The organism is Cyanobacteria bacterium FACHB-DQ100 (genome assembly GCA_014695195.1).
Lineage (GTDB): Bacteria > Cyanobacteriota > Cyanobacteriia > Leptolyngbyales > Leptolyngbyaceae > Leptolyngbya.
Window position 1 is genome coordinate 172,499 of the sequence record JACJNW010000035.1, and the last position, 42,199, is coordinate 214,697.

Annotated in this window: 34 protein-coding genes and 2 pseudogenes (1 of these 36 only partly in view); 20 read left to right on the forward strand and 16 right to left on the reverse strand. The window is 48.6% G+C overall.

The features are described from left to right. Nucleotides 1-209: the 5' end (the start) of a DUF697 domain-containing protein gene (locus H6F51_20775; GenBank protein ID MBD1824908.1), read on the reverse strand. It extends 1,387 nt beyond the left edge of the window; the window shows 209 of its 1,596 coding nt (coding positions 1-209); the start codon lies at nt 207-209; the stop codon falls past the left edge of the window. 145 nt (nt 210-354) lie between these two features. Here H6F51_20775 and H6F51_20780 point away from each other — a divergent pair, with 145 nt between their 5' ends. Further along, a complete protein-coding gene (locus H6F51_20780) occupies nt 355-885 on the forward strand; it encodes a DUF937 domain-containing protein (GenBank protein MBD1824909.1) in 531 nt (176 codons plus the stop codon). A 64-nt stretch (nt 886-949) separates the two neighbouring features. Here the strand turns inward: H6F51_20780 and H6F51_20785 are convergent, their stop codons facing one another. Next, complete coding sequence (locus tag H6F51_20785; GenBank protein MBD1824910.1) at nt 950-1,246, reverse strand: RNA-binding protein; 297 nt, start codon at nt 1,244-1,246, stop codon at nt 950-952. 512 nt (nt 1,247-1,758) lie between these two features. Between H6F51_20785 and pstS the strand changes: the two genes are divergently transcribed. The 4 genes from pstS (at nt 1,759) to pstB (ending at nt 5,680) form a co-directional block, all read left to right on the forward strand. After that, nucleotides 1,759-2,877: a phosphate ABC transporter substrate-binding protein PstS gene (gene pstS, locus H6F51_20790; protein ID MBD1824911.1), complete on the forward strand. Its 1,119-nt coding sequence runs from the start codon at nt 1,759-1,761 to the stop codon at nt 2,875-2,877. 91 nt (nt 2,878-2,968) lie between these two features. After that, nucleotides 2,969-3,925 (forward strand): phosphate ABC transporter permease subunit PstC, encoded by a 957-nt coding sequence (pstC, locus tag H6F51_20795; protein ID MBD1824912.1) that lies wholly within the window; start codon nt 2,969-2,971, stop codon nt 3,923-3,925. Between the two features lie 31 nt (nt 3,926-3,956). Continuing rightward, nucleotides 3,957-4,832, forward strand: coding sequence for a phosphate ABC transporter permease PstA (gene pstA, locus H6F51_20800; protein ID MBD1824913.1), 876 nt, complete (start codon nt 3,957-3,959; stop codon nt 4,830-4,832). Between the two features lie 41 nt (nt 4,833-4,873). Further along, nucleotides 4,874-5,680, forward strand: a complete 807-nt coding sequence (gene pstB, locus H6F51_20805) for a phosphate ABC transporter ATP-binding protein (GenBank protein ID MBD1824914.1) — start codon at nt 4,874-4,876, stop codon at nt 5,678-5,680. Between the two features lie 37 nt (nt 5,681-5,717). On the opposite strand, the gene H6F51_20810 is transcribed toward pstB, so the two are convergent. The 4 genes from H6F51_20810 to H6F51_20825 form a co-directional block, all read right to left on the reverse strand. Then, nucleotides 5,718-6,497, reverse strand: a complete 780-nt coding sequence (locus H6F51_20810) for a DUF2993 domain-containing protein (GenBank protein ID MBD1824915.1) — start codon at nt 6,495-6,497, stop codon at nt 5,718-5,720. Nucleotides 6,498-6,963: 466 nt separating this feature from the next. Beyond that, nucleotides 6,964-7,548, reverse strand: coding sequence for an L-threonylcarbamoyladenylate synthase (locus H6F51_20815; GenBank protein ID MBD1824916.1), 585 nt, complete (start codon nt 7,546-7,548; stop codon nt 6,964-6,966). Between the two features lie 21 nt (nt 7,549-7,569). Next, nucleotides 7,570-8,517 (reverse strand): XdhC family protein, encoded by a 948-nt coding sequence (locus H6F51_20820; GenBank protein ID MBD1824917.1) that lies wholly within the window; start codon nt 8,515-8,517, stop codon nt 7,570-7,572. A 162-nt stretch (nt 8,518-8,679) separates the two neighbouring features. After that, nucleotides 8,680-12,573 (reverse strand): DUF4347 domain-containing protein, encoded by a 3,894-nt coding sequence (locus tag H6F51_20825; protein ID MBD1824918.1) that lies wholly within the window; start codon nt 12,571-12,573, stop codon nt 8,680-8,682. Between the two features lie 628 nt (nt 12,574-13,201). Between H6F51_20825 and H6F51_20830 the strand changes: the two genes are divergently transcribed. Next, complete coding sequence (locus H6F51_20830) at nt 13,202-14,245, forward strand: D-alanine--D-alanine ligase (protein ID MBD1824919.1); 1,044 nt, start codon at nt 13,202-13,204, stop codon at nt 14,243-14,245. A 70-nt stretch (nt 14,246-14,315) separates the two neighbouring features. On the opposite strand, the gene H6F51_20835 is transcribed toward H6F51_20830, so the two are convergent. After that, nucleotides 14,316-14,999, reverse strand: coding sequence for a TPM domain-containing protein (locus H6F51_20835; protein ID MBD1824920.1), 684 nt, complete (start codon nt 14,997-14,999; stop codon nt 14,316-14,318). 90 nt (nt 15,000-15,089) lie between these two features. On the opposite strand from H6F51_20835, the gene H6F51_20840 reads away from it, so the two are divergent. Further along, the gene (locus H6F51_20840; GenBank protein MBD1824921.1) at nt 15,090-16,280 is read left to right on the forward strand and encodes a glycosyltransferase; all 1,191 of its coding nucleotides are present in this window, start codon (nt 15,090-15,092) and stop codon (nt 16,278-16,280) included. On the opposite strand, the gene H6F51_20845 is transcribed toward H6F51_20840, so the two are convergent. Next, nucleotides 16,277-16,696 (reverse strand): hypothetical protein, encoded by a 420-nt coding sequence (locus H6F51_20845; GenBank protein MBD1824922.1) that lies wholly within the window; start codon nt 16,694-16,696, stop codon nt 16,277-16,279. The genes H6F51_20840 and H6F51_20845 overlap by 4 nt on opposite strands. 73 nt (nt 16,697-16,769) lie before the next feature. Continuing rightward, entirely contained in the window at nt 16,770-17,090 is a 321-nt protein-coding gene (locus H6F51_20850) for a c-type cytochrome (GenBank protein MBD1824923.1), read from the reverse strand. A 90-nt stretch (nt 17,091-17,180) separates the two neighbouring features. Between H6F51_20850 and H6F51_20855 the strand changes: the two genes are divergently transcribed. Beyond that, on the forward strand, nt 17,181-17,678 hold the full coding sequence (locus H6F51_20855; protein MBD1824924.1) for a sterol desaturase family protein: 498 nt from the start codon (nt 17,181-17,183) through the stop codon (nt 17,676-17,678). Nucleotide 17,679: 1 nt separating this feature from the next. On the opposite strand, the gene H6F51_20860 is transcribed toward H6F51_20855, so the two are convergent. After that, a complete protein-coding gene (locus H6F51_20860) occupies nt 17,680-18,657 on the reverse strand; it encodes a TIGR03885 family FMN-dependent LLM class oxidoreductase (GenBank protein MBD1824925.1) in 978 nt (325 codons plus the stop codon). 318 nt (nt 18,658-18,975) lie between these two features. Between H6F51_20860 and H6F51_20865 the strand changes: the two genes are divergently transcribed. Beyond that, nucleotides 18,976-24,768 carry an AAA family ATPase gene (locus tag H6F51_20865; GenBank protein MBD1824926.1) on the forward strand — a complete coding sequence of 1,931 codons (5,793 nt, stop codon included), beginning with the start codon at nt 18,976-18,978 and terminating at the stop codon, nt 24,766-24,768. A gap of 392 nt (nt 24,769-25,160) precedes the next feature. Further along, the gene (gene aroF, locus H6F51_20870) at nt 25,161-26,015 is read left to right on the forward strand and encodes a 3-deoxy-7-phosphoheptulonate synthase (protein ID MBD1824927.1); all 855 of its coding nucleotides are present in this window, start codon (nt 25,161-25,163) and stop codon (nt 26,013-26,015) included. A gap of 278 nt (nt 26,016-26,293) precedes the next feature. Here aroF and H6F51_20875 read toward each other — a convergent pair whose 3' ends face one another. After that, on the reverse strand, nt 26,294-27,208 hold the full coding sequence (locus tag H6F51_20875; GenBank protein ID MBD1824928.1) for a tetratricopeptide repeat protein: 915 nt from the start codon (nt 27,206-27,208) through the stop codon (nt 26,294-26,296). Nucleotides 27,209-27,370: 162 nt separating this feature from the next. Here H6F51_20875 and H6F51_20880 point away from each other — a divergent pair, with 162 nt between their 5' ends. From H6F51_20880 to dusB, 3 genes are all read left to right on the forward strand, one after another. Next, nucleotides 27,371-27,805 carry a DUF2294 domain-containing protein gene (locus H6F51_20880; GenBank protein ID MBD1824929.1) on the forward strand — a complete coding sequence of 145 codons (435 nt, stop codon included), beginning with the start codon at nt 27,371-27,373 and terminating at the stop codon, nt 27,803-27,805. Nucleotides 27,806-27,887: 82 nt separating this feature from the next. After that, nucleotides 27,888-28,502: a triacylglycerol lipase gene (locus H6F51_20885; protein MBD1824930.1), complete on the forward strand. Its 615-nt coding sequence runs from the start codon at nt 27,888-27,890 to the stop codon at nt 28,500-28,502. A gap of 87 nt (nt 28,503-28,589) precedes the next feature. Next, the gene (dusB, locus tag H6F51_20890; GenBank protein ID MBD1824931.1) at nt 28,590-29,642 is read left to right on the forward strand and encodes a tRNA dihydrouridine synthase DusB; all 1,053 of its coding nucleotides are present in this window, start codon (nt 28,590-28,592) and stop codon (nt 29,640-29,642) included. On the opposite strand, the pseudogene H6F51_20895 reads toward dusB, so the two are convergent. Continuing rightward, nucleotides 29,631-30,311 (reverse strand): annotated as a pseudogene (locus H6F51_20895) (Uma2 family endonuclease). The gene dusB and the pseudogene H6F51_20895 sit on opposite strands and share 12 nt — an antisense overlap. Before the next feature lie 19 nt (nt 30,312-30,330). Beyond that, the gene (locus tag H6F51_20900; protein ID MBD1824932.1) at nt 30,331-31,605 is read right to left on the reverse strand and encodes a sensor histidine kinase; all 1,275 of its coding nucleotides are present in this window, start codon (nt 31,603-31,605) and stop codon (nt 30,331-30,333) included. A gap of 46 nt (nt 31,606-31,651) precedes the next feature. Here H6F51_20900 and H6F51_20905 point away from each other — a divergent pair. Next, nucleotides 31,652-32,138 (forward strand): annotated as a pseudogene (locus tag H6F51_20905) (glutaminase). Nucleotides 32,139-32,189: 51 nt separating this feature from the next. Then, nucleotides 32,190-33,092, forward strand: a complete 903-nt coding sequence (locus H6F51_20910) for a hypothetical protein (protein MBD1824933.1) — start codon at nt 32,190-32,192, stop codon at nt 33,090-33,092. Here the strand turns inward: H6F51_20910 and H6F51_20915 are convergent. Then, on the reverse strand, nt 33,089-34,048 hold the full coding sequence (locus H6F51_20915) for a glutathione S-transferase family protein (protein ID MBD1824934.1): 960 nt from the start codon (nt 34,046-34,048) through the stop codon (nt 33,089-33,091). The two genes, H6F51_20910 and H6F51_20915, sit on opposite strands and share 4 nt — an antisense overlap. A 495-nt stretch (nt 34,049-34,543) precedes the next feature. Between H6F51_20915 and H6F51_20920 the strand changes: the two genes are divergently transcribed. The 4 genes from H6F51_20920 to H6F51_20935 all read left to right on the forward strand — a co-directional run bounded on the left by H6F51_20920 (nt 34,544) and on the right by H6F51_20935 (nt 40,369). Next, nucleotides 34,544-35,020 (forward strand): MgtC/SapB family protein, encoded by a 477-nt coding sequence (locus tag H6F51_20920; GenBank protein MBD1824935.1) that lies wholly within the window; start codon nt 34,544-34,546, stop codon nt 35,018-35,020. A 220-nt stretch (nt 35,021-35,240) separates the two neighbouring features. Continuing rightward, entirely contained in the window at nt 35,241-35,618 is a 378-nt protein-coding gene (locus H6F51_20925) for a hypothetical protein (protein ID MBD1824936.1), read from the forward strand. Between the two features lie 312 nt (nt 35,619-35,930). Further along, on the forward strand, nt 35,931-39,905 hold the full coding sequence (locus H6F51_20930) for a magnesium chelatase subunit H (GenBank protein ID MBD1824937.1): 3,975 nt from the start codon (nt 35,931-35,933) through the stop codon (nt 39,903-39,905). Nucleotides 39,906-40,012: 107 nt separating this feature from the next. Next, nucleotides 40,013-40,369, forward strand: coding sequence for a single-stranded DNA-binding protein (locus tag H6F51_20935; GenBank protein ID MBD1824938.1), 357 nt, complete (start codon nt 40,013-40,015; stop codon nt 40,367-40,369). 33 nt (nt 40,370-40,402) lie between these two features. Here the strand turns inward: H6F51_20935 and H6F51_20940 are convergent, their stop codons facing one another. After that, a complete protein-coding gene (locus tag H6F51_20940; GenBank protein ID MBD1824939.1) occupies nt 40,403-40,540 on the reverse strand; it encodes a hypothetical protein in 138 nt (45 codons plus the stop codon). Between the two features lie 43 nt (nt 40,541-40,583). Beyond that, complete coding sequence (locus tag H6F51_20945; protein ID MBD1824940.1) at nt 40,584-41,051, reverse strand: response regulator; 468 nt, start codon at nt 41,049-41,051, stop codon at nt 40,584-40,586. Nucleotides 41,052-41,479: 428 nt separating this feature from the next. On the opposite strand from H6F51_20945, the gene H6F51_20950 reads away from it, so the two are divergent. Continuing rightward, on the forward strand, nt 41,480-42,199 hold a 720-nt coding region (locus H6F51_20950; protein MBD1824941.1), incomplete at its 3' end, for a hypothetical protein.

Sequence of the window (42,199 nt, forward strand, 5' to 3'; positions counted from 1 at the left end):
TTGGTTTGATTTGGCAACCAGAAAAAATAATAGGTAAAGGCTGCGATCAAAACCGCCAGCAGCACAATTACCAGAAAAATTACCAAATTCGCCAGAAATGGATTTGCGATCGCCCAACTTAATCGCGTGATCGAGTCGATTAGCCAGATCACCAGTCCCAGGATCACCGCAATACCGACAACCAGCGTAATCAGTCGAGATAGGCGCATGACTTTTACTTAGAGCGACTTTTCTCTATTGTGGCGGATCTGCCTCTTATCGATAAGCAACCTGAACGATCGTCAGTTGAATTTCTGAGCAAGATTTTCTATCGTCAAAACGTCGATACTCTCAAAATTCTAAAACGCAAAAACTATGAGTCTTTTTGATCAAATCGTCAGCGCTGTCTCTAATCCCCAGCAGCAAGCCTCTACTAACCAACTCGGCAGCATTTTAGGTGTTGCTCAGCAAGTTGCAGGCAACCAAGGACTCGATCCAAATCTCACCCAAACGGTAATGTCGTTGCTTGGTGGGCATGTGCGATCGTCCTTGCAGCAAACGCAAGCCACTCAAGGCAATGCTCAGGTGCAAAACTTGGTCAGTCAATTTGCGGGACTCGGCAGTAATCCTCAAGCCGTTAACACGCTCTTCCCAGGAGCCGCCCAGCAGCAGGTGTCTGAAAATATTGCACAACAGACTGGACTGAACCCAGGCATGATTCAGTCAATGCTGCCCGTGCTTGTGCCGCTAGTTCTCAATCTCCTGCAAAGCGGCTCGATGCAGCAGGGCGCTCAATCGGGCGGTGGAAACCCAGTGCTGAATACCTTTCTCGATGCCGATCGCGATGGCGATGTCGATGTCGGTGATGTCATGGGCATGGCTGGGCGATTCTTGGGTCAACGCTAAACGCTAGTCACCCAGAAAGCAAGAAAGCGGACAGGTTCAAGATCCTGTCCGCCTTCATACTTCCTTAGTAATTGTTTTTGCTAAAGCTCTTGCCACCCCCGGCTGCGCCTGCCCGCGACTCTCGCGGCTTCGCTTTATTCACTTTAAGTTCTCGACCCAGCCATTCTGCACCGTCTAACTCAGCGATCGCCGCATCTTCTTGGGCATCTTCAGCCATCTCGACAAAAGCGAATCCCCGTTTTCTGCCCGTTTCTCGGTCTGTCGGAAGGCTCACTCGGCTGACTGTGCCGTACTCAGCAAACACTTCTTTGAGATCCTCTTCGGTTGCCTGGAAGGACAAGTTTCCAATATAAATAGTCACGTTACTCTCCAAACCATTCTTGTGAGGGGCGAACTCGGAGAAAGCCGATCGAGCAGAACATCAATGCAACCCAACAGCCGTCGCCGAACTCTTGTTTTGAGAGTATTATACTAGACTCATTCTGAATTGAGAAGCACAGTTACCGTCATTCGTCTACCTGTAAAAACAGGAATTTCTATCATTTGCCCTGTAAATTTCTATCGAAGCATCCGTGTAATTCCTGATGAAACGTTTTCAATGGTAAGAAAAGATTTTTTCTCAGAAAGTTGACAAAACGTTACAGAGTTAGCGAACCTAGAAGATAGGAATCAGTGCTGTGCGCTGTTCTAGAACGAGCGAGTTTAGCAGGAACGAGTAAGATTCAAAATTTTTTAAGAATCTCTCGCTTCTGTCTGTAGCGCAGGCAACAATCAGCTAGGTTAGGAGAGAAAACTTCTTTTCTTAACCTCGCCTTAAGTCTGTAGGTGTACTCTGTGAGAATACCTACATACGTTGCCTTGCGTTTTATTTTTATGGCGTTTTTTCAACAAAGAATCCGTTTAGGTCTGTCTTTCTCCTCGATTGCAGCCCTGATGATGGGCGTAGCAGCTTGTTCCCCTCAAACTACGACCACACCTCAGGGCGCTACGGGCAGCAGTCCCACTGCTCCAACTGCTTCGGCTCCCAATGCAGGAGCAGCAGTCTCGATCAACGGAGCGGGAGCGACGGCTCCGAGTCTGCTGTACCAACGCTGGTTCCAGGAATATAACAAGCAAAACCCAGGTGTCCAAATCAGCTATGACTCCGTGGGTAGCGGTGCAGGCGTGAAGCGGTTCATCGATCAAACCGTTGATTTTGGAGCCTCTGACGATCCCCTGAAGGACGAGGATCGAACAAAAGTTCCGGCAGAACGCGGCAAAGCGGTTCAGGTTCCCTCGACAGGGTTGTTTATCGTCATGGGATACAACGTGCCTGGGCTGGCGGATCTGAAGCTGTCGCGCGAAGCGCTCTGCGGCATTGTCGATGGGTCGATCAAATCTTGGGACGACCCGAAAATCAAAAAAGATAACCCGAATGCTCCCAGTCAGCCGCTGACCTTTGTTCACCGCTCTGACGGCAGTGGCACAACAGCAATTTTCACCTCGCACGTTGCCAAAGCCTGCCCGAATTGGAAAGCAGGTTCAGGTAAATCCGTGGAGTGGCCGACCGGAACTGGCGGTAAAGGCAATGAGGGTGTGACTGCTCAGATTCAGCAGACCCCGGGCGCGGTTGGATATATTGAGTATTCTTTTGCAAAGCAAAATAATGTGACGGCTGCAAGTTTGCAGAACAAATCGGGTGCATTCATTGCCCCGACTCCTGAAGCTGCGGCTAAAGCATTCTCCGGCGCGAGCGTTCCGGCTGACTTTGCGATGAAGGTTCCTGATCCAGAGGGCAAAGATGCCTACCCGATCGCCGGCTTGACTTACCTGCTGCTGTACGAAAATCCGAAAGACCCCGCTAAAGCAAAGGCGTTTAACGATTTCATCAGATGGGCTTACACAGACGGCAAAGCCTTTACAAATGAATTAGGGTTCATTCCTCTGCCGGAAGATGTGTCGACCAAGGCGGCTTCCGCATTAGATTCAATCAAGGTTGCGGCAACGAAGTAGTTGCGGTGATTGGCTAGAGAGAACAAATGGCTCTCTAGCCAGTGCACGATCGCGTGGTATTGTTTTTATCACTTTCTGTAAAACGGTTTTTATGGCTGCGCCTGCGGAGCGATCATCGCGAATGTCTTGGAGACGTACACCTGCGTCTCGCTTGACTGATAAGGGATTTATTTGGTTGACGGCTGCGTTTGCGGTTGGCGTTGGGGTGTTGTTATTAGCGATCGCAGGTCGAGTCGGAACGGATGCGCTCCCGGCAATTCAGAAATTTGGGCTTGGGTTTCTCGTTACGAGCCGATGGAGCGTCAATGATGAAGTGTTTGGCGCACTGACTCAGATTTATGGAACGCTGGTGACTTCGTTTTTGGCACTGTTACTGGCGGTGCCTGTTGGCATTGGAGTGGCGCTATTTTTGAGCGAAGACTTTTTGCCGCCGCGTGTAAAGCAGCCGATCGTCTTTATGGTTGAACTGCTGGCAGCAATTCCGAGCGTGGTATACGGATTGTGGGGCATTTTCGTGCTGATCCCGGTGCTACGCCCGTTTGGAATATGGTTGAATTCGACGCTGGGCTGGATTCCGATCTTCAGTACGGCTCCCGCAGGGCCTGGAATCTATGCAGCAGGAATTATTTTGGCAATCATGATTTTGCCGATTATTGCAGCAATTTCGCGGGATGCGCTCGTGGCGGTTCCATCTGAATTGCGCCAAGCTGCTTATGGATTAGGTGCAACTCGATGGGAGACAATTTTTAGAGTCTTGTTGCCCGCCGCGTTTTCTGGAATTGTCGGTGGCATTATGTTGGCACTCGGTCGGGCAATGGGTGAGACGATGGCAGTGACGATGGTGATTGGTAACGTCGATTCGATCCGATCGCTCTCGATTTTGTCTCAAGGTTCGACGGTGGCTTCGCTGTTAGCGAACCAATTTGCGGAAGCGAGTGGGCTGCAAGTGGCATCATTGATGTATGCCGCGCTGATTTTGTTTGCCTTAACGCTGGTTGTAAATGTGTTAGCGGAAATTGTCGTTCGCCGATTCAGCATGAAGCTTTAGGCGCTACGATCAAATTGAGATAAGAACTTGTATGGATTCTCCAGAATTTGCGACATCAGGGCGCAGCTTAAAACGATCGCCCGGTTCTCCCCGAACCTTGTTTTCTTCCGCCATGACCGTTGTGGCGTTTCTCTGTGCAGGGTTGGCACTGATTCCGCTAGCGGCGGTGATGATTTATGTGCTGATTAACGGCGCTTCTCGACTCACGCCTAGCGTCTTTTTGGAACTGCCTCCGGCTCCCGGACTGGCAGGTGGAGGATTCGGCAATGCGTTCTTGGGAACGTTGTTGACCGTTGGCATCGCCTCATTGATGGCAATTCCGTTTGGAATTATTGGGGCAATTTACTTGTCTGAGTTTGGACGAGACACGAAGCTAGCGGAGACCGTGAACTTCTTAACGAACGTCTTGAGCGGTGTGCCGTCGATCGTCATTGGGGCGTTTGCGTATGCGGTTGTGGTGCTGCGGACGGGGACATTCTCAGCAGTGGCAGGTGGGTTTGCGCTGGCGGTGTTGATGTTGCCGACGATCGTCAGAACCGCAGCCGAGGCGCTGGAAGCTGTGCCAAATGAGTATCGTCAAGCGGCGATCGGACTGGGTTCGACTCGGCTGCAAACGACCTTACAGATTGTGCTGCCGTCAGCGACTCCGGCGATCGTCACCGGAATTTTGCTAGCATTGGCACGGGCTGCGGGTGAAACGGCTCCGGTGCTGTTCACGGCTTCTTTCAACCGATTCTGGAATACAACCTTGTGGCAACCGACGGCAACGATGTCACGGCTAGTGTTTGACTTTGCTACGTCTCCGTTTAAAGCGCAACAAGAGCTTGCGTGGGCAGGCTCATTAGTCTTAGTTTTGTTGGTTTTGATCACAAGCATTTTGTCGCGCATGGTGATTAAACGTCGATAAGTCTTTTTACCGCTTCGATCCCTTATTCCTCTATTCACTTTATGACTTCTAGAGTTCAGGACGTTCGTCAAACCGAAAGCGTCTTTCGCACTGAAAACCTCAACATCTACTACGGCGACTTCTTGGCAGTGCGAGATGTGTCGATCGAGATCCCCAAAAACGCTGTCACCGCTTTTATTGGGCCTTCGGGCTGCGGTAAGAGTACGGTGATTCGCTGCTTCAATCGATTAAATGATTTGATCAATTCGTTCCGCACCGACGGCAAGATTTATTATCACAATCAAGATCTCTATGCGCCTGAGGTTGATCCGGTCGAAGTGCGGCGGCAGATTGGCATGGTGTTCCAAAAGCCAAACCCATTTCCCAAAACCATTTATGACAATATTGCGTTTGGGCCTCGGTTGCTTGGGTTCAAGGGCGATATGGATGAGTTGGTGGAACGATCACTCAAACAAGCGGCACTCTGGGACGATGTGAAAGATAAGCTCAAAGCTTACGGAACAGATTTGTCGGGAGGTCAGCAGCAGCGTTTATGTATTGCGCGGGCGATCGCGGTGCAGCCCGAAGTGATTTTGATGGACGAGCCTTGTTCGGCACTTGACCCGATTTCGACGCTGAAGGTTGAAGATCTGCTGCAACAATTAAAAGAGAAATATACGATCGTGATTGTGACGCACAATATGCAGCAAGCGTCTCGTGCATCAGATTACACCGCATTTTTCAACGTAGAAGCGAACTCGAAAGGACAAAGAACCGGATACATTGTGGAATACGAGCGCACGGAGCGAATTTTCCAAAATCCGCAAGAACAAGCGACTCAAGCTTATGTCAGCGGTCGTTTCGGCTAAATCACAGGTTTGACAGGCTGAGAGGAGGGAGCAAGGTTTATCTTGCTTCTTTTTTTTGCGGGCTGCGAAGCTGCACAAAGCTGGCAACCTCTAATCGAGAGGCTTCGAGCTTCAGGGTGAGAATGCGGGCGGTAATGTTTGAGGCTTCGAGCTGGCGTAAATCGGTACGATCGCGAATTAGAGCTTCGATGGCGCGGGTCACAGGTTCGGGACTCGGTTGATTGTTTGCCCAGACTTTGAGATTGTTTAGTTGCAGCGATCGACCTGAAACGATTTGCGGTTCGGCTTCGGCAACGATTTTAAGCTTCGCGGGATCGCCTTGCTCTTGGAGTTCAATTTGAAACCGGATTCGGTTTTGTGGCAGTAGGGTCAGTTGGGGATTGAGGAAGTCGTAACGCTCGATCTGTCTTGCTTGTCGCCGCAGGAGCTGAAGTCCGAGATTGCGGAGCCGAGCGGTGACAAAGGGCGATCGTAAAGCGCGATCGATATCTGCTTGGGTGAGAACCACGCGAACGCCTGCTTGCAACGGTTTTGCAAGTTTACGGCTTCTGAGTTGTAGCGAGATCGGATCGGTTTCGACTTCTAACGTATCGATGCGGAATTCCTGAATTGGGAAAAGTCCTCGTCCAGCAATGCGAACGAGATTGGCGCGACCTTGAATAATTTGGTAACTCGGAGCATTATCGACTCGCACCTGAAGCTGTTCTGCGGCAACGAGTTGTTTGCGGATTTGGGTTTCGGCGACGCGATCGACTACGATTCCGGTTGGGGAAAGGATGCCGAGTAAGCTTGAGAGCAAGATGGTGAAGAAGTCCATATCCGGGTAACTCGCAATTCTTGATACTTAATTGATACTTGATGTGCTTGATGCTGCTAATGACTGCATCAAGCCTGAAAATCTCGTCGTTGAGTCTGCGAATCTCGTCATCGAGTCTGCAAACCCCGTCGTTGAGTTTATAATCCGCGCGATTAGCCGTATCAAACTGTTCCGTCAAGAATTGTTGCCTTGAAGGAGCAGTGAGTATGTCAAGTTAACGTAAGTTCGACGAGTTTTCTCGCTGCGGTTTGAGCGACTGCTTGCCCCCTAAATCCCCCACACGTGGGGGACTTCAAGCCCACTTCTTTTATTCAAAGTCCCCCATTCATGGGGGATTTAGGGGGCTGAAGCCGACTCAAACGCAGCGAGCTACAACTTGTGTGTACACGGTAGCATTCATAGGGAATTTAGGGGGCAACCCGGATTCAGCATCGAAGCGAATTCTGTCTGTCGAACTCACGTCAAGTTAAGCTTGCAGATCGATCGCACCTTGCCGCAGAATCTTCCATCCCTCGCTCGTCCATTTTGCCACCGTTGAAGGAGTACCCGAAGCCATTTCTTCAGACTGGGCATCTAACACTAACACCTCCGGAAACTCTGCTGTGATCGCACTCATCGACAGTAATGCAGGTTGCCCAGATCGATTGGCGCTTGTGGTTGCCAACGCTCCAGTCTGGGCGAGAATTTGCCGTGCGATCGTATGATTCGGAACTCGAACGCCGATTGTTGTCGGATCACTCGGATTCATCGCCGCAGGAACGCGATCGTTTGCTGGAAGAACCAGAGTTAATGCACCCGGTAGATATTTTTGTGCGATCGAATTCCAGATTTCTAATTCTCGATCGCTGCCTTTTACATAGTTCCAAAGTTCTTCGATTTCACTTGCCATCAAAATCAAAGGCTTATCAAGGCTACGTTGTTTAGCGACATAGATTAGCTCGGCTCGATCGGGTCTTGCGGCTAATGCAGGAACAGTGTCGGTCGGAAAACTTGCAAGATGTGTTCCACCTCGAACTGAAGTTACTAATGTTTTGAATTCAACTTGTGGCATAGGTAATTCAAATTAAGGCTCTCAGTTTATCATTCTCAACGATTGCGAGAGCGATCGACCTGTTCCCCCACGTCTGACTAAAATGAGTTCTGCACTGATGCTCACGGCGATTTCTTCCGGTGTTAATGCACCAATATCTAACCCGATCGGCGCGTAGATCGATCGAAGTTTCTCCGGTGAAATTCCGGCTTTCTCGATCGCTCGAAAAACCTGTTTTACCCGCTTTTCGCTGCCAATCATTCCAAGATAACGACAAGGCAAAGTACGATCAAGTAATGCTTGGAGGGCAGCTAAATCATACTGATACCCGCGAGTAACCAGCGCTGCATAAAGTTCTGTATGTGTTGCAAGTTGAGCGACAGCATCAGCGATCGGACAGTTAAAAACCTCGGCATTGGGGTAGAGATTGGCATTTGCCCATTCTGAACGATCGTCTTGAACTATCACTTGAAATCCAATTAAATCGGCAACCTTCGCCAATTGAATCCCGCAGTGTCCTGCTCCGACAATTAGTAATGTTGGGGATGGCTCAATGATCTCAATGAATGCTTCATCGAGACAGTCTTCTGAGAGATAAGGAGACTGATGTGGAGCGAAAGGAGTCACGATCGACACCGATTGTCCAGATTCGAGTTGGGTCAGGATTTGCTGAGTGAGAGCAAGATAGCGATCGCTCTCCCAGCGCTCCAGCCAGACGCGCATTATTCCGCCGCAAATCCCTTGCGTGTCCCGTTGCAATGCGCCTGTGAGGTCAATTTCTACCCATTGCTTTTCTCCAGTTTGCAGCACCTTCCGAGCTTTCTGAATGACTTTTGCTTCTCCGGCTCCACCCCCGATCGTGCCAAAAATTTCGGTTTCGGTAATGATCATTTTCGCGCCGACTTCACGCGGTACAGAGCCTTGGACTTGCATCACGGTTGCCAGCACCGCAGGCATTTTTTCTAACAGTTGACGATAACAATTAAGCATGACCCAACTGAGCGGACATGACCTGATTGTAAATGAGAATCTCTGTGCTTCTTCTAGACCTACTGGGATGCGTCGATCGTCTCATTCTGCTTAACGTGAGTCTCCAACGCAAGACAGGGCTGCAAGCTAATCAACCCTGTCTTGCGTGATGATTAGTCCAAGCTATACAGGTCGCCAGCGTCCAACCTCACCCGTGACCAAGCTGGAATAATATAGGTTGCCGTCAGTCCCGGTTTTGATTTGCGTCAAGCCAAACAAACCCTCGTCAAAGCGTCGCTGACCAACAAATGTGCCTGTTTCATCGAAGATCAACGCATCCACAGTGCCCCGGCTCATATCGGTGATGAATAGATTACCGTCATAGACCGCAGGGAAAGTGCTTCCGGTGTAGAAGTCACCAACATTGATCGCATTACCACCACCGCCATCGTGACGATAGCTATAAATCGGATTCGTCACCGTTTGACCGCTGCTATAAAATGCTTGGACATTGGGCAGTCTGTCATAACCGCCTGTTCTGAAGTTGCCTTCATATGCCACCCAGCCGAAGTTTGCGCCAGCCCGTCCGGTGTTGACTTCTTCCCACTGCGACCACCCGACCTCGCCGATGTAAGGTTGTCCGTTATCTCGGTTAATCGTAAAGCGGAACGGATTTCTCAAGCCGTATTGCCAGATCTTCGATCGGTTGCTTTGCGGATTGCCATCAAAGAACGGATTCGAGGACGGCGCATTACCTGTAATCGGATCGATCCGCAGAATCTTACCAGATAAGTTGTCGAGCGTTAAGCTGCGGAATGCTCTTGGATCAACTGCATTATATGAAGCCCCATCGCCGTTACTCACATACAAGTAGCCATCCGTACCAAACTTCACTGTTCCGACTGTATGGGATTCACTATCGATAATCAGGAAGTCCTGAACGTAGTTGCCATTCGCGTCTTTACCCGATTCAGGGATGCTGAAGTCGTTGGTGCTGTTCAAGTCTGGTCGGCTGATGTACTGCCAAAGACTGTTTTTACCAAGAATCACCACTTCGCTGCCCGGATTGATCGACACCACTCCGTTGGTAATCGTTGCGGTAAATCGTCCTAATCGCGCGGTACGGTTGCCTACGCCATCACGAGCCGCCAAGCCAGAAGCACTGCGCGTCTCAGGCGGGTCATACGAATACAGCAAGTAGACATACGGATTGCTATTGAAGAATTGCGGATGCACCGCTAAACCGAGCAAACCACGATCGCGGGGACTATTGACGATCTCAGAGATGTCGACGACTGGCGTTTGTTGCAACACTCCATTGCGAGTGACTCGCACTACGCCATTTTTCTGAGCGATGAACATATACTCACCGCCTGGTGTCCAATCGAACGCAGTCGGCTGCAAGAGTCCCGAAATTACTGCTTGACGACTGATATTACCGAAATCATTGTCTGCGATCGACAGCGTTGCGGTTGGCTGAGTGCCTAAACTACCCCCGCTCGGATTGCTCAAGGTGACATTGACGGTTTCGTTGCGCTCGCCCTCTGCGTCATCTCTGAGCGCGATCGTGAAGGTCTTGCTGGTTTCTCCGGTAGCAAAAGTGAGGATACCAGAAGCGGCGGTGTAGTCTGAACCAGCCGTTGCAGTGTCATTACTGGTGGCATAGTTAATGCTGCCGGCGAGGGCGGTATTTCCATTGCGTCGAACCGTGATCGTTGCCGATCCAGCGTTCTCGTTGATGTTGTAGACCGCAGCACTAAAGGTATAGCTAGACGGCGAATCATTATCGATCACGGTAATCAATGCCGTGCGGTTGATACCCAAGGCTGCGCCCGTGGTTTCTCCCAACCCAAAGCCAAAATCTTCGGTGACTTCTGCGATGCCGTCATCCAGAATTGGAATCGTCACTGTTTTGCTGGTTTCGCCTGCTGCAAAGGTGAGTTGACCTACAGTGGCAGTGAAGTCTGTCCCTGCTTTGGCGCTTCCTTCTCCGGTAGTGTAGCGGACGGTTGCAGCTCCATCGCTACCGCCGACTCGATCGACGCGAATCGATGCCGTGCCTGCATTTTCGTTGACGCTGACGCTATTCGTTCCAATGACGATCGTTCCCGGATTTGCCGAGAAGCTGTTGCTGTAAAGCTGCGATTGCGGAATGATTTGACGAGCTTGATTGGCACTAAACCAACCAAGTTGCGCCAAGGCATCGAGACCGTTTTCATAGTATTCCATGCGAATGTCATATCGCTGTCCGGCTTGCAGTGCGATCGTGCCTCTGCGTTCAGTTGCAGGTTGATCCGCAAAGTTGTTAATGACCAGTTGCCCATCTACAAACAGCCGTATCCCATCATCGGTGGTGGTGAAGAAGGTGTAGGTATCGCTGTAGAGAGGCTGAACCTGACCCGTCCAGCGAACCGAAAAGGTATCAGGAGCAATGCTCGAATCCGGTGAACTCCTTGCCCAGTTAAAGTTCACGTTTGCATCAGTCCGAGCAAATTTAAAGGCTGTGAAGTCGATGTTGTCAAAGTATTCACCGCGTAGACCATTACCCGTACCCGTGGGTGGCGGTGGCGGAGTACCTGGGGTGCTACTGTTAAACAGTTGAGTTGTGGGGACGACTTGCTTTGTGATCCCTGGAGCCGCCCAAGCGAGTTGTGCAACCGCTTGTCCTCCGTTCTCGAAATACTCCATACGAACGTCGTATCGCTGCCCGGCAACCAGGTTTATCGTGCCGGTGCGCTCAGTTGCAGGTTGATTAACGAAGCTGTTGATCACCTGCTGTCCATTGATGAACAGCCGTACTCCATCGTCCGTCGTGGTAAAGAACTGATAGGCTCCGGTGGTGGGGGCAAGCAGTTGACCTGTCCAACGAACTGAGAAGGTATCTGCACCGATGCCAGCATCGGGTGAGCCGTTCCCCCAGTTGAAGTTTACGGTGCTATCGGTGCGGGTTAGTCTTGAATTCGTGAAGTCGAGGTTGTCGAAGTATTCACCCCGTAGACCGTTCTCAGGTGCGAGGGGTGGGGGCGCAGTGCTAAACAGTTGAGTTGTGGGGACGACTTGCTTTGTGATCCCTGGAGCCGCCCAAGCGAGTTGTGCAACCGCTTGTCCTCCGTTCTCGAAATACTCCATACGAACGTCGTATCGCTGCCCGGCAACCAGGTTTATCGTGCCGGTGCGCTCAGTTGCAGGTTGATTAACGAAGCTGTTGATCACCTGCTGTCCATTGATGAACAGCCGTACTCCATCGTCCGTCGTGGTAAAGAACTGATAGGCTCCGGTGGTGGGGGCAAGCAGTTGACCTGTCCAACGAACTGAGAAGGTATCTGCACCGATGCCAGCATCGGGTGAGCCGTTCCCCCAGTTGAAGTTTACGGTGCTATCGGTGCGGGTTAGTCTTGAATTCGTGAAGTCGAGGTTGTCGAAGTATTCACCCCGTAGACCGTTCCCCTCGGCAAGCACGCCTGTATAGGAGGCAAGCCGATCGCGCTCAAACGGTAAGGTGGACTCGATCGCACCTGTTGCTGCTTCGAGTATCCAGTTGCCACCTTGGGCAAGATTGCCTGTGATATCAACTGAGCCTGCGACATCTGCTCCCGTAATTTCACTGAGTTGGGTGATGAGCGTGGAATTGTCAGCCGCAACGTTACAGCCGTACAGCAACAAATCTGCATCAGCAGAGAGCGCATCTGACCAGGTTTGGAGTTGATTACGGTAGTGAGAGATCGAACCGAGATCGAGTGTTGCGCTGCCGAGAGCGAGGCTACCGATGCTGCCGTGAGACAGAATGTGAATGCTGGCAATGTCTCGATATTCTGCGAGAATTTTGCTAATTTGATCAACTCCATCGCTGCCGGGATCAAGCAGCACAACTTTTGTACCCGCGATCGCGCTTTGGGCAAAACTTTGAAAGTGTTCAACCGAGGAATCGATAAAAACCAAGCGATCGGGCAAGCTCTCTGGCTGCGCTGCCCGGAGTGTCTGCGAACTGGTTGAATTAGTTAAGTTAAACGGGGCAGGATCAAACAGGGAAGAATGTCTTAAATTCAGAACATTCAAGACATTAGAAGAATTTTGCATTTTTCTTAAACATAAAATCGACGGTGGGGGCAAGCGTCAACCTGACACTAAAAATGGGGTCGCCAAAAATCGTAAGGCAAGACCCAACCTGATTTGAATCGGCAGATGTACAAGATGTAAGGTTGCGGCATCGATCACCCTGGGCGCACTCTAGATACTTGAGCGCGCATCCTGCGGACATCACAGACTTAAAGCACTGTGATAAAGGTTAATCACGTTCAGGTAATTGCTGCGAATTAACTCGCAAAACATCAGTTCAGATGTAATTGCTGGCGGTGTAGGCGCTGATTTCAAATCCTGCTTGAGAATCTGACTCCATGCAGTAGATGAGGAGATGCTAGCTTAAGGCGCTATTCTGATGCACTTGCTCGGAGAATATCACTGCTTCGGAAAATACGTAGAAGGCAGCGACTGAACTTTAACGAAATTTTAAAGAGAAGTTTTCTTCTTAGAGAAAAGTTTCATAATGCTTGATTTCAAAGAAATAGGTGATCACGCTCTGTAGCTGGTGTTATACCCATTTGATTTATGCACGTTGCACTTGATCGATCGTTGCAGAATTTCTGGACTTCCCCTAGACGCAGTTCTCCAAATGGTCTAAAGTGCCAAAGAAAATTGGGATCAGATTATGACAAAGCTTAACGTTGGATTGCTTTTTGGTGGGCGCTCTGGTGAACATGAAGTCTCGATCGCATCGGCGCGATCGATTGCCCAAGCTCTCAGCGATCTGACCAATGCCGAGAAATACGATTTGATGCCGTTCTACATTCAGAAAGACGGACAATGGCGCTCGCCTGACGTGGCGCGATCGGTGTTGCAGTCCGGTGCGATCGATTGTCCCGATCTCGCCACGAATCTCTGGCAATTTCCCTCAGAAGCGGCACAGGTCGATGTCTGGTTTCCGATTCTGCACGGGCCAAATGGAGAAGACGGTACGATCCAAGGCTTGCTGACCTTGATGCAGAAACCCTTTGTTGGCTCTGGAGTGTTGGGATCTGCCGTGGGAATGGACAAGCTGACGATGAAGATGGCGTTTGCTCAAGCAGGCTTACCGCAGGTGAAATATTTGGCAGTCAGTCGGGCTGAAGTCTACTCAAACCCCTGTGTTTTTCCTAAGCTGTGCGATCGCATCGAAGCGGAGCTTGGTTATCCTTGCTTCGTCAAGCCTGCTAATCTCGGCTCATCAGTCGGAATCTCAAAGGTGCGGACTCGTGCAGAGCTAGAAGCAGCGTTAGACAGTGCGGCGAGTTACGATCGACGAATCATCGTTGAAGCGGGAGTCGTAGCGCGTGAAGTCGAGTGTGCAGTGTTAGGAAATGATCAAGCGAAGGCTTCGGTGGTGGGTGAAATCCGCTTTGATAGCGATTTTTATGATTATGAAACCAAGTACACCGCAGGCAAGTCCAGCCATGTCATTCCAGCGAATTTACCTCCAGAAATTACTAGCTTGATTCAAGAGCGAGCACTACAGGCGTTTCGTGCCGTGGATGCTTCGGGCTTAAGCCGCGTGGATTTCTTTTATGTGGAATCCACGGGTGAAATCTTGATCAATGAAATCAATACATTGCCTGGTTTTACGGCAACCAGTATGTACCCGATGATGTGGGAAGCGGCAGGAATTTCTTATCCAAGCTTAGTAGATCAGTTAATTCAGCTTGCGCTGGAAGCTTGAGCGACGATCGCAACCCACTTTAGAATTTCTGGTAGCGACGCAATTAATCGCGTCGCTACAGTGCCGGATGCTATCGCACGTACCAGTAGTAAGTCACCATAGGAATTACCGTTGCTGCAATCAGCAAGCCAACCACCCAGGGAAGTGCATTACTTTGCGCGGTTTCTTCTCGCGATGCGAAGGTTCCCTCGGTTTTCACCTGATCGACCACTACAGGAGGCCCCGGATCAGGTTCACCCGACAGCACCGCAACTAAACGATCGCCCACATCCAAAAATGCCTGATTGTAGCGATCGCCCTTCTGCAAGGGAACCTGCATCGTCTCCTGAGAGACACTCTGAGCAATCTGCTCAGACAGGATAGACTTGGCTTTTTCGCCAGTGACGATCGCAGAATTGTTCGTCACGCTGTCTAAAACCACCAGGGTTTGATTGGTGCTGGCTTCAGGCGTGGGGAACCATTGCTTGAATAATTTATCGGCAAACGAACCGATCGTTTCATCGTAGTCGAGCCGTCGAATCGTGACAAAGTGAACTTCTTGTCCCGTTTTGTTTGCTAAATCAGTGAAGGTTTCGGTCAGTTTGCCTTCATTGAAGCGACTGATAATCTCAGCTAAATCAACCACGCGCACGTCATCAGTAACAGGCGGCACTTCGTACAAACTGGTTGCAAAAGCGGGAGTAGTCCAAGCCAAGGTAGCCAAAACCAAAGCAAGGAGCCAGCCCCGGCAGAAAGGATGGAGGAGCTTTTTCATAGTGCGATCGTGGTATCTCTTTCTCTCTCAAAATACAACGGTTTTGAAATCTATGCGATAAGGTTAAAGGCGTTGGGTGTTAGGTTCGGCATGGTGTTGCTCGTTGCGTTTGTCCTGGTTGTTTCAGTCGTTGCGATCGCGATTTTTTCTCAAAGGCTCGATCGAGCGCTCAAAGATGCGCCGACGATTGCGGTGCGATCGCAGTCCGTTGAGCCGTTGCCCAAAGTCTCTGTGATTATTCCGGCGTACAACGAAGCTGCGAATATTGAAGCTTGTGTGACAGCCGTGCTGGGAAGTACAACGCTAAATGCGGATCAGCTTGAAGTGCTAGTCATCGACGATCAATCAAGTGATGAAACTAAAGCGATCGTGGAGCTTTTTCAGGAGTCACGGCAGGATGAACGATTGAAGCTATTCTCGGCGGGAGAGCGTCCTGCGGGTGAAGTTTGGGTCGGGAAAAATTGGGCTTGTACTCAAGCGGTAAAACACGCACAGGGCGAATTTTTGCTGTTCATTGATGCGGATGTGCGACTCAAGCCGCAGTGTATTGAAACGACGATCGCCTATGCCCAACAAGAAAAGATTGATCTATTATCGCTGGCAGTTGTGGTTCTTTGTCGGCACTGGTCGGAATGGTTAGTGCAGCCGATTATTGTAATGCTCTTGGCCGTCGGGTTTGAGTTTGCTCCCGTCAACGACCCAAAGTCAGACACTGCATTTGCAGCCGGCCCGTTTATGTTGTTTCGTCGCAGCGCGTATGAAGCGATCGGGGGTCATGCTGCCGTCCATGATTATGTGGTTGAAGATGTTGAGCTAGGTCGCCGGATTAAACAGAAAGGGTTGAAGCTGTGGTACGGCTTAGGGCGGGGGCTTGCTGAGGTGCAGATGTATCGATCGTTTTCGGCTTTATGGGAAGGCTGGACAAAAAATTGGTTTGAGGGATCGAATCGCAATTATCAGTCTACGCTCTATTGTGTGTTTGTGACGCTGCTGATTTTTGCAGTGCCTTCGATTGGGCTAGCGATCGGGCTAACGAATCTTGTATTTTCCGGTTTGACGATTTGGAACGCGATCGTTTTGGGATTGAGCGCGATCGCATTGTTGCAGCATTATTTGATTCGAGCCAGGAACGAACCGCTGCTCTCAATTTCGCCGCGATACTGGTGGGCAATGGGGATAGGCGGATTGCTTCTGTGTGCGATCGTGCTGGGATCGATCGTCAAAACCGAGACCGGATGGGGCTGGACGTGGCGTGGGAGATCGTTAAGTGCGCCTTCTTAAGTCTGCTTTAGCTTCGAGAGCATATCTACGGTGTCGCCTAATGCAGTCGTCAGGTTGTTGCGGGTTTGGGCGTGGCTAAGTTGTTCGGCTTTGAGCGCTTGGGCGAGTTGATTGCGATCGCGCCAAACCTCAGTTAATTTTGCTTGCAGTTCAGCAACGGTTTGCAGTTGGGCAACTTCAGGATCAATCTCAGAAGAGAAGGACTGATTTTTTAAGCGATCGAGTTCAGCCTGCAATTGCGCGATCGTCTGCTGCATCGCTTGGGTTTGATTGCGGCGCTGCTCGGCTTCAGTTTCATAGCGTTTACGCCAGTTATCGGCGCTGGCATGGGCCATGAGTTCCGAAGCCCGCACTGCTTTCACTTGCTGCTGTAAGTCTTTGACTTCTCTGAGCCAACCGACAACCTCTTGAGACATGGCAAAGCATCCTTTTCACGATCGATTTTCCGTGTTCCACACGATAGCCTAAGTTTTCCAACTTAGAGCAGTCTTATTTCCAGTTTTGGCTGGCTCGATCGAGGACATACTGAGCCACTGTCTGAATCTCGGTCTCACTGAGTCGGTCTTTGTATGCCGACATATTCCCTTTGCCGTTGGTAATAATGCTGGCGATCGCGTCTACCGTGCTGTATCCGTTCTTCTCCAATGCTTTCAATTTCAGCGTTTTACCCCGTCGCACAATGTTGCCGCCATTCACATGACATCCGGCACACTGCACCTCAAACAGCTTTGCTCCGCTGGGTTCTGCTGCCCAAGCCGGAGTAGCGCACAGAAATAAAGCCGTTAACGCGATCGCAATGATTTTCAGCATTTGAATCTCAGAATCTTATTTTCGGATTTTGACACATCCGGGAAATCTTCGGCACAATAACAAATGTTGTGAGGTTAGGAGAAGCGGGTTGTGCTTGGAAGAATCGGCGTTGGCGTATTGTGTTTTGCGATCGCGTTTGTGTTGGCAAGCTTGGTTGAATATTGGGTACATCGACTGATGCACAAGCCGTATAAATTGGGCGAACGGCATCGCGATCATCATCGCCGCAACGAAGGACAAGGCGTACTCTGGGAATTCTTCGACTACCTCAAGGGCACAATTTTGATTATGGGGCTGTTGTTCTTTGTGTCGATCGAAGCGGGAATCGGTTGGTTCTTGGGTGGATTGGTCTACGCTGCGTTTTCGTCCTACGCGCATCAGCTACAACACGAAAATCCCACCAAATGCTTTTGGATGAAAATGCCTGTTCATTACGTACATCATAAATACGGTATGTGGCATCACAATTTTGGTTTAGCTGTAGATTGGTGGGATCATGTGTTTGGCACTTACAAGCCCGTTGAATGGTTGACCGAGCAAGAATTAAGCCAGCCCGATCGCAATTACTTACAGTTGCGCTGGTGGTAGGTTAAGCGTAGAGTCGCGAACGTGCGATCGTAGGCAACACACCCTTGCCAAACGCTTCAATAAACTGTTCTTGTTCGCGATTCACATTATGTAAATAGAGCGCATCAAAGCCTAAATCAACATATTGCTGGAGCCATTCAACAAACTGACCCGATTCAGCAGAAATTAAGACAAATTCATCCATTTCTTCGGGTTGAACTAATTCTGCCATCTGGTCAAACTGCTGAGGACTCCGTAAATCAGATAACACCGCACTCTGAAAGATATTCGTGCGCCATTGATCGTGCGCCATTTCACGCGCTAACGCTGCATTCTCAGCATACGAAAGCTGGACTTTGAGATACATCGGCTTTCCGGCTCCGCCCCCTTGCCGAAACGCTTCGACGACTTGCTTCAGTTTTGGCAGGGGCTGAGCAATCGTAATCAGTGCATCTGCCCATCCTCCGACCCATTTTGCCGTTTCAGGCGTGATTGCAGCTCCAATTATCTTTGGAGGAACGATCGCTCTTGTATACAGCTTCGCTTCCTCCACTTGCACCAAACCATAGTGCGTTACCGTTTCTCCCGCCCACAACGATCGCATCACATCCACACATTCTTTGAGGCGCTGATTGCGTTGGGCTTTAGCTAACCAGCGATCGCCGGTGATTAATTCATTCAGCGCTTGCCCACTGCCAACACAGATCGAAAACCGTTCTGGAAACATCTCCGCCAAAGTTGCAGCGGCTTGAGCAATGATTGCCGGGTGATAGCGCTGTCCGGGCGCACACACCACGATAAACGGCAAACTTGTCACCTGCATCGCAGCACCCAGCCAAGACCAAGCAAATCCGCTTTCTCCTTGACGTTCACTCCAAGGATGAAAGTGATCAGAGCAAGAAATGCGGGTGAATCCGGCTTGCTCTGCTGTTTGCACAAGCTTGATTAATGTACTCGGCTTGAATTGCTCGTGCGAGGCATGATAGCCAATTTCAACCATTTTGATTTCCTGCTCGTCTGATAAATTGTTGCACTGCACTTAGGGTCTGCACTTGGGGTCTGCATTTAGGGTCTGCACTTAGGGTCGCTTTCCTCAAGCAGCTTATTGATTAGATATCGATTTACAAATCAGACGACCTCTATCGATCGAAAGAAACCCCACAATTCAATTAAGCGATCGCGCCTGAGCTGAAAATGGCTCGAATGATTTTTTGTGATCTACATCTACTGCTATGTGTGATCTCATGACATGAGCGCCCCACAAATTGGGGGTATTCTCTGCATAAGATTTGCGGCTTTAAGAGACTTAAACCCCATCATGCAGGCAACATTTGACCCAATAGCTGGATTATCGGGCTACTCAGCGATCGGAATACTTTATCAAGGCTCGAGGACTCTGGTTTATCGTGCTGTCCGGATCGCTGATCAAACGCCAGTTATTCTCAAACGATTGCGTCATGAAGCGTCGTCCTTAGAAGAACAGGTACGGTTTCGCAATCAATATACGCTGGTCAAACAGCTAGAGATCCCCGGAATCGTCAAGGTGATTGGATTAGAGTCTTGTGCAGAGGGGGATGTACTCGTAATGGAAGATTTTGGCGAATTGTCTCTGGCTGACTACTTACAGCAAATCAAACAACAGTATCAGCAAATCTCGATCGTTGACTTTCTCTCGATCGCGCTGCAACTCAGCATTACACTCGGTCACTTACACAATCATAAAATCGTTCATAAAGACATCAAGCCTGCAAACATTCTGATCGATCCTGACGCAAAACAAATCCGCCTTATTGACTTCAGCATTGCCTCTCAACTGTCTGATCAAACTCAGGAACTCCAGCACCCCAATCAACTCGAAGGAACTCTTGCTTATCTCTCTCCCGAACAAACGGGACGAATGAATCGTTTGATCGACTACCGCAGCGATTTCTATTCGCTGGGTGTGACGCTCTATGAGCTTCTCACCGGACAAGTCCCCTTTGTTGGGGAAGATGCGCTTGAGATTGTCTACAGTCATCTAGCAAAGGAACCCCCTGAGCTTCAAGCGCTCAGAGCAGAAGTGCCCGGTGCGATCGCCAAAATTGTCATGAAGCTGATGGCAAAAAACGCAGAAGATCGCTATCAAAGCGCAAAGGGATTACAGGCGGATTTGCAGCACTGCTTGGATGAGTTTAAAACAACCGGAGCGATCGCACCGTTTGAAATTGGCAGGCTCGATCGCATTGCCCAACTTAACATTCCTGAAAAGCTGTATGGGCGCAATTCCCAACTGCAAACAGTGTTGGCAGCGTTTGAGCGAGCGAGACAAGGGAGTTGTGAATTAGTCGTGATCGGCGGCTATTCTGGAGTGGGCAAAACCGCCTTAATTCGAGAACTCTTCAAGCCTGTTACTGCAAGTCATGCTCATTTTATTGCGGGCAAGTTCGATCAGTTCAAGCGAGAAGTTCCCTACACCTGTATTGCAGAAGCCTACGGGGAACTCATTCGCCAAATCCTGGGCGAAACTCAGGAACAGGTAGAATTCTGGCGCGATCGCTTTTCTGCTGCGGTCGGATTGAATGGGCAGGCTGTGATTGACATTATTCCAGAGTTGGAATGGTTGATCGGGCAGCAGCCGCCCTTACCCGAAATCCCCCCAGTAGAAGCCCAAAACCGCTTTTATCAAACCTTTTCTGCCTTTATGCTGGCAGCATCAACACCAGAGGCTCCCCTAGTTGAGTTTATGGACGATTTGCAATGGGCAGATGCAGCTACAATTTCAAGGCTGCCTGAGTTTTTGAGTTGCCCAGAGAATCGATATCGCCTATTAATTCTGGCTTATCGGGATAACGAAGTCGATCTAACTCACCTCTTGATGCAGGTGTTGGCACAATTGAAATCAGCACAATTGAAATCAAAAGTGGAATCAAAGGCGTTTAGGTTTGAACACATCACCTTAGAGCCTTTGTCGCTGCATGATGTAATGCAATTTCTTGCAGATACCTTGTGTTGTCATTATTTCACAGTTCAACCTTTAGCAAAATTGCTCTATGACAAAACGCAAGGAAATCCTTTCTTTTTGATGCAACTGCTCAAGTCGTTGCATTCTGAAGACTTTCTCACCTTTGATTTTGAGACAAATTCCTGGCAATGGGACATTAAGCAGATTCGTCAATTCAAGATCAGCGAAGATGTTGTGGAGTTAATGACTGCAAAATTTCAAACGCTCTCAGCACAGACTCAATTTGTGTTGCAATTAGCTGCTTGTATTGGAAATCAATTTGATCTCAAAACGCTTTCTACCGTTAGTCAGATCTCTGCCTTTCAGACCCTACAAGCGCTGTGGAGTGCGATCGAACAAGAATTTATCTTGCCATTAGATCAGCATTATCGTGCTTTTTTAGATGAAACCGGGACTATAGATCTGAAAGTCCAAAATCCAAAATTTAAGTTTTTCCACGATCGCGTCCAGCAAGCCGCCTACACCCTAATTGCTGAGGATCAAAAGCAAGTCACACATCTTGAAATTGCTCGTCTCCTACAACAGCATCTCTCAAATTCCGAAATCGAATTGAACATCTTTGAAATCGTCAATCATTGGAATATCGCGATCGATCTCGTAGTTTCTGATGCAGAGCGGAGCCAACTTGTACAGCTCAATCAAATTGCTGCATCGAAAGCGAAATCCTCTGCTGCTTATCAACATGCTCTAAACTATTTGCAAGCTGCAATTCGTTGTTTACCGAATGATTGCTGGCAAACGAACTATCACGCTACGTTGACCCTGTACGAAGATGCAGCACAAATGGCTTACCTCACAGGGCAATTTGTTCAGTTAGAAGCACTATGCAACCGAGTCTCAGCGAATAGTCTAGATTTATTCGATCGTGTGGAAGTCTGGGAGTTTTGGATTCAAGCCTGCATGGCACAAAATCACATGGTTGATGCCGTCAATTTTGCGATCGTCATATTGCAAGCTTTAGGAGTTTCCATTCGCAAAGATTCAGTAAGTTTAACTGATGCGACAACGGCTCAACCTAACTTGCTGGTTCTTTCTGAAGCAGAAGTTGAGTCACTTGCTAAACTCCCCCCGATGCGCGATCGTCGCTATTTGGCGGCCTTACGAATCTGTGCCAGCGTTGAACCGATCGTTTACTTTACCACTCCAAAATTACATCGTCCGCTAGTTGAGACTGCAATTCGTCTATCAATGCTGCACGGAAACGCACCAGAAACTGTGTTTTTCTACGCGGTTTATGGGTTGGTTCTGTGCAGTCATACTGCGAGTTTACGATTAGGATTACAGTTTGGGCGGCTTGCCTCAAAGCTATTGAACAATGTAGTCAACAAGGACTTACAAGCTCGAACATTGGTTAATCTGGAAGGATTTATCAAGCCTTGGGAAATCGCAGTTCGACAGACAGTCCCCCAACTGCTCAAAGCGCATCAACTTAGCCTTGAAGGTGGAGATTTAGAGTTTGCTGCGCTTGCCCTACACTATTATTGTGTCCATGCTTACTTTGCAGGCAACAAGCTACAGCCCCTACACTCAGAAATGCTATTGTGGGAACAAAAGATGGATAGCTTGCACCAAGAAGCAATCTTGAATTTTCACAAAATCTGGACATCGGGTGTTGCAGCCTTAACTTCTCAGCCTAGTGATGTTTACCGTTTGATCCAGCAGCAAAGTCACTGTTTTGAAAATAATCTAACTGAAGGCTGTTACCGCTTACTCAATACCTTAATTCTCAGCTACGGGTTTGGAAGATATGATATTGCGATCGCGACTTCCAATCAGCTTAAAACGTGCATTCATAGCATTACGGGGATGTACTGTGTTGCTATCTACAATCTGTATGATTCACTGGTGAGCTTGGCAGCTTGCTCAGACTATCCTGCTGATAGTGCCTCAATGCTTGAAAGCGTCGCTCTCAACCAAAAACAAATGCGAATCTGGGCGCGGTTTGCTCCGATGAACTTCCAACATAAGTATGATCTTGTGGAAGCTGAGCGCTATCGCATTCTTGGAGAAACTTATGCAGCCATGGAACAATATGATCGCTCGATCACAGGTGCGATCGAGCATGGTTATATTCAAGAAGCAGCATTAGCAAATGAACTTGCTGCTAAATTCTACTTCAGTCTGAGCAAGCCAAAAATTGCTCAGGCATACTTGATCGAAGCGTACCAACAGTATCAGCAGTGGGGCGCAACTGCAAAAGTTAAGCAGCTCGAAGCGCAGTATCCTCGCTATTTTTCTACACCTGATCCCATACACCCTGCTATTATTACCCACACCAAGAGCAGCAGCAGTACGAATAGCGGATTTTTGGACCTAGCAACCATTCTCAAAGCGACCGAAGCGATCTCTAGCGAGCTGGTGCTCAATCAATTGCTCGATCGACTGTTGCATATCATTCTAGAAAATGCGGGCGCACAGAAAGGCTGTATTGTCCTCGATCGTGAGGGTGAGCTTTTTATTGAAGTAGCAGATACCGACCAAGAAAACTCAGCAGTTGTCGTAGAAGCAATCCCGCTCACCCAAAGCCAAGATGTTCCCTTAACTGTCCTCCAGTACGTAGCTCGCACTCAGACTCCGATCGTCTCAAGCGATGCTGCATCTGAAAGCACCTATGCGAATGATCCTTATGTTCTCAAGCATCAGCCTCAGTCGCTCCTGTGTACTCCAATGATTTATCAAGGAAAGCTCATTGGATTGATGTATCTAGAGAACAACCTGGTAAAAGGAGCGTTTACGACTGATCGCTTAGAGACTGTGAAAATTCTAACGGGACAGGCTGCCATTGCGATCGAAAATGCAAAGCTTTACGCAAGAGAGCAAGAACGCTCTTACCAAATCGAACAATCCCAGCAGCGATTAAACCTCTTGATCCAGCAATCTCCGATCGCGGTATTAGAGTGGAACAAACAATTTGAAATTCAAGCCTGGAATCACGCTGCCGAAGCTGTCTTTGGGTATTCAGCCGAAGAAGTTATGGGAAAGCATTGCCGAATGTTTATTCCAGAGGAGTTTCAGCCTTATGTCAATGAGGTTGTAAACGGAATTTTGCAGCAAACAGGCGGAACCCATGCGATTAATGAAAACATTAGGAAGGATGGAGAACGCATTACCTGCGAATGGTTTAATGCACCGCTGATTGCCCAAAATGGAGAAATTTTAGGGGGCGTTTCGATCGCGCTGGATGTGACCGATCGTCAACGCCTAGCGCTTGCTATCCAGGAGAAGAATCAGAGCTTAGAGCAAGCTTTAACAAAGCTCCAGCAAGCTCAGATGCAGATGGTGCAAAGTGAAAAGATGTCAGCGCTTGGTAACTTAGTGGCGGGTGTGGCTCACGAAATCAATAACCCGCTCGGCTTCCTGAATGGCAGCATTAATAATGCAGCAGAGTTTGTGCAGGACTTACTGAAGTATGTAGACCTGTATCAGCAACATCATCCGAATGCGGCTCCGCCTGTACAAGAGTTTGCGGACGAGATTGATGTTGAATTTCTCAAAGCCGATCTGCCTAAACTGTTACGCTCGATGAGAACGGCAACGGAGCGAATCAAGGCGATTAGTACCAGCCTGCGAACCTTCTCCCGCGCTGATACAGAGGGTACGATCACAGCAAACCTTCGCGAAGGCATCGACAGCACCATTCTGATTCTCAAATATCGGCTTAAAGCGAATGATCAACGTCCTGCCATTGAAGTCGTGACGAACTATGAAGACATTCCCAATGTTGACTGTTTTCCGGGACAACTGAATCAGGTGTTTATGAACATTTTGGCGAACGCGATCGATATGTTCGATGAGATGGCACAACACTCTTCCTTTACTGAGCTAGAAGCCAATCCTTACCAAATCACGATTCAAACCGCCAAAACCGAAGCGAACAAGGTAGAAATCCGCATCCGCGACAACGGCAAGGGAATGTCCGAGGAGGTCAAATCGAAGATTTTTGATCACTTATTTACGACGAAAGCGGTGGGCAAAGGTACAGGATTAGGATTGGCGATCGTCCGTCAAATTGTGGTCGAGAAACATCAAGGAGCGATCGAAGTGCATTCGGCGATCGCTCAAGGAACAGAATTCGTAATTTCACTTCCGATCAAACATGAAAGCGCTTGAAGCTACATTCTTGAAATCATGACATTACCCGATCGGGGGCTTGACTTCCGCTCGATTTCTCTGTTACGGTTCAAAGTATCGAACTTTATAGCCAAATCAGCAAATGCGTTACAGCGTTTCCTACTTTTACTTTTTTTGGCGATCGGCGGCTCACCCGGCGAGGTAAATCCTCATGTGTCCGTCTGGTGAGCCGCAGAATTAAGATCTGCGGCTTTTTTAATGTCCTCAATTTCTGATTGCAATGACTCACCTCACTTCCTGGCTTTACGGTTTTTATTTTTTTACCCAAAGGCGTTCTGGGTGAGTTTTTTGCATTTGCAATTGCCAACCCGGAACCCAGAAGGCTCCGGGTTTTTTGTTGAAGTTCATTCTATCCACAGGAGTTTCAGTCCATGAAAGATGCAAGATTAGTCCGCAAAGCCACCCCTGATCAGCGATCAATTGTTTCTTTATCTAAGGAGGTGTCGATCGGCGGTGAGGAAGTCGTGATTATTGGCGGCCCTTGTGCAGTCGAAAGTCTGACGCAAATGGAAACGATCGCCCGCGAACTCAAATCGGCTCCGATTCAAGCATTAAGGGGAGGTGTGTACAAACCACGCACTTCCCCTTACGCTTTTCAGGGGGCTGGTTTAGAAGGGTTAGAAATTCTTGCAACGGTGCGCCAGCGTTATGATCTGCCTGTCATCACCGAAGTGATGGCAATTTCACAGATTGAAGAAATTTCAGCATATGCAGATATGCTGCAAGTTGGAAGTCGCAATATGCAGAATTTCGATCTGCTCAAAGCTTTGGGACAGGCAAGGAAACCAATCCTACTGAAGCGCGGACTGGCAGCGACGATCGAAGAATTCATCATGGCAGCCGAATATGTGATGAGCCACGGTAATCCCAATGTAGTGCTCTGTGAGCGGGGTATTCGCAGCTTCGATAGCTACACGCGCAATGTTCTCGATTTAGGTGCGGTTGCAGCCCTGAAACAGCTTACACACCTGCCTGTGATTGTTGATCCGAGTCATGCAGCGGGACGGCGGGAATTGATTGCGGACTTGTCGAGAGCGGCGATCGCTTGTGGAGCGGATGGATTGATTATCGAGTGTCATCCTGAGCCGGATCAGTCCGTGTCGGATGCTCAGCAAGCGCTGTCGATAGAAACAATGATGCAATTGGTTCGCAGCATCAAGCCTGTTGCCGAAGCAGTCGGACGAAAAATGTACGGTGTGGAATGTCCGCAGTTTGCGATCGCTTAAACCAAAACAAAGAATGCGGCAGATTTTTATGAATTACGAGCAGACGCAATCGATAAAAACCTACCGCATTCAAATTAGCTTGAGATCTAGCTTTGTGGCATCTCTTCCGGCACAGATGCAGTAGAAGGACGCTTCAGCATGAAGGTTGCGACAATAATGCCAACGATCGCCAAAATTGCGGTCGGATAGAAGGTTAGATCATTGCAGATTCGGACTCATTCTAATGGATTCGGGTCTATCTCCTTTTCGTCCCATTGGCAAATCGTCATGATTTCGCATTAGTTGACTCGGTTTCGCAGTTGCCCGCGTCCAAGCCGCTCAAGCTGCTGTAGCTGCTGTTCTGTTTTCTTTGCCCACGCTGCATTGCCCTGAGCCACAAACAGATCTTTTGCATACCGCAAGACTCGTTCTGCATCTGACGTTTTGCCCTGCCGCACAAAGGCTAGACCTGCGGCATAATAGCCGTTCGCAAACTTGGAATTAAGCTTAGTGGCTTGACGAAAGGCATCTAATGCTCGATCAAGAGTGTTCTGATAGTAAAACACTAAGCCTAAACTGTAGTGCGCCTCGACATAGTTAGGATTGCGCTGAATCGCTTGCTGAAAGGCGGCGATCGCGTTCTGGGCTTTTCCCTGCTGCTGATAAGCTTGCCCTAACTGAAATAAAGGCTCCGGTGCATTCGGACTTAAGTTTGCTGCTTTTTGAAAGGCTTGCGCTGCGCCTGCATAGTTCTTTTCCTGCGTCAGCACTAAACCGAGATTGTATTGCGCCACGCCAGAACTTGGATCAAGTTGGACTGCTTTGGTCAAATAGTCTCGTGCTTGCTTGATGTTATTGCCCTCAAGCAGCGCCGCTCCTAAATTTGCATAAGCCATCGCAAAATTTGGATCGGCTCTGAGCGCTTGATAAAAAGCATCCGCAGAAGGCTGTAGCTGTCCCGCTTGTCTGAGGGCAAGACCGAGATTATAGTGAGCCGCAGCAAGGTTAGGATTGAGGCGCGTGGCTTGACGAAAGGCAGCGATCGCGTCATTCAGTTTGCCTTGCTGAATCAGCGCTAAGCCTTGATTGACTTTAGACTCAGCCGACGGTTTAGCCGCTTGTGCAATGTGCAGTGGTGCTGCCTGAACAGACAGCACTCCAGGCAAAAAAACAAGCAATCCACTGGAGATTAGAATCGTTTTGAGAATTGACATAAGACACTCTGAGAAATTTCAGGAACAGCAGACATTCTTCTCTTAAATCCTTTCTATTGATAGAGGAGAAAATTACTTAAACTTCCTACCTTAAGTCTAGGTTAAATGTAACTTTATACTTGTCTGCTCAATTTCGATTGAGATTGAGATATTTGATTCAACATGACAAACGACAATCCAACCCGTGGACAGATTGAGCGCACGATTGGACAAAAACTACAAGCACTTTATCGAGAGCGAACCGGCCAGCGTCCAGAAAAAGTCACCTGTCAATTCTTTGATGAGAAACTCGCGATCGTTCTAGAACAGATCTCGACACCCGCAGAATGTTTTCTAATTGAAGTAGGACAGCAGGAGATCGCTCAACTGTTTCGGAGTGAACTCGAAAACCAGATGAAAGCTGAAACCATTGCTTTAATCGAAGAGGTTGCTGCTGCCGCAGTCGTTGACGTGCTGAGTAGCACAAATTTACAAGCTGGAGTTTCGGCATTGATTGCAATCCTAAAAGAGCCGCCAAGTGTGCGCGATCCAGAGTCAATTCCAAAATCCAAACGCCGGCATGACACAGAACGATCGTCAGAAGAAGCGCCCGAATAGGACATTTGCGCGGCTGTCTATTTCATCACACTAACTGCAACCGAAAATAGTAGCGTAGAAGAAATACGTTTCTCGATCGACAATGACCCTCAATCCAGTTGTCTTGGTTCATGGCATTACTGATACCTTTGCGCTATTTAAGACGATGACTCAAGCGCTTGAGCGTCAAGGTTGGAGAACTTATGGATTAGATTTGCTTCCGGCAAATGGAGATTGTGAACTCGATCGACTCGCGCAACAATTGTTGGAGTTTATCGAAGCGAACTTACCTGCAAATCAGTCGATCGATCTAGTCGGATTCAGTATGGGCGGATTGGTGAGTCGCTATTATGTTCAGCGCTTAGGGGGCATTGATCGAGTACAGCGCTTTGTCAGCATTTCTGCGCCGCACAATGGCACGATCGCAGCTTATTTGTCGCAACGTCCGGGTTGTTCGCAAATGCGTCCAAATAGCAAATTTATTAATGATTTGAATTGCGATGTGAAGATGCTCGATCGCATCAATTTCACCTCAATTTGGACACCGTTTGATGGAATTATTGTGCCTGCAAATAGTTCCGTGTTACCGGTGGGTGAATCGATCCAAATTCCCGTACCGCTTCATGCTTGGATGGTAACGGATAAACGATCGATCAATCTTGTTGCAGAAGCATTAAGAAGACCTTTGCGTGAACACGAAGCCGGATATAAACACTAATCATTCTCGGAAGCTGAAGCATTTCAGCCGAACTCTGGCAGGATCGTCTATGCTGGAAAACGTCGAATACGATCGCTTGTGCTGGCTATGTTGACTCTTTCCTCCGACCTGCAAACCCGCCTTGCTCAACCTCTGAAGATTGGAGAATTCGAGGTCAAAAGCCGCGTGTTGCAATCGCCGCTATCGGGTGTGACGGATTTAGTATTTCGTCGATTAGTGCGCCGTCACGCGCCCGATTCGATGATGTATACGGAAATGGTAAATGCAACAGGTCTGCACTATGTCAAAGAGCTACCAATTTTAATGGAAGTTGATCCAAACGAACGTCCGATCAGCATTCAACTCTTTGATTGTCGTCCTGATTTTTTGGCAGAAGCAGCGCAAAAAGCAGTCGGTGAAGGTGCAGATACAGTCGATCTCAACATGGGCTGTCCGGTGAATAAGATCACCAAAAATGGGGGCGGTTCATCGCTGTTGCGCCAGCCAGAACTGGCAGAAGAAATTGTGCGATCGGTCGTCCGAGCGGTCGATGTTCCGGTTACGGTCAAAACCCGCATCGGTTGGACAGAAAAAGAAATCAATATTCTTGACTTTGCTAAGCGCATGGAAGATGCGGGAGCCAAAATGATCACGGTTCACGGACGCACCCGCGCTCAGGGATACAACGGTGCTGCAAAGTGGGAATGGATCGCGAAGGTCAAAGAAATTCTCTCGATTCCGGTGATTGCTAACGGCGATATCTTCTCGGTTGAAGCGGCTGTCAAGTGCTTGGAATTCACCCAAGCGGACGGTGTGATGTGTTCGCGGGGAACGTTGGGATATCCGTTCTTGGTCGGCGAAATTGATTACTTTCTCAAGACTGGAACCGAGAAAATTAGACCCACGCCGATCGAGCGATTAGAATGCGCCCGCGATCACTTACAAATGCTCTGGGAATACAAGGGCGATCGCGGTGTGCGCCAAGCCAGAAAACACATGACTTGGTACTCGAAAGGCTTTGCAGGAGCGGCAGAACTGCGCGGACAGTTAAGCGTAATCGAGAATGTGAATCAAGGTTTGGAATTGTTGAATCAGGCGATCGAGCGATTGTCTCGATCAGGTTGGCAAGAAGAACCAGAAGCAGAACTCTTAGCGATTTGAGATTTGTTGCACAAACCACAAAGCAGCCGTTCCATTGGTCTCGTAGGCTAACCGAGATAATGTTTGCTTAATCAACCGGATTGATAATCCTTGCAGTGCGATCGAACTTTCGCACTGTTAATATCTGCCGTCTGCTTGTCGTGCAAACGCGACCACTCTTGCCCCGGAAACATCAATCACCCAATACTCTGGAATTTCTAGCGCTGCATAAATCTGTTTTTTCTCATCGAGATCAGTTGCTAGAGTTGTATCTGCCACTCCACAGACTAAATTCGGAACGTGCCATTGACGTAAGTTAATGCGTCGAGGTTCACCTTCTTGCCAACGGGGAGAATTGCTTCCAAGATACAAAACCTGATCCGGAGAAGCAGCACGTTGATTCGGCTTTTCGAGAACACAGCCTCCGAGACAGTCAAAGGATTGTTCGGGATGTTGACTAAACCAAAAAGCAATCAGCATCGTAATCAGTTCTCGCACTCTAGCGTGATCAATGCCCTCCCAATCCATATCAATATACAGATAGCCTTGATTGAAATAGATCTTGAAATGCTCTGGTTGCTCGATTTCGGCGGTTTTACAACAAGCTAGATAATCGTTCCATGTGGCAATCTGCCAGACAGGAACTTCATCGGACGATCGACGAATGTTTCTCTGGGCGATCGTAGACATAAAAAGCAAGCACAAGAGATCAGGCTAATTCTATCTGAGATTGCGGCAGCGTCACAGTAACGATCGTGCCTTGGTTGACCTGACTTTCAATCTGAATCTGTCCGTTGTGGTTTTCGACAATCGCTTGCGCGATCGCTAAACCCAATCCTGATCCGCCTGTTGCCTTTGTACGGGCTGGATCAACGCGATAAAAGCGATCAAATAAATGCACGATCGCATCTTCTGGAATTCCGATTCCAGTATCAATCACTTTCGTTTGTAATCCAGATTTCAACTGCGCTAGTTCTACTATGATTTCTCGGTTCTCTGGAGTGTATTTAATTGCGTTGCTGATTAAATTTGTGAATAATCTTGATAACTGATCGCGATCGCCTTGCAGCCAATATTCCAGACTGCGATCGACTTTGTATGAGAGTGAAATTTCTTTTTCTGCTGCCGTCATTCCTTGTTCTTCCAACACTTCATCGAGTAATTCATCGAGTTCGATCGTGCTACGCTGCGGTTGAACAATGCCGCTATCTTGCCGAGCAAGAAAAAGCAAATCATCGACTAATTTTCCTAAGCGTCGAGTCAAGCGTTCAATCACTTGTAAATGTTGCTGTTGCGTTTGTGGCTCTGGATCTGGATCAGAAAGTGCAACTTGTACGTTTGTTTGGATGATCGCAATCGGGTTTCTCAGTTCATGGGAAGCATCCGCTGTAAATTGTTTTAAGCGCTGATAAGATTCACGAATCGGCTGCATAGCAATGCCGGAAAGAAACCAACCGATCGCGGCAACAATCCCGATCATCGTTGCTGTCCCAATACTTAAATCACGAAATAGCTGACGAGTTGGCTTTGTCACCTCAAACCAGGGATGACTCACGCGCAAATATCCCAATACTCGCTGCCCAATCTGAACGCGCTCTGTAACCTGCCGTAAAAGCTGTGTCTCTGAAGCATGAACGGTTTCACCATCATGATTAAGATGTAACGGCACAGAAAGCGGGTCGGCAAAGGTTGACCAAAGCTGCTTTCCATTCGGATCAAACCATTCGAGATCAATGTGATCATCTTCGAGTGAAATCGAATTATCGCGAAAACTGGCTTCGACATTAACGCTGACTTGATCGCCCACCGCTTGAATGACCAGCGATCGCTGCACCACTTCGGCAACGTGATTTAACGTATCGTCAATCCGCTCGATTAGCGTCGATCGGACATAGAAATAGAATCCACTCGCAAATACAAACAGCAATACTGCTGTTACCGTTGTGTACCAAAGTGCTAATCGTCGTCGCGTCGTTTGAAACATATTAGGAAAATAGCGATACTATCTGTTTGCTGCGTCGGTTAAATCAATGTCTCATCCGTTCCAAGGCTTCCTCGAAGAACTATATCTAAAGTATCGCAATCTCAAAGACGGCGAAGTTGCGACCTATATTCCGGAGCTTGCGAAAGCCGATCCAGATTGGTTGAGTATTTGCGTTGTTACTGTTGATGGGCAAGTATTTGAAGTTGGAGATTCAAGCCAACTGTTTACGATTCAATCGATTTCAAAAGTCTTTGCCTACGGTATGGCACTGGAAGATCGCGGGCGAATGGGCTTATAAAGTTGGGCTTCCGGCAAAAAGTGGCGTTTCTGGAGGTATTATCGCAGTCGTTCCCAATCAGGTTGGCATTGCTGTCTTTTCGCCATTGCTCGATGTTCACGGAAATAGTGTACGTGGTATTAGAGTGTGCGAAGAACTTTCCCGCCATTTTCAACTGCATATCTTTGATTTGCCGATGGGCTGTACTCACTTCCTACAAAAGCTCTCAAGCAAAGATTCATCAACATCGGTTTAAGCAATCTTGAATCGGGTGTAGGGTTGAAGATAGCAACTAAGAGAACGAACAATGGCAACGCAGCGGCAGCGAAAAACACCCATTCAAAACGGCAAAACTCCGACGATCGCACCAGAAGCTAGTCCTTCTAACAATGCAGAACTGCTCGAAAAAATTGAAGACCTGAAGCATGAGCTAGAACAAACGCAACAAAACGAGAAAAAACTGCAACACACGATTGAACAGTTGCAAACTCAAATCGAGGAGCAAACGGCGATCGCCCAAACGCTCGAAGTTAATCTCGAAAAAGCGAATCAAGCTCAATCTGATCTCAAAGAAGCTCAGCAAACCGCACTGAAACTAGCTGAAGAAAATAAAAAGCTAACAGTGGAGAATCAGCACCACACTCAAGAAGTGACGCAGTTGCAAAATAAGCTCAAGCAGGCGGAGAAAACTGCTGCTGAAAAAGCATCTCATCTGCAAGCAGAGCTTGAACAAGCCCAAAAAGATGCGCTGAAACTTGCAGAAGCTAACCAAAAATTGATTGCAGAACATCAAGATTCTCGATCGCAAACTGAAAAAGCGGCTCACCTTCAAGCCGAGCTTACCAAAGCCCAAAAAGACGCGCTGAAACTCGCGGATGCCAACCAAAAATTAATTGAAGAGAACAAACAGCTTCAAACGAACGGTGACAAAGCTGAGCAGCTTCGTGCAGAGCTTGCACAGGCTCAACAAACTGCATTGCAACTCGCAGAGTCTAATCAGAAACTAATCGAAGAAAGTCAGAAGCTTCAAGAAAAGCAGTCGAAACCAGAATCGAAATTAGCGCCCAAAGCGCCAGCCAATGATACAGACTTCAGAAGTCATCAAGACATTCTGAGAAAGCGTCAAGCTGCCGCTTTAGCACACCCAGTTTTCCCAACTGATCCTGCGTCGCCCAAAGTTTCAGATCAAGAAATGGGTTGGTTTGATTAGTGAAAGCGGTGACGATCGTGTGGCGCGTCGAAATCAATCTCAGGGCCGATCGGCACAATCCGAGTCGGATTGATCTGCGTTTGGCTCATGTAGTAGTGCCGCTTAATATGGTCGAGATTGCAGGTTGGCTTAATCTGCGGATGCTGATAGAGATCTTTCAGGTAGTTCCACAGATTCGGATAATCAACAATTCGACGCACATTACACTTGAAATGGCTGTAATACACCGAATCAAAACGCAGCAGCGTTGTAAACATACAAACATCCGCTTCTGTAAGTTGATTGCCGCATAAATATCGCTGCTCTGATAACACCGTTTCCCAATGATCTAGATTCTGAAAAAGCTCTTTAACTGCTTCTTCATAAGCTTCTTGAGTAGTGGCAAATCCCGATCGATAAACCCCATTGTTAATTGGCGTATAAATCTTGCCGATCATGTCATCAATTCGCTGCCGTAAACCCTGCGGATAAAGATCAATTTCTTGCGTTGCGAACTCGTTAAATTCAGTGTCAAACATCCGAATAATTTCGCGAGATTCGTTATTCACGATCGTTTGTTTCTCTTTATCCCAAAGCACCGGAACGGTAATTCGCCCCGTATACTTTTCATCCGCTTTCAGATAGATTTCTTGCAGATATTCGGTATGGTTCACAGAATCGGGAATTGCGCCAGGATTGTTTGAGAAATACCAGCCTTTATCGCTTAATACTGCATCCACAATCGACAATCCAATCGCAGATTCTAGCCCTTTGAGCGATCGCAGAATTAGCGTGCGATGCGCCCAAGGACAAGCAAGTGAGATATAAAGGTGATACCTATCAGGCGCAGCTTGAAAGCCGCTTTTGCCATCAGCAGTGATGCGATCGCGAAACTTTGTGGGAGTTCGATTGAATTTCCCGCTTTTATCGCGTTCATTCCAATCGGTTGTCCACGTGCCGTCTACCATCATTCCCAGCGCCATATCGTACTCCCGAATCTAGCTAAATACCATCAGGTTAGTACAGCGTCTTTTCTAGCAACTCTTTCTTTGGGTACGGCCGCAGCTTGATAAACAAGCGCTTCTAGATTTGGCATCTCTTGCCAACAATGAGTGCAGAACCAGTACAATTTGCCATGACGAACGTGACGTAAAAGCTTTTCAGAGCAACAAGGACATTCAGGCATGACTTTTGACCGTAATTGGAATAGAGGCGTTACTGTGTTTTGGTTTTCACTCACAGCCCTATTTAAACGATAAGAGAGCAACCTGATCTTCGCTATGGGCAAGCTACCCGTTCTGTGGGTGGAGTTCCCTAGATCATCGAGTTAAATTTGGTAATGATTTCTATAACCAAAAAAATATCCCAGATACGATCAAATCATTGGGTTGTTATCAAAAGAAATAAGAGGCTACGAGAATTGTTCTTGGTTTCTCGCATTGATGTTTTGTGATGGTAAATGCTTACAGGTTATGGCAAATTATTCGATCGATATTCACAACTGGGGCGGATTGCTATTTCGATTAGGGAGCGCGATCGTTGCAGGCGGCGCGATCGGTTGGGAGCGTCAGCAGCGCCACAAAGCAGGGGGACTCAGAACCCATATGCTCGTCAGCTTGGGATCTGCTTTGTTTATTCTCGTCCCGATCGAAGTGAGCGGTTCAGCCGATGGCTTAAGCCGCACAATTCAAGGTGTAGCGACGGGTGTTGGATTTTTGGGAGCCGGAGAAATTTTGCACCGATCGCGCCCCAACAGAAATAGCCAGGAAGTCAAGGGCTTAACCTCTGCTGCCTCAATTTGGGTTACAGCCGCTTTGGGCATCACGGCTGGAGCAGGACTTTGGCAGCTTACCGTCCTGGGAACCCTGCTCACTCTGATCACCCTGGTTGTAGTGAAGCGCTTGGAGCAGATTGCGCTCGTTTCTAAGCAGAATGATTCGGAAGAATGAGGGAAGTATCAAGTTTCAGCGATCTTGCCGAACAATTTCTGTCGATCTTATCAATGGCGGGTAGACTGGTTATAACTAAATTAGTTCAAAATCTAGTTCAAAATCTCATACGCTCCATTACTCAAACCTGAATAGGAGCTGCCCTAGCTCACATTGCCCTATTTAAGAAAAGCGCCTTTAGCAACCTTCACCCTGTTGTCCCGCTGCTTTCCTGCGTCCAATGAATGCTGATACCTTTGATCGCGGTTCTAATGCTTGTCCGGTTTGCCATCGCGTCGGTGGGTTGCCTTCCGTTAAATCGGTGGGTGGTTTGCTTACCTGCCCGCATTGCCGATCGCGCCTTGTCGTCAGTCTGAGCGGTCATTATGTCCGCGATCCGTTTCGGGTGAAAAAATTATCGAGTCAGCAGCTCCGCAGGCAAAGCCGCCCAATTGCCAGAATCCTGAGAGATTCCGGCATTGCCAAGCATTCCCCGCTCATCGCGATCGTCAGTAGCTTGATGGTCGTCGGCTTTTCAATGTCGATTCTAGGTCGAGCGGAGAGATTACCAGATTGGGTACAACAAGTCATTCTGAAAGATGCAGAGGTAAAAGATTAAGATTCGTAACAATGAATCTTGAAGAAAGATTAACAAAAGAATAAACGATTCTCAAATTTCTGTAACGCTAAGTAACAAAAAATTGCAGGTTTTTTATCAATTTGTGTCGGATAAGCGCCGGAATGCTCTTTCTGCATACGTTTTCTGGTAAAAACACAAATGTAGATGAAATCCCGATCGCGATCGCAAAGCCGAGAAGATCGCTTTACAAAGCGTTACATTCTCTAGCTTGGTTCAGGTTCAGATCTGAACCGGGTGCTTCGTTCGCTGGTTGTTTTAACAAGAGAACACGCATACAAGGAGTCTGAGCGAATGTTCACTCACGTCAAGCCCACCGTTCGACACATTGTTCCTGAGAACCTGGCAGGACGGTCTTTACTCAAGGTGGTCTATGTCGTGTTAGAGCCACAATATCAAAGTGCGCTCTCCGCCGCCGTCCGATCAATTAACGCGAATCATCCGAAAATTGCGGTCGAAATCAGTGGATATCTGATCGAGGAACTCCGCAACCCAGAGAACTATGAAGCCTTTGAGAAAGATGTTTCTGAAGCAAATATTTTCATTGCTTCGCTGATCTTTCTTGAAGATTTAGCTGAAAAAGTCGTTGCCGCAGTCGAGCCGCATCGCGATCGCTTAGATGCCGCAGTGGTGTTCCCGTCGATGCCACAAGTGATGCGCCTGAACAAATTAGGCAGCTTCTCGATGGCACAGTTAGGGCAGTCGAAGAGCGCGATCGCGCAGTTTATGAAGAAGCGCAAGGAAAACTCTGGCGCAGGCTTCCAAGACGCAATGCTGAAGCTCTTAAACACGCTGCCGAAAGTGCTGAAATATCTGCCGATGGACAAGGCGCAAGATGCTCGCAACTTTATGCTGAGCTTCCAGTATTGGCTCGGTGGCAACGCTGAGAACCTGGAAAACTTCCTGCTGATGTTGGCAGATAAGTATGTGTTTAAGGGTGAAATCGGCGGTACCGTTCAAGATCCGCAAGTTTACCCGGATCTGGGTATTTGGCATCCAATGGCTCCGACCATGTTCGAGGATCTCAAAGAGTACCTAAACTGGTTTAACTCGCGCAAAGATATTCGAGAAGATATGCGCGATCCGCTCGTTCCAACCGTTGGCTTAGTGCTGCAAAGAACGCACTTAGTCACAGGTGACGATGCTCACTATGTGGCAATGGTGCAAGAAATCGAATCGATGGGAGCGCGGGTGATTCCGGTGTTTGCCGGGGGACTGGACTTCTCGAAGCCTGTTGATGCGTTCTTTTATGATCCGATTACCGGAAGCTCGATCGTCGATGTCGTGGTGTCGCTCACCGGATTTGCCCTGGTCGGAGGTCCTGCTCGTCAAGATCACCCCAAAGCGATCGAAGCCTTGCGCCGTCTGAATCGCCCGTACATGGTGGCATTGCCGCTCGTGTTCCAAACCACTGAGGAATGGCAAGATAGCGAACTGGGTTTACACCCGATTCAAGTGGCGCTGCAAATTGCGCTTCCAGAACTCGATGGCGCGATCGAACCCATCATCGTTTCCGGTCGAGATGGCGCAACCGGCAAAGCGATCGCCCTGCAAGATCGCGTCGAAGCGATCGCCCAACGCGCCCTCAAGTGGGCGAATTTACGACGCAAGCCGAAACTGCACAAGCGAGTTGCCATCACCGTGTTCAGCTTCCCGCCGGATAAAGGAAATGTGGGAACAGCCGCTTACCTCGATGTGTTCGGCTCTATTCATAAAGTGATGGAATCGCTGAAGCAAAATGGCTACGATGTTCAGGATTTACCGGAGTCGGCTGAAGTGTTGATGCTGGAAGTGCTGCATGATGCACGGGCACAGTACAACAGCCCAGAACTCAACATCGCCTACAAAATGTCGGTGCCAGAGTACGAGGAACTGACTCCGTATCATGAGCGATTGATTCCGTCTTGGGGTCCTGCTCCTGGACATCTCAACACTGATGGACAGAATCTATTGGTGTATGGAAAGTCATTCGGCAATGTCTTCATTGGAGTTCAGCCGACCTTTGGTTATGAAGGCGACCCGATGCGGTTGTTGTTCTCGCGATCGGCAAGTCCCCACCACGGATTCGCAGCTTACTACACCTATCTAGAAAAAATCTGGAAAGCAGATGCAGTGCTGCACTTCGGAACGCATGGATCGCTCGAATTTATGCCAGGTAAGCAGATCGGCATGTCTGAGGAATGCTACCCCGATAGCTTGATCGGTACGATTCCCAACCTGTATTACTATGCAGCGAACAATCCATCGGAAGCCACGATCGCCAAACGTCGATCGTATGCCGAAACCATCAGCTATCTGACTCCGCCTGCTGAGAATGCTGGACTGTACAAAGGTCTAAAAGAACTCAGCGAATTAGTCGGCTCTTATCAAACGCTCAAGGATTCCGGCCGAGGTGTTCAGATTGTCGATACGATCATGGACAAAGCCCGGATTTGCAACCTTGATAAAGACATTACCTTCCCGGATAGCGCTGGTGAACTGACGCAAGAAGAGCGAGACACGATCATTGGTAAGGTCTACATCAAACTGATGGAGATCGAATCGCGATTGTTACCCTGTGGATTGCATGTCATTGGTAAGCCGCCGTCAGCCGATGAAGCGATCGCAACGCTGGTGAACATTGCCAGCCTTGATCGACCCGAAGAAAATATGCTGAGCTTGCCTCGGATCATTGCTAATAGCTTGAACCGTGACATTGATGAGATTTTCCAGAACAGCGATCGAGGCGTTCTCGATGATGTGCAACTGTTAAACGACATCAATCAAGCGACTCGTGCGGCGGTAACTGCAATGGTAAAAGCCCAAGTCGATCAAGACGGTCGCGTTTCTAGAACTTCGATGTTGAGCAATCTGTTCAACTTCGGCGGCAAGAAAGAGCCTTGGATCGAAGCACTCCAAGAAGCGGGCTACCCGACTGTGGATCAAGAAGCGATGAAGCCGTTGGTCGAGTTCTTGCAGTTCTGCCTCAAGCAAGTCGTTGCAGATAATGAGTTGGGTGCATTGCTCACCGCACTCGAAGGGGAATACATTCTGCCGGGGCCTGGCGGCGACCCGATTCGGAATCCGGATGTCTTACCTACCGGAAAGAACATTCACGCGCTTGATCCGCAATCGATTCCAACTGCCGCAGCCGTGAAGTCGGCAAAAGTTGTGGTCGATCGTCTGATCGCTCGTCAATGTGCAGAAAACAATGGCGCTTATCCTGAAACGATCGCCTGCGTCCTCTGGGGAACCGACAACATCAAAACCTACGGTGAATCTCTCGCGCAGATTCTCTGGATGGTGGGTGTGCGTCCGATGCCGGATTCACTGGGACGAATTAACAAGCTTGAACTAATTCCGCTCGAAGAGTTGGGCAGACCTCGGATCGATGTCGTGGTGAACTGTTCTGGTGTGTTCCGCGACCTATTTATCAACCAAATGGCATTGCTCGATCGAGCCGTCAAAATGGCAGCCGAAGCCGAGGAACCGTTAGAGATGAACTTCGTTCGCAAACACGCGATGAAACAAGCCGACGAACTCGGAATCAACCTGCGTCAAGCTGCAACTCGCGTGTTCTCTAATGCTTCCGGTTCGTACTCGTCAAACATCAACTTAGCCGTTGAGAATGGCACCTGGGAAAACGAAGAGGAACTACAAAATATGTACCTCTCGCGCAAAGGGTTCGCCTTCTCCTCAGATAATCCTGGAATGATGGAACAAAGCGAGCAGCTGTTCCGCGCTTCGCTGAAGACTGCGGATATGACCTTCCAAAACCTTGATTCTTCTGAGATCTCGCTTACCGATGTCTCGCACTACTACGATTCTGACCCGACTAAAATTGTGTCTCGGCTGCGCGATGACGGTAAAATGCCCGCTTCTTACATGGCAGACACCACTACCGCCAATGCTCAGATCCGCACCCTTTCTGAAACGGTACGACTCGATGCCCGTACCAAAATGCTTAATCCCAAGTGGTATGAGGGCATGTTAAGCCACGGATACGAAGGAGTTCGGGAATTGTCGAAGCGATTGGTCAACACAATGGGCTGGTCAGCTACCGCAAACGCAGTAGATAACTGGGTTTACGAAGACACCAACACCACGTTCTTCAAAGACGAGGAAATGTGTAAGCGTCTGCTCGACCTCAATCCCAACTCGTTCCGCAAGATGGTGACGACCTTGCTCGAAGCCAACGGTCGCGGCTATTGGGAAACTAGCGAAGAGAACCTCGATCGACTGCGCGAACTCTATCAAGAAGTCGAAGATCGGATCGAAGGCGTTGAGTAACCCACCTTGAAACAACATCAGGAGGCGCGAGCGCTCGTGCCTCTTTTTTGTGTCTAACCTCTGGTCACTGGGCACTCTGAATTAAACCCCAGCAAAGAGGAAATTTTATGTCAAGCGCGGGACTCAATCAGTGGATTGTGAGCGGCAATCTCGCCGCCGATGCCACAATCAAGACGGTAACGCTAAAAGATGGTAGAGAGGCACGGGTTGCAAATGCAGCGCTTTATGTCCGCAAGTCTCGCAATTGGGAAGAGTCGTTTACTGTATCGCTCAGTATTTGGGAAAAATCTTCAGCTTGGCGAGCACTGCCCTATCTGAAGAAAGGATCGCTGGTAATTTGTACCGGATCAGTTGAACCCAATCCTTATATTTCTAGTGTGGGAAATGTGCCGAGAGCTGGGCTGGAAATGACCGTTTTGGATGTCCATCTCGATCGCGTCAAAGAAGAAACTGAAGCTGCATAAAACAGGGGCGATCGCCCATACGATCGCCCTTTTTCAATTACTTGCCGTCTCAACCGTCACTTCTACCAACATCCCTGGTGTGGTCGCCTGCTCAAATTCTCGAACACTGTCACGATCGAACACCACCCGCACCGGAATTCGCTGCAAACTTTGGCGAAGTACCCATCGCATTAGGAGAGAAAATTAGGCTTTTCTGGCTCCCTCTTAGAAATCATCAAGCAGACAGTTGCAGCCCGCAGAGGGATAATCGTGCTGGGTTCAGCGCACTATCAAAAGCGCGAATGGAACAAACTGTATCTTTCATCGGGACTAGAGCTTGAATTGCCTCAATCAGTGGCTCGAAATCAATCGGTTTTTCAAGATGCACCTGAAAGCCTGCTCGGATGGATTGTTCTTCATAGTGAGTCCCGCTTAGGGCAGTAAAGGCGATCGCAGGAAGATAATTCCACTGGGTCTGGCTGCGAATCTGCTTCAAAAGGCTGTATCCATCAATCACAGGCATAACAATATCGCTGAGTAACAAGTCGGGTTGGAACTGTTCTAAAGCGTTTAACGCAGCGATCGCCGAGCCGACCGCGAGCACAGTCGCTCCTTCCATCTCAAGCACTGTGGTTAATAGAATTCTTGTATCCTGGTCGTCATCCACAAGCAAAATACGACAATCTTCTAACTTCTCGATCATCGGTTTGACCTCTCAAAAGCACAGCGTCTGGCAACGAGCAACGTCAGCACAACTCCGATTTAAAGTGAAGATAGCGGAACAAACTCTATATTCGCAACATTACTAGAGTTAGGTGACAAATCAAACGATTCTTGATAAACATTTTTATGCGGAAGCATTACTCAATCCCTGGCAGAGTGGGCACTTCAGGTTAATGAACTAATGTAAACTACCAAGCTTTGAATGAGGCTTAGGAAAGCCATTCTGAATTTTTAAGTTGACGATATCGGAGTTTCTCGAGCACTTGTCATCCTACCTTAGAAATAGATTAAGACCAAATTAAAAAATCAATGTATAATCATCGAACCCTACCCGGTTAATGCTGAAACGTCTAGTAGCGCGGCGATTTGGGCGTTTCAGCTACCTCGTCCCTACCTCCTCATATCACTATGATTCAAACCCCGATTTGGAGCGTTGTGCTAGCAAGTGTATTTTGGTGGCTGACGCTGCAAACTCCCATTCTGAGTGAACCGATCGCATCTCAACAGCCCAACGCCAAAATCGAAATCGCTCGAATTCGATCCGGCGTTCTCCCTGGTGTCATCATTGGTGGACATCACGAAGGCTGGTTGAACATTGTGCAGCAACGCTACACCGCCTCCAGCGATCGCGATGACCGTCTGGAAGAAGCCGCCCGCTATTTAGTCGAAGATGAACTGGTGCAAGCTGGATTTGATATCGCGCGATCGCAGCCGAGTTCAGTGTTTGAAGAAGCCTCTCACGATCCAGAACCAGGACGGTTTCTGATTGGTGGAACCCTGACCAAAGCACGGCTCAACTCCTATCAATCCTGGTTCAAAGGTGGTGTGACCAAAGACGACCGCACGATTCGCTGGGAACTGTTCGATCGCCAACGCTCTAAAGTGGTGTACCGTCAGGAAATTATCGGCAGTGCCGAAGCAGAAGGCATTGATAATCCAGCCGCAACCTATGAAGCCATTCGCGCCAGCATCAAACAGTTGCTTGAAGAACCGGGCTTTTTAGCAGCACTCAACTCCACCCCTGTAGAGACGATCGTTCAACCGCCATCTCGGTTTGAAGTGGCAGCCTTAGCCGTCTCGAACCAACCGCTCTCGATCGCTCAATTAACCGGACGCAGCGTTCCCGCG

Coding starts and splice junctions, on each gene's coding strand:
- pstS (MBD1824911.1), top strand. CDS start 1,759: ATGGCGTTTTTTCAACAAAGAATCCGTTTAGGTCTGTCTTTCTCCTCG.
- pstC (MBD1824912.1), top strand. CDS start 2,969: ATGGCTGCGCCTGCGGAGCGATCATCGCGAATGTCTTGGAGACGTACA.
- H6F51_20820 (MBD1824917.1), bottom strand. CDS start 8,517: ATGCTTAATTGTTATCGTCAACTGTTAGAAAAAATGCCTGCGGTGCTG.
- H6F51_20825 (MBD1824918.1), bottom strand. CDS start 12,573: ATGCAAAATTCTTCTAATGTCTTGAATGTTCTGAATTTAAGACATTCT.
- H6F51_20840 (MBD1824921.1), top strand. CDS start 15,090: ATGGTGTTGCTCGTTGCGTTTGTCCTGGTTGTTTCAGTCGTTGCGATC.
- pstB (MBD1824914.1), top strand. CDS start 4,874: ATGACTTCTAGAGTTCAGGACGTTCGTCAAACCGAAAGCGTCTTTCGC.
- H6F51_20885 (MBD1824930.1), top strand. CDS start 27,888: ATGACCCTCAATCCAGTTGTCTTGGTTCATGGCATTACTGATACCTTT.
- H6F51_20940 (MBD1824939.1), bottom strand. CDS start 40,540: ATGCGATGGGTACTTCGCCAAAGTTTGCAGCGAATTCCGGTGCGGGTG.
- H6F51_20845 (MBD1824922.1), bottom strand. CDS start 16,696: ATGTCTCAAGAGGTTGTCGGTTGGCTCAGAGAAGTCAAAGACTTACAG.
- H6F51_20865 (MBD1824926.1), top strand. CDS start 18,976: ATGCAGGCAACATTTGACCCAATAGCTGGATTATCGGGCTACTCAGCG.
- H6F51_20850 (MBD1824923.1), bottom strand. CDS start 17,090: ATGCTGAAAATCATTGCGATCGCGTTAACGGCTTTATTTCTGTGCGCT.
- pstA (MBD1824913.1), top strand. CDS start 3,957: ATGGATTCTCCAGAATTTGCGACATCAGGGCGCAGCTTAAAACGATCG.
- H6F51_20780 (MBD1824909.1), top strand. CDS start 355: ATGAGTCTTTTTGATCAAATCGTCAGCGCTGTCTCTAATCCCCAGCAG.
- H6F51_20945 (MBD1824940.1), bottom strand. CDS start 41,051: ATGATCGAGAAGTTAGAAGATTGTCGTATTTTGCTTGTGGATGACGAC.
- aroF (MBD1824927.1), top strand. CDS start 25,161: ATGAAAGATGCAAGATTAGTCCGCAAAGCCACCCCTGATCAGCGATCA.
- H6F51_20935 (MBD1824938.1), top strand. CDS start 40,013: ATGTCAAGCGCGGGACTCAATCAGTGGATTGTGAGCGGCAATCTCGCC.
- dusB (MBD1824931.1), top strand. CDS start 28,590: ATGTTGACTCTTTCCTCCGACCTGCAAACCCGCCTTGCTCAACCTCTG.
- H6F51_20810 (MBD1824915.1), bottom strand. CDS start 6,497: ATGGACTTCTTCACCATCTTGCTCTCAAGCTTACTCGGCATCCTTTCC.
- H6F51_20920 (MBD1824935.1), top strand. CDS start 34,544: ATGGCAAATTATTCGATCGATATTCACAACTGGGGCGGATTGCTATTT.
- H6F51_20860 (MBD1824925.1), bottom strand. CDS start 18,657: ATGGTTGAAATTGGCTATCATGCCTCGCACGAGCAATTCAAGCCGAGT.
- H6F51_20835 (MBD1824920.1), bottom strand. CDS start 14,999: ATGAAAAAGCTCCTCCATCCTTTCTGCCGGGGCTGGCTCCTTGCTTTG.
- H6F51_20900 (MBD1824932.1), bottom strand. CDS start 31,605: ATGTTTCAAACGACGCGACGACGATTAGCACTTTGGTACACAACGGTA.
- H6F51_20875 (MBD1824928.1), bottom strand. CDS start 27,208: ATGTCAATTCTCAAAACGATTCTAATCTCCAGTGGATTGCTTGTTTTT.
- H6F51_20815 (MBD1824916.1), bottom strand. CDS start 7,548: ATGCCACAAGTTGAATTCAAAACATTAGTAACTTCAGTTCGAGGTGGA.
- H6F51_20880 (MBD1824929.1), top strand. CDS start 27,371: ATGACAAACGACAATCCAACCCGTGGACAGATTGAGCGCACGATTGGA.
- H6F51_20830 (MBD1824919.1), top strand. CDS start 13,202: ATGACAAAGCTTAACGTTGGATTGCTTTTTGGTGGGCGCTCTGGTGAA.
- H6F51_20910 (MBD1824933.1), top strand. CDS start 32,190: ATGGCAACGCAGCGGCAGCGAAAAACACCCATTCAAAACGGCAAAACT.
- H6F51_20930 (MBD1824937.1), top strand. CDS start 35,931: ATGTTCACTCACGTCAAGCCCACCGTTCGACACATTGTTCCTGAGAAC.
- H6F51_20925 (MBD1824936.1), top strand. CDS start 35,241: ATGAATGCTGATACCTTTGATCGCGGTTCTAATGCTTGTCCGGTTTGC.